Below are 57,671 nucleotides of genomic sequence, written 5' to 3'. Positions count from 1 at the left end.
ATTGACCCTAAAGACCACAAGCGTTTGTTGGATAGCATTCAAACGGCTATGCGATTGGGTAAAGGGATTATTAAAATTAGCGATAAGGACAATAACGTAGCGCATTTCAGTAAGTTTTTGATGTGCCCAACTACGGGTATTTCTTACGATGAGCCACAGCCGAATAGTTTCTCGTTCAACTCGCCTTATGGCGCTTGTGAAACCTGCGATGGCTTGGGCTACATTTTTGTGGTAGACAAAAAATCTATTATGCCCAACATGAAGCTGAGCATTTTGAACGGAGGCTTGTTGCCACTTGGTGAGTATCGTGATATTTGGGTTTTTCAAGTATTAAAGGCCTTAGCCAAAAAATATAATTTCTCTTTATCTACCCCTTTGGAAAAATTGGGCGATGAAGCCATTGATTTGATTTTGAACGGTGCCCCTGATTTGATTTCGGTGGAAGTGGCCTACAACAAATGGAACGTACAAAACTACCAAGTAACCTTTGATGGGATCATTAAGTTGCTGGAAGAGCAGCAGGAGAAAAGAGGTGAGGGCGCAGCCGATGACATGGAAGCTTTCAGGAGATTGGAAACTTGTCCAGCCTGTCACGGAGCAAGATTGAAAAAGGAAAGCCTGCATTTTAAGGTAGATGGAAAAAACATCTTCGAATTGGCGGAGATGGATATCAACAATTTACACAAATGGTTTGATGGGGTAGAGGAAAGATTGAGCGAACGCCAAAACACCATTGCCAAAGAAATATTGAAAGAAATTAGGGCTCGTATTGGCTTCTTGCTGGATGTGGGTTTGAACTATTTGACTTTAGACCGCACTTCGCGTACTCTTTCAGGTGGTGAGGCACAACGTATTCGTTTGGCTACGCAAATTGGCTCTCAGCTGATGAACGTAATGTACATTTTGGATGAACCGAGTATTGGTTTGCACCAACGTGATAACGAAAGGCTCATTACCGCCCTGAAAAACTTACGTGATTTGGGTAACACCGTTTTGGTGGTGGAGCACGATAAGGACATGATTTTGGAGGCCGACCATGTGATTGACATCGGTCCTTCGGCGGGCGTGCACGGTGGTATGGTAGTGGCCCAGGGAACACCTAAGCAAATCCTGAAATCGAACACCCTGACAGCCGCTTATTTGAATGGTAAGAAAGGAATTGAAATTCCTAAAAAACGTAGGGAAGGTAATGGGCATCAATTGTCGATTATCAAAGCTTCTGGACATAACTTAAAAGATGTTTCGGTAGATTTTCCGTTAGGTAAGTTTATTGCCGTTACGGGTGTTTCGGGTAGTGGTAAATCCAGTTTGATTACTGAAACCTTGTACCCGATTTTGAACCATCACTTTTTTAGAGCGAAGAAAAAACCTTTGCCTTACGAGAAGGTTACGGGCTTAAAAGAAATTGATAAGGTAATTGAAATTGACCAGGCACCTATTGGTCGTACCCCTCGTTCTAATCCTTCTACCTATACAGGCGTTTTTTCTGACATCAGGAATTTGTTTGTGGCTTTGCCAGAGGCGAAAATTAGAGGCTACAAACCGGGGCGTTTTTCGTTCAATGTAAAAGGCGGACGCTGCGAGACTTGCCAAGGTGCGGGCATGAAGGTAATTGAAATGAATTTCTTGCCTGATGTGCAGGTGCCTTGTGAGGAGTGTGGCGGCAGAAGATACAATCGTGAAACTTTAGAAGTTCGCTATAAAGGAAAATCGATTAGTGATGTGTTGGATATGAGCATTGAGGATGCTTGTCATTTCTTTGAACACATGCCTTCCATTTATCGTAAAATTAAAACTTTGAACGATGTTGGTTTAGGTTATATCCGTTTGGGTCAGGCATCGACCACTTTATCGGGTGGTGAGGCGCAACGGGTGAAACTAGCCACGGAACTTTCTAAAAAAGATACTGGTAAAACGTTCTATATTTTAGATGAGCCTACTACGGGACTGCATTTTGAGGATATTAGCGTATTGCTGGGTGTGCTGAATGAACTGGTTGATAAGGGCAATACCGTGCTGGTGATTGAACACAATTTGGACGTGGTTAAAGTAGCCGATTGGGTAATTGATTTGGGCGAAGAAGGTGGTGCTGGTGGCGGTAAAATCATTTTTGAAGGTACGCCGGAGGGATTGATTGAAAACCCAATTAGCTTAACGGGTAAGTTTCTGAAAAAGGAAATGGAAGGGTAGTTTTTGTACCTTGTGATCCTGAGCATAACCTGTACGGATTATTCGTTAGAGGAGAATCTGTAGGTAAAAGATACAGTTAGAGATTCCTTTTCAGATTTTTTAGTTGTTTGGAAACGAGGATGAAAACATCCTAAAAGCGGATGCTGAAATAAATTCAGCATGACGGAGCGTCCATATATACCGTCACCCTGAATTTATTTTAGGGGTATGCCTTGCTAAACGTAATTTCCGCGTAGGCGGGAAATCATAATGCTATAGTTAAGTTTATGTACGATTGCCAATCGAGCTGGCAATGACAGGCCAGCAACGGAATGCACTAATTATCCAATTATCTAATTAGCTAATTCTCGTCTGGCAATCGGTCTTTGTCTCCTTTTTTTCGGTTGAAACGATAAACCACTGTAGCGTTAAATACCCTGCCCAAACCATAATTGGTTGACTGTAATTGATAACTTGGTGTGTTGAGCTCTCGACGGTCAATAAGCGTGTTGAGTAGGTTGTTGGCGGCTAAATTCAGGGTCATTTTTTCGTTTAAAATATCCTTGCTTAACCCTATGTTTAGCCTGTAAACTGCTTTGTTAACAGATTGTATATCCTGAAATTTAGCTCTGTAGCTAAAGATGGTTTCAATGGCCAAATTCTTCGGTAGTTTTATTTTGCTGTTCAACTGACTGGTCCAAGTTTTATTATTGGCACCATATTGCCTTCCTTCAAATTCCCCTTGCTGTTTAAAGCCGTAATAGTTAAAGTTGAGTGATAAGCGCCACCATTTCAATGCGTTGTAGGTGCTAGAAATTTCTACGCCATATCTTTCCTCCTTATCTAAATTAATGGGTGTGTTTAAGAAAAAGCCATCATCTGTTTGTTTCAATACATATTGGAAATAGTTTTTGGTATGGGCATAGTAAACAGAAGGCGTTATGGTGAATTTATCCCACTTTTTTAGCAAAGCCAGTTCAAATGAATTGCTGTAGGTTGGGTCTAGGTCGGGATTTCCAACGGTAAGGTTACGCGCATCAGAAAGCCCGCCAAACGGATTTAGCTGCCAAAATTGAGGGCGGTTAATTCTACGACTGTAACTTAACTGCAAATCGGTGGTTTTTTGTAGTTCGTAGGTCAAATGAACGGTTGGGAAAAAATCGATGTATCGTTTGCTGTCGTCAAACGTGCCAGCCCTGTCGGAGATACCAATGAAAGACATTTCTGTTCTCAATCCCAAAAGGTAATTCCATCGGTTGATTTTTTGTCCCAGTTGTACGTAAGCGCTTACCAAATTTTCGTCGTAATTAAGCTTATTGTTGTATTGGGGTAGGGCAATGCCGTTGGAAATAGCCCAATAGTCACTTTTAATGGCTCGCAAATCACTTCTCACTCCCGTCTCAAATTTTCCGCTCTCACCTAGTTTGGTGTTATAGTCGCTTTGGATATAAATGTCGTTGCTGCTTTCGATGTTTTTGGTGATGAGATTGCTTTCTGGTGTTCCTGTAGGAAACATTTTCTTTTGGCTGATGTTTTGATTTTCGTCGTCATTCCAGAAATCGTAACGCAAACTCGTTGTCCAGCTTTTGTCCTTTTTATCAAAGGTTTTCACGTAGCTCAGCTCAAGCTGATTGTATTTTTTAGGCTCCTTGTAATGCTCAAAGCGATGTAGGGTGCTGTCGTTGGTATTATTGTCATTGAAATAATTGTAACTGTAGTTGATTTTGTTGTTAAGGATGAGGGTGCTGTGATAAAAACTCCCTGTAAGCGTATTTTTAGGATTAAAGTAATAATCGCCACCGATATAAAAGTTGTAGGAGTCGTCGCGTCTGTGCGTAAGGTTGTTTTGGCGCAATACATTTGTTGTGCCATTGTTCAAGGTAGTCTGCAATCGATCTTCTTTAATTTCAAAATCTCTAAAACGAACACCTACATTGCTGAACAGGTTAAATTTTTCTGTTTTGAAACTTAGGTTAACGTTGCCATTGTAATTGGTAGGGCTACCAACTCCAGCCTGTACCGAGGCATTTAAACCAGATAAACTGTTTTTCTTGAGTACAATATTGATAATGCCCGCACCACCTTGGGCTTCATATTTGGCCGAAGGGTTGGTAATTACTTCTACTTTCTCAATACTGCTGGCAGGAATTTGCTCCAAGCCGTTGTTGGCCGATATCATGGAAGGTTTACCATTGATGAGGACCCTCACGCCGCTATTCCCCCTTAAACTTATGGTGCCATTGGCATCAACATTTACAGAAGGTACGTTGTTGAGGATATCGTTGGCATTTCCGCCTTTAGAAATAAGGTCTTTCCCAACGTTGAAGGTTTTTTTATCCAGGTCTAGCGAAACCGATGATTTCTCGCCAATCACATCTACAGCTTTTAATAATTTAACATCAGTTTGCAAGGATAAACTGCCCAGGTCCATGTCCTTGTCCAATAATCTATTCTCCAGGATGATGGCTTTAAAAGAAATAAACTCAATTTTGATATGGTAGTTTCCCCTAGCCATTTGCAGGATAAATTCTCCATTTTTATCCGTAGCTATACCAGCTATTTTTTTCTGGTCAACAGGATTTAACAGGGTAATTCCAGCACCTTCAATAGGCAATTGGGTTTCACTTTCAAGCACTTTCCCTTTAAGGTAAACGGTTTTGGTTTCCTGAGCAGTACTTTGTAAAGTGCTAAATAAAACCAGTAGTAATGCAATAATCTTGGTAAACTTCATCTTTGATATTTGATGCTCCAAAGATGTGTTACAGGGATATATCAAATGAGAATGAAAGCCAGATACTATAGAAATGTGGTTGTATAATCTCTACGGGAAGATGATTCTGTTTTGTCTACGATTTTTACCTATTCGGATGTTTTTTTAGAACATTTGTCTACAAACACCTTTTGAATTTATACGATTGGTATATTTGATTAATGTCCATTTTAGACAAAGCGATACGTTATAGCACGGTTTACCGGGTTTCTAGCCATGTCATATTCTGGCTGGTGGTTTTCATTGTTCCGCAAGTTCCCGAGGGCATGAGCTTTAGGGATGCCTTAATTGATAATGCTTTTTGCTTGGCATTTTACATGATGGCCTGTTATTTTGTAGCCTATTTCATTATTCCAAAGCTGCTTAAGGATGATAATTATTTGGTGACTATGATTTATTTCATTGTTGGCAGCTATCTGATTAGTGCGTTTTCCCGTATTATGGTAGTGCATGTGCTGGAGCCCATTATTCGTAAACCACCTTTTGAACAAGAATCTATTTGGGAAATTCTAACCGATATTCGGCAGTTAATCGTGGTTTACTTTCTGCAAAATTTTTCCTTGGCCTGGATTTTTGGCTTCCTCAAATTAGTTAAAGACAGGTATTTGATTAAGCAGCGCACATTGGTGTTGGAAAAGGAAAAGGCCGAAGCAGAGCTTCATGCCTTAAAAGCGCAGTTAAATCCACATTTTCTCTTCAACACCCTTAACAATATTTATTCGTTGTCCTTGGTCAATTCGCCAGTAACCTCTAAATCTATTGCTGGCCTGTCGGAAATTTTGGACCACGTACTCTATCGTTGCAAGGGCAAATTTGTACCCATATCTACCGAAATTACCTTGCTGAAAAACTACATCGACCTCGAAAAACTGCGGTATGATGAGCGTTTGGAAGTTAATTTCACTCATTCCATTGACCAAGATTTGGATATTGCTCCTTTAATTTTGCTGTCTATCGTAGAAAATGCCTTTAAACATGGTGCTGGTGAGGATATTGGTCGGCCATCCATTGCTATTCATCTTACGTTGAGTAATGGCAATTTCTCTTTTATGGTTTATAATTCTTTTGTGCCTAAGGATGAAGAAATGCCAAGCGATGGCATTGGCCTCGAAAATGTGCGCAAACAATTGGCATTAATCTACCCGCAAAACCACGAATTTAAAACTTACATTAGTGAAAGTACCTTTGTAACTTTACTGAATATAGCTGATTTGAAAACAAACAAAGTCCAGGTGAGTGATGAAAGTAAGATGTCTTTTAGTTGATGATGAGCCTTTGGCGATACAGTTGCTTCAAACCCATTTAGAAAAACTGGATTTGTTTGAGGTAGTAGCAACCTGTAGTAATGCCATTAAAGCCTTAGAGGTGTTGAGGACCGAAACAATAGACCTTTTGTTTTTGGATATTAAAATGCCACAGCTTACTGGAATTGATTTTTTGAAGACGCTTAAAAATCCACCCGCTGTAATTATTACTACCGCTTACAGGGAATACGCCGTAGATGGGTATGATTTGGATATTGTAGACTATCTGTTGAAGCCGATCACTTTTGACCGCTTTTTTAAAGCGATAGATCGGTATTTGAGAACAACGAAAGTGCAACCGCCGCTAAAAGCTACAGCCGTAACCAACCAGTCTATTTACATCAAAGCTGGTGGGAAGTTTCATAAGTTAAACGTGGAAGATATTCTTTATCTAGAAAGCCTAAAAGATTATATCGTGATTCACTGTGTCAACCAGCAAATCACTGCTAAATATAAAATCAGCGACATGGAACAGGAGTTAAAGCCTTTTCATTTTTTACGGATTCATCGTTCTTATATCGTTAACCAGAAGAAAATTACTGCCTTTACCATGAACGATATTGAAATTGGTGCTCGGGAAATTCCTATTGGCACCAATTACAAAGAATACGTTTTTCAAATCTTGAAAGGCAGTTTCTCTCCTGCTAAATAATGAATTGAAGGAGAGAAACCAATTTCAATTACTTGCCTTCTTTCAGCCCCAATCCTTTCAAATAGCCATCATTGGTTGTAGCCTTTTCAAACTTGCAATTTTCCAAGAGTTGGTTTAAAACCACTTCAATAGCCGCACGGTCTTTCGGAGCGTACTTTCTAATATCGGCAAAATTTGCTTTGGCTTGGTCGGCATATTTAATGATCAGGTCGTAGTTTTCAGGTCTAGGGAAACTGACAATGCCTGCTTTGGCATCCATCTTTTTATAAGGCCAAAAGTGCCAGCTAATTTGGTGTTTCTCCATTAAAGTTCTAAACTCCAATATCCACTGGTCGTTGTTTTCTCCTGTTTCCCCTACATGAATGGGCACGTTATATTTGTCTCTAAAATCTAGATATTCCTGAATAACGTCTTGCGTAGTGGCCGTCCAATATTTGTGGAAACTGTAAACTAGCTTACTGTCAAAAGGCGCACCGAAAACTTTAAAATTAGAGTTCCATTGTGCGCCACCTAAAAAGATGATATGGTTTTTGTCCACTTTTCTCACCTCGGCAGTAATGGCTTTATATAAAGGTTCAAGATGCACATTTAAGGTTTTGGTATCGAAATAGTGCGCAATAGGTTCGTTCAATAAATCATAGCCCAAAACCGCAGGTTCATTTTTGTAGCGTTGTGCTATTTTTTTCCAAATGGCAATGGTGAGTGCCTGGCTTTTTGGGCTTTCAAACAAAAATGGATAACCATCGCTATCGTCGATATTATCGCCTGTTTGCCCGCCAGGAGCACAGTGCATATCTAAAATTACGGGTAAGTTTTCCTCTTTACACCATTTGATCACTTTGTCTAAAAGTTCAAAACCTCTATTTGGATTATTGGAGCCCAGGTAGCTTTCGGTAGTGAACATCTTATAATGAAAAGGAATACGGATAGCGTTCATTCCACTACGTTTTAAGTATTGGATATCTGCTTGGGTAATGTAGTTGTTCAGGTACTTCTCCCAAAATTCGGCAGTTTTGTCCGGGCCAATCAGTTCGGTAACTACTTGGTTGATCATTCTTGGCGATGATACATCTTTGAATTTGAACATGTAGCCTTCGGGTACCAACCAATTCCCTAAGTTGGTGCCTTTTAATACGATGGGTTTTCCCGCGGGGTCAATAATGTCTTTGCCTTTAACGGAGAAAAATTTTCCCTGAGCTGTGGCAAGCAAAGGGAATAGCAAAAAGATGAGCAGTTTAAATGGTTTCATATGTTTAATATCTGGTTAACTAAAAGTAGTTTAATGGACGTTAATTAAGCGGCAGGTAATCAAAATTTTACTTAAGTGTTCTTTTTACACTAAGCAGCCATTTCTTGGACAACAAAAAAGCGCTACAAGTTTTTACCGGTAGCGCTTCCATTAATTTGTGGTTTCTTAATTCAATGGATGTTTCCCTTTTGCAATTTGGCCATCTCTGGTATTTTTCTGTACCGTAATGGCGCCAAACAAGGCAAGTAGAAAAGCAAAGGCATAAAAGCCCTTTTCGCTGGGCAGCAAATCTGCATTCCATAGCCCAATAATGAGTAGGGCAATGGTGAGCAAGGTAGCAAACCAGCTGATGCCATAGTAAAGTTCGGTTACGGGAATCCCTTCCAGTTTGTCTCTTACTGCCTTTTGCAGGGAAACTACGGCAAACAAACCAAACATCAATACGGCAAAATAATAACCTTTTTCGTTGAGGAGCATGTTTGAGCGCCAAAGGCCAATAATAAAGCCAATCATGCCTACGCCCAATGCAATCCACGAGGCTGCAATAAAGGCATTTGAAGGTTTTTGAGTCATTGTTTTAAATTTTGGTTAATCATTTAACAATTGCACTACAGACTTTTGGACTTGTTAATTGTTACAGTATTTTGCGTATTATGACAAATGTGGTGAGCCTCAGATACACAGATGTTTTGGATGTATATGGCGTAACTTAATCTTTTTAAAAATGTTAATTATTTGATGTTCGCCTTGCTAATTAATTTAGCTAGATTTGTGTTATGGATAACCTAGTGGCTGAAAATCCCATTGCAGATAAAGTTTTCGAATTTATTGAATATACCAATCAATCTATTTTTTTGACCGGTAAGGCGGGTACAGGAAAAACGACCTTGTTAAAGCGAATCAAAAAAGAGAGTTCGAAAAAAATGGCCATTGTAGCACCTACTGGCGTGGCGGCAATGAATGCCAAAGGAACCACCATCAACTCTTTTTTCCAACTGCCCCCAGGTTCTTTTTTTCCAGGTGATATTGGCCTGCAAAATTTACAGGAAGGCTTTGTTTCTATCCGTTCGGTAGTAAATGATTTAAGTTATGGCAACGATAAACGGAAGCTTTTTAATGAACTGGAACTGTTGGTGATTGATGAGGTGTCGATGGTGCGTTGTGATGTGATGGACATGATTGACGTTTTGCTGCAAGCTGTTCGGAAAAACAGCAGTCCTTTTGGTGGTTTGCAACTTTTATTAATTGGCGATTTATACCAACTTCCGCCAGTAACCAAACGTGAAGATTGGGCGGTTTTGAGCAGGGCATATCCGTCGCCCTATTTCTTTGATTCGCAGGTGGTTCGCCAAAGCCCGTTATTGCAAATTGAACTGACCAAAGTGTTCAGGCAAACGGAAGAAACCTTCATCAAAATCTTGAATGATATCAGGAATAACCAAATTAATGACGAAGGTTTGGCCCTGCTCAACCAACGGTTTGATCCCGAGTTTAAAGATGACCGGGACATCAACCCCATTATCATCACTTCGCACAATGCCGAAGCGAACCTGATTAACAAGCAAAAATTGGATGAATTGGAAGGTGAAATCCACACGTTTGATGCAGAAGTGAACGGTGATTTCAAAGACTTGGGCTTGCAGGCAGAGCAAAAGCTTGTATTAAAGGTTGGGGCGCAAGTGATGTTCATTAAAAATGATACCGGAGAAGATAGAAGATTTTATAACGGCAAGATCGGGAAAATCAAATCCATAGAAAATGGAGAGATTTACGTTTCTTTTACGGATGAGGAAGATTTGTTATTGGCCAAAAGTTCGTGGCAATCTTTTGAATATAAATTAGACGACCAGGAACAGGTTTCCCAAAATCAGGTTGGTGAGTTTTTACAATATCCCATTAAGCTGGCATGGGCAGTGACCATTCATAAAAGCCAGGGCCTAACTTTTGACCATGCCATTATCGATGCCGGAAAATCGTTTATTGCAGGGCAGGTTTATGTGGCGTTAAGCAGGGTCAGAACCTTGGATGGATTGGTGCTTAAATCTAAAATCAATAAGGATAGCTTAAGGTCCAATAACGAGGTGATTAACTTTATGAAGCCGCTTAATTTGGAGCAGCTAAACCAAATAAAGGTAGAGGCACAGGAAAAATTCATCATACAGCTGGTCCTTAATCACTTCCGTTTTCATCAGGTAATAGATGAGTTGAATTTGATAGATCATGACCCCGAAATTAACCGGGCCAATATTCCCTTGTTTAAAACGCAGCTTGGCGAAATCATTGCGGCAGTTTCGGCGCTGGTCCCATTGGTCAGCAAGTTTCAAGCACAGGTAATGCTTTTGCACCAACAAGGTGGCTTTGCTGCCCAGCAAACGATTCAGTCCAGAATTACCGCCGCAAATACTTACTTTGCTAAAGAACTTGCCATAAAAGCACTTAACCCAATGCTGAAATTGATTAGGGTAAAGCCTAAAAACAAGTTACAGCAGCAAATTCAGCACCAACTGCAAAAAGTAAGGCAACATACAGACAACAGTATTACCTTAATGCACATTGGAGCCCAGTTGTTAGCAACACCAATAAAAGCTGCGGATTATCAGGCCTGGATCGTGAAACATCGAGCCAAACAAAAGAAAGTTCAGGAGAACAGTTCCAATGCACAAGAAGCGGTTACCTTACAGCTATTTTAAAAAACCATTAATCGTTAACACGGATGAAAAACCTGCTTACTGCTTCACAAATTAAAGCCGTTGATGCTTATACCATCCAACATCAACCCATTGCTTCCATTGATTTGATGGAAAAAGCAGCTTTAGCGTTTGTAGCAGCTTTTGCAAGGGCTTATCCTGATCGGCAGCAAGCTATTTTGGTGGCCTGCGGACAAGGAAATAACGGTGGCGATGGTTTGGCTATTGCAAGGATATTGGCCGGTAAAGGTTTTTCAAATGTTCGGGTACTGTTAACCCACTTCTCCTCAAATTCCTCAGCCGATTATAAGATCAACCTTGAGCGATTGAAGCAACAGGTGCCCAGTGTTCCTGTTTTCAACAACACGAATGAGCTGGAATTCTTGAACAATGAAATCGTGATAGATGCGCTGATAGGTGCTGGTTTAAACAAGCTTTTGACTGGAGCCTATGCGGAATTGGTTGCTTTGATCAATGCTTCAAGCGTAACGGTCGTATCCGTAGATGTACCTACCGGTTTCAGTAGCGAAGGCGAAATAAAACTGCCTTACCAAGGGATCAAAGCAGCTTTAACCATCAGTTTTCAATTGCCAAAAATCAACTTTTTCTTCCCCGAAAGTGCCAAAGCTTTGAAAAAGTTTAAAGTAGTACCTATTGGCTTGGACGAAGATTATATTCAAAGTTTACCTAGTGATTGGAAGTTAATTACCCATCAATTTGTTGGTGATACCTTAAAACCCCGCGAAAAATTTTCTCATAAAGGAACTTACGGACATGCACTAATACTTGCTGGCCATACCGAAACCATGGGCGCAGCCTTATTGGCAACAGGTGCCTGCTTACATAGTGGCGTGGGTTTGGTAACCGCCAGCATTCCGCAAAGCGGCTTAACTGCTTTAAATGTAAGTTTGCCAGAGGCGATGTTTTTAAGCAGGAACGCCCTTCAAAAAACATCATTAAACAAATACCAGGCTGTTGCCGTTGGACCAGGGCTTGGGGTTGGCTTGGAACAAACCCAATTGCTTGAATATTTGCTTGCACAAGCCCAACCGCTCATATTAGATGCCGATGCGCTAAATATCATTGCTGCTCAACAGGAATTGTTAAAGAAAATACCTCAACAAAGCATCATCACCCCGCACTTAAAGGAGTTTGATCGTTTGTTTGGCGAACATCAAAACTGGTGGGATAGGGTGGAAACTGCCAGGCAAAAATCCAAAGCACTACAAATGGTGATCGTCCTTAAAAACCAATACACTTTTATAGCTTTGCCATCGGGCGAAATTTGCATTAATCTAACCGGCAATCCCGCTATGGCACAAGGCGGCATGGGCGATGTTTTAACTGGGATGATCACTGGTTTTATGGCTCAGGGATATACAGGTGAACAAGCTGCTATTTTAGGCGTATATCTGCACGGGAAAACTGGCGATACTTTGGCGAAAAATCGTGAGGTAATTTCTGCCTCGACCTTATCTAAAGCTATTCCTAAAATTTTAAACAGAATCAAATAATTGGCAGCCACCCTAACGAATACTTTTTGCTGATATTGTAGCTGACAAAAAAAAGTAAAAGATAAAATCCTTGGGTTTTAGTCGGCTATAACTTCATTTTCAACGGTTTCTGTGGCTTTTTTGAGCCTTGTAAGCATTTTTTTTTCCGAGAACGATTGCACAGTTTTCTCTTTCATTAAAAAAAACAAATGCTTAAATCTGTAGTAGATTTTAGATAATGATGTGTTTTTTAGCCTTTTGCATGCGAGGTAAAAAGGTACGCTAAAATCTTACCTGACCAAATTTGTAAACCTAATTGTTATGAAAAAAACTTTACCTTTTTTCGCATGCCTTTGTATGCTCTTTGCCCTGGTAACCAAAGCTCAGCAACTTACCTATAAAGTTCCTGGGCCGGCAACAACAACATCTACGGATGTAGTTAGTGGAACCAATACTCAAAACAACATCAAGCTCGACTACGAAACTACCGGTGTGGTAGCAGATGGTACCTCGGGATTTTTTTATTACACGTTAAATAATACCACAAGAAATGTTGCGCTTACCTCATTGTCGGCAAATAATATCACTAAAATTTCTGTGCAATATAGAGGCACAGGAAACTCGAGTGTATCTGGGATCTCGGTCAGTTATGGTTCCAGTGCTTCTGCCATAGAGGGGACGTTAACGCACACCATGTCTGCTGGGGCTCCCGCTCCCGGAATTTTGGCCGAATTTACCATCCCAAATGGAGGAGCCAAATTTGTACAAATCAAGCGCACCTCCAGTACCGCCCGCTTATATTTTGTAGCGGCTGGTTTTGCAGATTATACCCTGCCAACTGATTATCTGCCCCTGGAGCTGCTCTCTTTTGCTGCAAAGCCAGATGCCTTAGGGAAAACCGTAAACTTAAACTGGAAAACCACCAATGAAGTGAACACGCAAGATTTTGTGGTAGAAAGAAAAGCTGATGGCACGGATTTTTCTGCAATGGCCACCGTGCAAAGCAAAAATACAACGGGTGTACATGATTATAGTTTCACCGATAAAAATCCTTTTGTGGGCAATGCTTATTATCGCTTAAAGCAGCGTGATAAAGATGGCACGCATACTTACAGCGATGTTGTCCATGTTAAAATAGAAGGCATTAGCTTAAGCTTACAACCTAATCCCGCAAGCCACGAGCTGGTTGTAAACCACGAAAATGTGAAAAGCACCGGCGTGTTAAAAGTGGTAGGCTTGGATGGAAGATCGTTGATAAAAGCCAATGCCAACACCGGCACTGCTTCCACCACCATCAATGTGGCCTCGCTTGCCTCGGGTACTTATTTATTGGTTTACGAAATCAACGGACAAACCCAATCACAAAAGTTTATCAAAAAATAATCCGTTCCAATCATTAAAATATCCAACTGTCTTTACGGGGCGGTACTAGATGGCTATTGTCTAAATTATTTGAAGAGATGAAATATTTAAAACCTTTTTTATTAGGCATAATGTTCCTTTTGTGCGTATTGCAGCTGCATGCACAGCAGGTAACCTTTGGCAGCGATGGGAAATATAGCTATAACTTTCAGCAAAGTGCCTTGCCCGCGGGCCTTACCAGTAATGGAACGCTTAGCCCAACCAAGGCTGCCGATGGCGTTTGCTCCAAGGGAATGGTGCAAATAAATGCCACTACACAATACCTTGACGTAAATTTGCCAAGCTGCAGTGTTTTCAAAGTGAATATGAAGAGTACAGCTACCTCAACCAGAACGGTAACGGTAAGCTACAGTACCAATAATGGCACTTCGTTCCAAAATATCGCCTCTACGTTAAGCGTATCTACCGCAGCTGAATTTGATTTAACCAGCCAGGCTGCTTTCCAGGCTTTAAAAAGCGCAAACAACATCATTATCAGATTAACAGCTAGCTCGGGAAATACCCAGATACACGATTTGTATGTGGAAGCTGGAGAGGCTTCCATCAGTTCTGATGTAGAAGTAACCGCGTTTAAACTGCCTGGCCAAGTAGGTACAGAAACGATTAACTATGCCGCAGGTACCATTAACGTAAATGTGGCCACGGGAGTTAATTTGGTTAACATAGTACCTGGTACTTTTACCATTTCAAATGGTGCCACCGTTAGCCCTTCGGCAACAGCCGCCCGTGATTTTACCAATCCTGTAAATTATGTGGTAACCGCTCAAGATGGTACCACCACCAAAAGCTGGACGGTAACCACCACCGCAGTGCAGTCTACAGAAAAAGAAGTTACGGCCTTTAAACTTTCTAACGACCAAATTGGAAACGCTTCTATCAATAGCAATACAGGACAAATTTTGGTCACCATGCCGCTTGGCACTAATTTAACCGCTTTAACGCCCGTTACTTTCCAAGTGTCTCCGTTTGCCTCGGTAAATCCCGCCACCAATAGCGCTCAAAATTTTAGTGTCCCAGTAAATTATGTGGTAACGGCTCAAAATGGCAGCACCAAATCATGGACCATTACCGTAGCCATTGTTGACCCAAACCTCACTTTCACCACTTATGAAGCAGAACATGCTGACTTTACGGGTAAAGTGGATGCGCAACATATAGGTTTTACCGGCTCAGGTTTTATCGACTTTTTGGCGGGTGGCGAAAACCAAATTACATTTACCGTATGTAACCAACAAGCGGGTGTACAAACTGCTAAGTTGAGATATTCTTTTGCCAAGGACGAAAACCGCACCGCAGCATTATATGTAAATGATGTTTTTGTACAAAATATTGATTTCCCTCGTACGGCAACTTTTACCGACTGGACAGAAGCGATTGTTTCCGTGAACCTCAATGCAGGCGTCAATAAAATTAAACTGACCTGGGAGACTACCGACGGACCAAATTTAGATCGCTTGGATTTATCAGGATCCCAATGTGCTTCTTATGCCTTAAACATAACAAGTACCAACGGCGGAACGGTGGCATTAAGTCCAAGTAGGGTAGGTAATAGCTACTTTTCAGGCGAAACCGTAACCCTTTTGGCAGAAGAAAAACCTGCATTGAAATTGGACAACTGGACAGGCGATTTGACAGGGAATACTAATCCTGCTACTTTGGTCATGAACAGTAATAAAACCGTGGTTGCCAATTTCAGGGTCATCAATACGTATAAAATTAACGTAACTACGGCTGGAATTGGAAGCGTGACGCTTAATCCAGCGGGTGGAGAGTATCCCGATGGAACGCAAGTGACCGTTACTGCCAGTTCGGTGCTGGGGTCTACTTTTCAAGGCTGGTCGGGCGATTTGACAGGGAATACGGCTTCACAAGTGATTACGGTAAATGCCCACAAAAATATCACCGCCACCTTTACCGATAACCTGAACATTAACTTTAAACAACCAGTTGGTTTTGCTTCCATAACTGCCGATGGCTTTACAGGACCCACTACCGGTGGAGATGCTGTAGTGCCAGGTTTTACCAATAAAACCATCTACATCAATGGCCCGGCAGAATTTAACAAATTGGCGCAAACCCTTTACAACAGGATCCGATACAAATACATGGATGCCAGTCCGCTCACCATTGTTTTGGAACCAGGCATTTATGAAGATGTGACTTTAAACCCTTCGATCAGTGTTTGGGGAAATCACATGCTCGATATCCAGGAGCAGGCCAACTTAACCATCATAGGACGTAAAAATGTGGTGTTCAAGTTTGGGATTAATATCAAGAGAAGCCAAAATATCATCATCAGAAATATCTCTTTTCAAGATTACTACGATGATGGCATCAACATCGGTAATACCGAAACCAACCACATTTGGGTAGATCACTGTACCGTTGGACATCCTACCACGATGCCTACTGATTCGGAACATCCTGATGGAGGAATTGACATTAAGGATGGCGCAAGTTATATCACCATTTCCTGGACCCTTTATCGCAATAGCTGGAAAACGGGATTGATTGGCCACTCGGATAACAATGCCAGTAAAGATGTTGGCCGTTTGAAAGTGACCCATTATGCCAATCATTTCCTAAATACCAATTCTAGAAACCCAAGGGTGAGATTTGGTGAAGTGCACGTATTGAACTGTTTAAGTGAAGGCGTAAAACTTTACGGAATTGCAGCAGCTATTGGCGCCAACGTATTTGCAGAAAACAACTTCTACTTGAATACACGTTGGGGAATGTATGCCGACAGGACATCTGCAGATTTTAAAGCCGTTTTTGGTAATAATACAGATGATACCTTTACTTCAAAAACAGGCAATAAGCCAGCAGTTGGATTAAAACAAGTAGGCAATGAATACGATGATTCGGGTTTGCCGGTAATTACTGCCCAAATTAATCCAGCCATGCTAAACCCTGGCGGCAGGTCGGTAAAATTTGATGAACTGAACCCTGGTAGTGTTTTCGACCCATCTACGTATTACAGTTATACCGCATTGCCAGCCTCGGTGGTAAGGGTATTGGTGCCAATTTATGCCGGAGCAGACAAGGTAGATTGGTTCCCAGATGTGCTGCCTTTGGATTTATTGAGCTTTGAAGCTAAAAAATCAGGAACGGCTACTAGCCCACAGGTAAATGTAACCTGGAAAACCGCTAACGAAAGAAATACAGACAAGTTTGAGGTATTGAGAAAAGGTGATGACGGCGATTTTGTGGTCATCAATACGCAGGCTTCTTTTAATACAGCAGGCGAACATCAGTATCGTTTTACAGACCGTGCGCCTTTATCTGGCAATAGCTATTATCAGCTTAAACAATATGATAAGGATGGTCAAGCCACCATTAGTGAAATCAAAAACATTAATCTTTCAGCGATAGTAACCCAATTCAGCGCCTACCCAAATCCCACTAGTAGTTTAATTACCGTTGAACACGCTGCGGTTAAAACCACAGGAACATTAAGCGTTTACGATACACAGGGGCAGCAAAAAGGCTTCTTAAAACTAAGTAAAGGACAAACAGATACCAGTATCAATCTCGCTCACTTGGCTAATGGATTCTATATCATCAAAGTAAATATAGACGGACAGCAACAGCAGGTAAAAGTAATCAAGAAATAACGCTATTCTCGACAGCAACAAAGGGAGCGCTCGTTGGCTTCTCCCTTTTCTCCAAATTCATGAACATAAAAAAATGAAAAGGCATCTTTTAAAAACTATTTTCGGCATGGTGTTATGGCTTGCGGCCCTTCAGGCGAAGGCACAATATCAGGCTACCGTTGATCCGAACGGGACGGGTAATTATACTACCATCCAAGCGGCACTAAATGCAGCACCCGCTAACGCTACTGCTCCGTATCGGATATTTATCAAAAAAGGAGTTTATTATGAAAACTTAACCATCAGTAAACCTTTTATCCAGTTTATTGGAGAAGATGTGGCCAAAACCATCATCACCTACAACAACTATAACGGAAAGAATATCCCGGGAGGTGGTACTTATGGTACGGCAAATTCGGCTTCGGTAATTATCAATGCTGATGATTTTAGTGCGGCACACATCACCTTCGAAAACACCACCGGCGATGCGCCACAAGCTTTGGCCATTAATGTAAGTGGTGACAGAGCCTCTTTCAAAAATTGCAGGTTTTTGGGCGGGCAAGACACTTTTCTTTCCTACAATTCTAAATACCCGCAATCCTTATACAAATGTTATATCGAAGGTGTGGTTGATTTTATCTTCGGCAATGCCAAAACGGTATTTGATGAATGTACCATTTATCCAAGAGATCGGGTGGACAACCAGACCAGCAGTTATATCACGGCATCCAATACCAGGGAAAGCAAGGGCTTGTTATTCAGAAATTGCGAAATCATAGCCAATAGAGGTACCACCAAATATGTGTTGGGCAGGCCTTGGCAAAATGATGCCGCCACGGCCGAACCTAAGGCAACTTCGGCCACGGTATTTGTAAACACCAAAATGAGCAATGTAGTGAAACCAGAAGGATGGTCAATTTGGGACGCAGGTACTGATGTCAGTAAAATCATTTATGCGGAATACAATTCGATGGACATGAGTGGAAACCCGTTAAACATTGCCTCGAGGGTAAGTTGGTCGAAGCAATTAAACGCCGGTGAAGTTGCCGAATACTTGGACAATAACATCGTTTTCAAAGACAGAAATAATGTGGTTTGGGATCCGTATGCGGTTTTTTTAGACGGCAACGCCGTGCCCGCAAACAGGCTGGCCATTTCCAATTTCAGGTACACCAAAACAGGAACAGAACTCACTTTTAAATGGAACTTGAACTGGCCTGAAAATAATGTGACCTACCGCTTATATCGCATAGCGGATGGTGGAAGCCCAATTTTGGTGAACGAGCAAACCATTACTGGCAACGATGTAAACCTAGCTTATGCGCCAAGCACTGGAAAAGAAACGGTTCCTCCTTCCATGTCTACCTATGAGTATTATGTAGAAGCGAGCTCCGCCAATGGAACCGTGCGCTCAGAAAGTGCTACAATTGCCGCAATACCCGTAATGAGCTTAACCGGTACGTTGCAGGCATTTAAACAAGGGATAGATAAACCTTCGGCAACACAGGTTTTATCTTTAAGTGGCGAATATTTACAAACGGATGTTACGGTAACACCACCTGTTAATTTCGAGGTAAGTGCCGACAATGGCCTAACCTGGAAAGATAACTCAAGTCCGTTAGTATTAACGGTAACCAATGGTTTGCTGGTTTCTAAATCTGTGTTAGTGCGTTTAAACGCAAGCGCCGCGGGACTTTATTCGGGGAACATTACTTTCGTTTCTGGAACAGGGAGCCATAATAAAACCATTGCAGCCAGTGGCGAAACCTTAAATCAGCCTTTGGTAAATAGCAAGGCAATCGCTAGCATCAGCTTTGCGCAAAACTTAAACGCTTCTTATTTGAAAGAAGGTATAACAACTGCTTCGTTAGATTTAAAGAGTTATGTTTTATCTAATCAATCGACCGGAAATAACGTGCCTTTTTCTACTACTTCTGGGGTGCAATTTGCCCCTGCGGCAGATGGTGGAAGCTGGCAAACCGACAATGGTTTAAAAAACATGACCGATAAAACCAAACATATTGAAATTAGTGTAAAGCCAAGCAGTACCTATGAAGTAAGAGTGGATTCTATTTTGTTCAATTTGGCCGTTTTTAATACCACTGGAAATTTTGCCATCGAGTACTCTACCGATAATTTTGCCACCAGTACGTTGTTGAAATCTGGGTTGTTAAACGGTAGTCCATTAGTGGTTACAGGCAGCTATCCAACTTTTGCAAATGGAACCTGGTTGTTAGAGAATCAGAATGCAGGTGCAAAAAGATATGCCTTTGCCCTAAACGGTGCTACTGGCGTTAACGTGTCACCTAGTCAGGAACTTAAATTTAGGCTATACTTTAGAACCGGAAGTTCAAGTGCCACCAGATATGTTACCCTTAAAAATGTAGATATTAAAGGCGATGTTGGGCTAGCGGCCCAAGAAGGCGATTACAGGACCATTAGTAGTGGCGCATGGCTAGACCCAAGCATTTGGCAAAAAATGGTGGCCGGCACATGGTCGGCAGCACCAACCATTCCGCACTTTGGTACTGGGCAAACCTCTTTCATTCAAGCTAACCATACCGTTATTGCTCCCAATGGCCCTGATTTAACCACCGCACAAAGTGGATCTTATGGTTATGTAAATTCCATTGTGGTAAGAGATGGCGGCAAGCTAATGGTAGAAAGTGGTAAAACGTTGAACATCCACCGCGATCAGCTGTATCAAATTGATGGGGAGTTTGAAAATAATGGCACTGTAAATAACGATGGTAAATACGATTTGATCATCAATGGTTTAGTGACCAATAATGGCACCTTAAAAGTTGACCAAACAGGAAGTAACGTGTTCATCAAAGGAAAGCTTACCAATAAAGCTTCAGTGAATTATAATTATGTAACCGTGAAAGATGGCGGGGTTTATGAGCATGCCGCAAATTCAAACACCATGCCGGCCGTGATTACTTTCGAAGATGGTGCTACCTTTTTGATTTCGGGAATTACAACTTCCCAAACGGGTATATTAAAAAATACGATAAGTTATTACAATGTAATTTGGAATAACACCGGACAAGGTAACTACTACGCTTTTCAGGGAAACCTTACCAGCAATGTACGCGGTAAATTTACGGTAAACAGTACAGGAACTACTTACCTGGCTTTATTAAATACTAATGGGACTATTGGCCTGGGAAGTTATGAGCAAAATGGAGGACGGGTATTGGTGAGAGAAAATGGAACGGTAAACGCAGTATTAAATATAGCGGGAGATTTTGTAGTGAATAGCGGTACGTTCGAATCCAACTCGGCCGCCTCGGTAAAATTGAACCTAAAAGGAACAGCGGGCATGTATAAATACAGCGATGCCACTACTTTGTTAAAAAACCTTACGGTAGATGTGGTGGGGAATTACACGCTGCAATCGCCAGTAATTTCAGATAACCTTACCGTAGAAGCTGGAATTTTAACGCTGGGAAATAACTCCCTAACCGTAAATAGTATCACCAGGGATAATACGGCCACTGGTTATGTCATCACCAACGGTACAGGAAGTTTGATTGTGAAAAATGTTGGCACAACAAATACCTTAATTCCATTGGGAACAAGTGTAGGCTATTCGCCTTTGAGCATTAGCAACACGGGAGCCAGCAATGATTTCTCAGTAAGCTTAAAAACAGGGATAGACAATGCACTGCCATTTAATGCTAATAACTCAGTAAATCTGCAATGGAATATTACGCCATCAGGCACAGGAGCCAATGCCAATATTCAGTTTCAGTGGACTGCGGCCAACCATAATGCTGGCTTTTCAACCAGCTCGCCCGTAAGTGTGGCCAATTATCACGGGGGAGCTTATGTTGGATATGCCGCCACACTTGCAGGGACTAATCCTTACACCGCTGCCATTAACAACATTAGTCAATTTAGTCCATTTGTGGTGGTTAATGATGGCGTATTGCCTTTGGATTTACTTTCTTTTGAAGCCAAAAAATCGGGTACAGCTACCAATCCGCAAGTAACGGTTAATTGGAAAACTGCCAACGAGCGAAATACAGATAAGTTTGAGGTGTTGCGTAGGAGCGAAACCTCAGCATTTGAAGTGGTGCATGTACAAAGCGCAAAAAATACTACAGGCGAACATCAGTATGGCTTTGTGGACCGCTCGCCATTGATGGGCAGGAGCTACTATCAATTAAAGCAATATGATAAAGATGGAAAGGAGACTTTTAGCGAAGTAAGTTTGGTAGAAATACAAGACTTGGGAATAACTTTAGTTGCTTATCCAAATCCAACGGAAAGTTTAGCTACGCTTAAATTTGCAACCTTAGCCAAAACTACCGAGGTGGCGGTGTATGATTTGCAGGGGCGAAAACAAATGAGCCAATGGGCAAAAAAAGGGGAGAACAGTGCTACTTTGGATTTCAATGTACTTCCAAAAGGTTTATACTTCATCAACCTGCTTAACGAGGGTAAAAAACAAACACTTAAAATCATCAGAAAATAAGTGGAGGCTTGCCATTGCTGGTTTTGGTTTTACCAGGGTAAGTTTCATCCCACGCTAAATTAACAAACGAAGGAGGCACCTCTGGCGATCATGTCAGGGGTGTTTTTTATGGATAGAATTTAACGTGATTTTGGAATAGAGGGCTTGTGATTTTTCATGGCCTGAAGTCCTAGCAAACCCGCTTCGTCCTGCTAAAAACTGAGCCTATTTGGTACGCACTCTTAAGTGTTTATGAGGTTGTTTTTTTACCAAATACTTCCTAAATAAACCACACAGGCACACCGTAACCCCAATGGCATTAACAAACTCGCGAGTGATTCCGCTTTAAGATGGCTTTTCCGAAAAAACGGAACAAGCTATTCTTCGCAATGACGCTCTTTTTTTCGTCTTTGCGAGGAGGAACGACGAAGCAATCTCATTATAGACTACTTATTAGTATATAAAGGCAAGATGATTAATCTCATCTTAGTTACGGATATTTTTGTAGCTAAAAAATAAGGAACACGGTCTTTATTCTTTGTTCCTTATTCTTTAATCCTAAAAAAAACTGTACTTATGCTATTCCTTCAATATCAAAAAGGTGTTTTTCTGCGTGATAAGAAGAGCGCACCAACGGGCCGCTTTCCACATATTTCAAACCTTTAGCCAAACCTACTTCTTTGTATTTAGCAAATTGGTCTGGATGGATCCAGTCAACAACAGGATGATGAGCTTTGGTAGGTTGTAAGTACTGACCTAAAGTTAAAATGTGTACACCATTGGCCACCAAGTCGTCCATGGCTTCAAAAACATCTTCCTCTGTTTCGCCTAAACCTAGCATGATACCAGTTTTAGTACGTAAACCAAATTCCGAAATTCTTTTAAGGCATTCTAAGCTTCTGTCGTACTTCGCTTGAATACGAACCTGCCTGGTCAAACGTCTAACCGTTTCCATGTTGTGGGAAACCACCTCAGGTCTTTCTTCTAAAACTCTGTATAAGTTGTCCCATTGGCCTTTAAAGTCGGGGATTAAAGTTTCCAGGGTAGTGATTGGGCTTTCACGTCTGATGGCTTGCAAGGTTTCGGCCCAAATAATAGAGCCGCCATCTTTCAAATCATCACGGTCAACCGAAGTAATTACGCAATGTTTTACCCCCATTAACTTCACCGAATTGGCCACTCGGTTAGGTTCATCGGTATCTACCGCCAAAGGACGGCCTGTTGCTACAGCACAAAAAGAGCATGAACGGGTACAAATGTTCCCTAAAATCATGAAAGTGGCTGTACCTGCACCCCAGCACTCGCCCATATTCGGACAATTACCGCTTTCGCAAATGGTGTGCAGCTTATGCGTATCCACTAAACTCCTTACTTGTGCATATTCTTTACCCACAGGTAATTTCACCCTTAGCCAATCAGGTTTACGTGCTTTTTCGGTAACTGGCGCTACAACTGGAAGTTCAATCATGGTACAAAGTTAAACAATCTTTATTAATTGTTGTAGCCTTAGAATGTTGGTAGCTTGTAATGTTTAATTGACGGTTTGCGGATTTATCCTCAACTATGGGTTGTTTGAACCCAGGGGAAGGGTGATGTGGAAGGTAGTGCCTTTGCCCAATTGGCTTTCTACTTTTAAGCTGCCGTGGTTTTGGGCAATCATATCCTGGCATAAAATTAACCCGATGTGGTAGCCTTTTTCACCAGCGGTACCGGTATTTGGGGTATGCGCTAAGTTGAATAAATTCTCCAAGTCAATGTCGCTAATGCCTGGTCCAGTATCACGGATGGTGCAAATGATCTTTTCATTTTCTACCCGGGCTTCAAAAACCACCTCATCATTAGCTTTACAAAACTTTATAGCGTTAGAAAGCAAATTTCTGATGACCACATGAATCATATTCAAATCAACAAAAGCTGAAATTTCTGCTGGAACATTGTTTTGAACCTTGATAGATTTTGTCCGGATTTGGGAATCCATCAATTTGATGTTGTGCGCTACAATTTGATGAAGTTCAACCTGAATGGGGTTTACCGTAATGCCATCTAATTGGCTTTTTGACCATTCCAATAAATTGTCTAAGAAAGCTGCGGTATTGTAAATGGTATCTTCTAGCCGGTTCAGTAAGCCCCCAAGTTCTTCTTTGTTCAAAACACCATCACGATACATTTCAAACAAGCTTTTTAGGGAATTAATAGGAGCCCTTAAATCGTGCGAAACAATGGAGAAGAACTTGTTTTTTACGTTGTTCAGTTTTTCAAGCTCCACATTTTGGGTGTTGATAATTTCCATCTGGGTTTTTAGCTCCTCGTTTACCTCGGCAATTTCCTGTTTCTGCTTTTGCAATAAAACATTAGCGTTTTTATTTTCCGAGTTACGTTTATAGTACAGTAGCAATAAGATAGCCACCACCAATAATAAAACGGTAACGATAACAATGACGATCGTGTAATCGTTGATTTTCTCAGAAATCTTCTGATTGTGCTTTTCCAGGTTCTTATTGTCGGTGTTTACCCGGTTTAAGTCACTTAAAATAACTTCTTTTTTGGTTCTGGAGTTATTCAGGCTATCATTAATGGCCATATAATCGGCCTGATGCTTTAAAGCCAGGTCAAATTTTTTCTGCGCAGCTTCTATCTTTACCAGGTTTTCAAGTGCCTGTACCACCAAGGTTTTCGATTCGGCTTCTTTTGCTTTTTCCAGCGCCAACTGGATGTTTTCTTCCGCTTTTTTATATTGCTCCAAATGCAGATAGGCATGGGAGATGGACATTAAAACAATAGCTTCTTGATAAACATTTTTTGTTTTACGATTATTTTCCAGCGCAACTTTCAGGTGGGCCAGGGCCTGTTCAAATTTATTGGTGTTGTTTAATGCCAAACCAATGCCCCAATTACTCAGGGCAATGCCATTTAAGTCGCCTATTTTTTCGCGAATGGCTAAACTTTGACGAAAATATTCCAACGATTTTTGCTGGTTGCCAAGCTTTCGGTTTGAATTGCCCAATGAAAAAAGTGCACTGGCTAGGCCCGCTTGGTCGTGAGGCGTTTCCTTTACGTTATCTAATACCTGATGAAAATAGGCATCGGCCGTTTTGTACTCGCCCAAATCAAAATAAAGCGAGCCCAAGTTCATGATGCATTGGTTAATGCCTTTCCTGTTATTGAGCTTTCGGTAGATTTTTAGCGATTCTTCGTAATATTTTACCGATTCTTTTTTCTTGTCCTGGCGGTCCAGAATAAAGCCCATGTTCACATAGCCCCTGGCAATGCCAGGGAGGTAGTTGCTTTCCTTGGCTATTTCGTGACCGAGTTTGAAATAATATAAACCACTATCTAGTTGACTTCTTACCGCATAGGCAATTCCCATATCCAAATAAGCATTTGAGATAGATGAATCGATGTTGTTTTTCTTGGCTAATTGCAGATATTGGTTCGCATAATAGAACTTTTTAAGGGGATCTACCGAAGTATAAGCGGCCGATAATTTTCTCAAAACCTTGATTTGAGCAGTGTCAGGGCTATTTTTATCCCATTGGCCAAGCAAGTCATCAATTTTGGAAGTTTGCGCTTTTACGGTAACGCCAATACACAGCATGAGCATGCAAAACAGCAAATGTTGTTTTTTGGTGGTGCTAAGCGTCATAAAGAGGTTCTTCGTTTGTTTGGGATTTACTCGATAAATATAAAGAATTATTCCTTGAATGTGTGAAGAAATTAAGGCAGGTAAATCTGTCAAAGCAAAATAAATTGCTTTGTAAGGGGTTGATATCTAGGAGTGAATGTGTTTTTTTGTTTCGTGTAGGTAAACGCAAGTTACAGGGGCATTTCAAACACCTTTTGCGCTTTATTGCTGATGAAACCCAGTGCTTGGTAAAATTGATGACTTTCTGTACGGACAACATTACAGCGGATACGCATGATAGAGATATGCTGGCAACGGCCCCAATGCTTACTGGCTTCAATAAGCTTTTTGCCAATTTGCTGGCCTCTTGCGTGTTCATCTACCACTAAGCCGGCCACTTCAACAAACACCGGGCTTTCTATACGGATACATACCAAGCAATGCAGCCAGCCAACTATTTGGCTGTCCAATTGAGCAACAAAAACAGCATGATCCTTTAAGGAAACAATTTGTTTTAATCTCTTAAATAACAACTGTGGGTCGTTTTCATAGCCTAGCTGGTTGCTTAGGTCATGAATTTCCAGTGCTTGGCTTTCGGTAACGGTATTGAGCTGGATAATCTCCATTAGGAAATAAGTTTTAGCATGCGCTCGATAAAGTTAGCCAATGGTTTTTGTTCTTTTAACCAATTAAATGAAAATATGCCCACTAGGGCAGTGGCAATGCCCGCCAATACATCAGCTAAATAATGATGGCTGGTGTAAACCGCCGCAAACCATATTCCCACCATCACCGTGATAAAAAAGACATTCGCTTTGCGAAATTTACCTTTGGTACCATAATAAACAACAATTAATGGATAAGCGGAGTGCAACGAAGGCATTGCAGCAAACACATTGGAGCCTTTGGCGTAAATTGACTTGAACAGTTGGATGTTAAAGAAATGGTCAAAACGAGCTAAGCCTGCAGTATTTCCAGGGGTACCCGCAATAAAATCAAAACCGTGCTGCTGCACATACCAAGGTGGGGCGGCCGGGTACAGATAGTAAACCACAAAGCCCAATAAATTTGCCCATACAAAAGTGAGTAAAAAGTATAAAAAGTATCTTTTGTTGGTGAAGAAAAGGTATGCTGCAAAAGCGAGTGGAACGGGGATCCACATGAGGTAGAAAAAACCAGTAAGCACATCTAAAAAGGCATTGGTGTGTAATAGCCAATACTCATTTGGCGTCACTAGCGATTTGCCTTCGGTAATCCCGAAAACACTTTTTTCAAAATTGTAGAGATCAGCGATATGTACAGGGTTATAGTTGTAGTTGGGAAAGGCCTTCATGTAATCATAGATAATCCAGTACACGATGAAGATGGAAAAGCCTATAATGAATTTCCGCGTAGTAGCCGATAGGTAATATAAGGCATTGAAAATCCCAATTAAAACCAATTGGTCAGTTTTGTAGCCAACTAAAAAATAAGAGAGGATAAGGTAAACAGCCGAAATACCGAGCGTTAATGGCAGGTCTTTTTTTAAGTTTCTTTTTGGTTCCTCAGAAGGAATATCTGATGTCATTATTTTTTTCTATTAAATGCCGTCATTGCGAGGGACAAAGCAATCTCAAAATAATTGTATTGTAAATCGTTGTAAGATTGCTTTGTGCCTCGCAATGACGAAAAAGGCCAAAGTTTATTGCTGTTTATTCTTCTCAAATCCCGATCTGAATATACCATCCCAAAACATCCAGCTTACCCCAAAACCTTTGGAGGCATCCTGATAGTGATGTAACATGTGGTGATGTTTCAATGTTTTCCAAAATCCACTTTTGAAATTGGCATGATGAAGGGCATAATGCACCATATCGTAAAACAGGTAGCCGCCAATAAAGCCAATAAAGAAAGCATAAACTTTAGTATCGGGTAAAAGCCAATCGAATAGAAAATAAAAACCTAGTGCCAACGGAATGCTTGCCGACGGGGGCATTACCAAACGGTTGGCATCATTGGGATAATCGTGATGTACACCATGGAAAATGAAATGGATGCGTTTGCCCCAGCTACTTGTTGGGTAAAAATGGAAAATCCAACGGTGTAGCACATATTCGGTAATGGTCCAAATGAACAGGCCAAAAGCAAGCCATCCGAAAAATTCCAACACAGGCGTATTTACGTCAAAGAGTGCTTTCCATGCCAAGAAAAAAATCAAAGGCACGTAAATAAGCAAGGGCACATAATATTTTACTTTCGAAAGCGGCTCTAGCAAGTCGCTCTTAAACATCCTAACGGATTCCTTAGAGTTTGAGATAAAATTCTTTGCCATGATCTTACACTTTTATTCTTTCGGTTACGGCCTTGCTGGGGTTGCTGGCATCGTAACCTCTCAATTCAACATATTTAACGTTCGGTATCCAGAACGAACCGCCTTCAATCCTCAAAAAAATCCTGTCCAACAAAATCTTTTTGTTGTTGGCCGTTACATAAACATGATATTTTTTATCTATTGCAGATTTGGTGAGCAGCAAAGGGAATTTTTTGTATGATACAAAGCGCAATTCGAAGTTTCCATTGCCAATGTCTTTGGTTTGTATGCCATAGGCAAATTTGCGCTGGATGTAGTTCAGGTCTTTCTTTCCTTCTTTATCAGCATAGCGCATCCAAAATACATTTACGGGCTTTTCCTTGTTTGGTTGGCCGTCATCGTCCAAATTTAATTGGCAGATAATGGTATTGATATTGGGGTCTCGCTGTACATAAAACAACTGATTGTCGATGTTTTTGGGTGTAGGAAAAGCAAGTGGTGAGGGGTCGCTGTCCTGTTGTGCTTTTAAAGCGGTTGGGTTACCCAAAGCTAAGCCACTAAACAAGATCATTGCGGCTACCAATGCCGCTTTGTTCTGGTTGGCTTTAATAAAATCCTGCGCATCCAGGGCTTTTTTGGCATCTCTTAGCCTGTTCACCGCGGTAATGTTGGTCATTATGGCCATAATGGCGATAGGGAGGGTAAAAATGCTCATGGTTTCAAATACATGAAATTTGATTCCGGGAACGAAAACCTTATAATCGCCACCTAAAAAGTTGTAGGCAATACCGCAGGCAATAGCAAAAACGCCGATGGTTACCACGCGCTCTGGGCGCTGCATTAAACCACCTTTGCACTCCACACCTAAACCTTCGGCCCGGGCCCGGGTGTAACTTACCATCATTGAGCCTATCAAGGCAATGAAAGCAAATAGCGAACTTAAAAAGTAGTGGTGCGAAACGAGATAGTAGCAGATGCCCAAAAACATCACCATTTCGCTGTAACGATCTAATACAGAATCGTACAGAGCACCAAATTTCGAGCTCATATTGCCCAAGCGAGCTACTTGACCGTCAAGCATGTCAAATAGGCCTGCAAAAAGAACCAATGCACCTGCCCAGCCCACATATTCCAATTCTCCACGGTTCGCTTTCTCGGCCCCAATAATAAAAATAACAGCTACACCAATGTTTAAGATCAAACCAATGGTGGTTACCATGTTTGGGGTAAGACCAATTTTGATCAGTCCTTTTACAAAAGGATTGATTACTTTATAAATACCTTGTTGAAGGTTATCTCTTAGCTTCATCTTTTAAAAATCAAGTTTAACTCGCGTTCTAATTCCCCACTCAGAAACCTCTGGGTTATTAAGATAGTTAAATCTTTTAACCAAATCTACCCTAAGTAGTTTGAAAATATTGCCTAAACCAACGCTGCCCTCCATATAAGGTTCTTTGTTTAATGAGTAAGTTCTTTGCATCCCGTTTTCGTAAGTAGGCATTTTGTAAATGCCGGTATTGGTTTTCTCGGGATTGTTCTCATCTCTTAGTCCTCCATAAATGGCTTTGAACGATATGATCTCACGCAGCTTCAATTTATTTAGCAAAGGTATCTTATTTAGAAAAAATCCGTTAAAGCTATGGTCAATATTTATACTTGCATAGTGGTCGCTTACAAACTCAAGGAAGTTCATGAGGTTGTAGGAGTTGAGCTGATAGGCGTAGGTTTGGTTGGCACGGTGCACTGCCAGTAGTGGAAACGGCAACTTACCAGCAATATAGCCTGCTTCTAGGCGAACATCGGTAAAACCTAATTGCGATACATAAAAGCGTTTATCTACACTACCCATGATGTTGTGGTAATTATATTCACCACCCAAAAGGCCTTTTAGGCCCATGGTATATTTTAAATTATAGATGGGGTACCTGTCGATAATTGGTGTGCGGTATATTTTGCCCTGATAGAATTTTTCGTTTTTAGCATATCTTAAACTTACACTAAATTCGCTGGTAGTAAGCCTGTTGATGAACGCGTTACTGCCCGCATCGGCGTAATATAAGCCACCAGCTGGCGTTTGCGACCATTTCTTAAAACCAATAGCATAGGAGAAGCGATTTTCAAACTCCTTCACATAATCTATACGGTAAAAATCGTTGTAGAGCAACATGTCATTTACACCACGTTTAAAGGACAATAAGAAGTTGTCTTCCTGCACAAACTGTAGTTCCTGCCCAGGTATTTTGGTGTCTCTTTGGAAACTTGCCCTGATATAGTTTTGTGGGAATTTGTAAATGGATTTATTATTCAGTGAATAGGTGGCCGATAGGAAGAACTTCCATTTTTCGTCCTTAAATCCGTAGGCAGCATAGTTCTCAAAATAATATCTTTTGCTAAGCTCTGGTGTGGTACGCCCACCCAAGCGCAAGCGGAAACCCTCTACGTTGTTAAAACTATAAAAGGTATTTACAGGGCCAATTTCATAGGGCCCCAGGTTTTGATACCCTGCAAAAAGCAAAGTTACAATTTGCATGGTGCGCTTAAACGAAGGCAGGTTTTGGAGGGTATCTATATTGCTGTAGATCTTAAGTTGCTTTTCTGGAATGGTATCCAAGCGGTTTTTCAACCAGAAATCATCGGATCTTTTTCCCGCACCGGCAAGTACTTCAATTTTCTTGCCAGAGAACACCGTATCGGGGATTTCGATATTGGTTTGGTATTCCTTGTAGTTAACACTACGTTCGCCGGTAAAGCCCAAGCCCTTGTTTTTGTTGATCCCGAAATCAGCAATGAGGTTGCTCTTGCTCAGGTAATAGCGCTTGTCAACATTCTTTTCGAAATCTAAATCTATCTGCAGTGCCCTAACAAAGTTAAGGTTAATGTTCTTGTTAACTCCAAATGATGCTCTTTGTACGGCATAATTGCCATCCATGGTGATGTATATCTTTCCTTCAAACAACATATCGCCCTTATTACGTGGCGTAAAGGAAAGTTCAATCACATTAGGGCTTTGGTTTTTTAAAGTATCCGTAATGAAAAACTTATAGAAGGTTGGCGACGAATTGGCGATAGGGCTCAAAAAATCGTTACTCATCACAGAAATGTTGTTATCATAGATGTTGATATTTTGGTACATCCTGTCAAAATAGGCTTTCATGCCCTCGTTGTCAATAAACCTGCTATCAAACTGCACCTGTTTTTCTGCCAGTACCACAGTTTTGCTTTTATCCGGGGAGAAGCTCAGATACTGGTTGGCCAGTTTTTCCTGTATATAAATTGGAAGTAGATTTTTGCCGCCAATTTGGGTAGAATCTTGCTCCTGAAAAAGGAATTGGTAGTTCCTGAACATCCTTTTGTTCTTAAACTTCTCAGAGATATTGCTCATGGAGAACAGCATCTTTTCGTATTCCTTGTACTGTACCGTTTCGTAAGCTTTAGGCTGGTTGGCATCTTTATGCTCAATGACCTGCCTAATGAGTTCAACTGCCGGATTGTTCTTGTTCGAGTATCTTTTTTTACCGGCTATAATGGTCACTTCATTTAACGACTGGGCATTGGATTTTAAAAGCACATCTATTTTTTGGGTTTGCCCCACTACAATGTTCTTTACCAAAACCTCATAGCCCACGTAGTTAAACTTCAGCTGGTTGTAATCTTCGTTGGTACTGATTTTGAAATTTCCGTCAATATCGGTTTGTGTACCAACGCGGGTATCATTAAAAAAAACCGATACGTAAGGGAGTGTTTCCTTGGTTACGGCGTCTCTAACAGTTCCTGTGATGGTAGTTTTTTGGGCAAATGCCAATGATACACCTGTTACAGTAGCACCCCAAAAAAACAGTGCGTAAATCAATATTTTATATGTCTTTTTCATTTTTACTGCGTGAAAATGAATTGCTTCTGCATGAAGTAATTGTAAATGGTACCGATTAACCCAGAAACGAGAATCTTTGACAGCATATAGTTAATGCCTAAAAAATGAGTGAGGATGTAAACTCCTGTGGTTACGATTAAAAGATTGCCGCACCACACTAAAATATACTTCAAAATTTGAGGCTTGATGTCTTTCTCGGTTGAGTTAAAGACCCAATTACGCCCCATGTAGAAGTTTACACAGCCACCAATAACTGTTCCCGTTACACTCCCTGCAACATACCAAACCCCTAAAAAACCTACACAAAACCATGTGGTAAAATAATCAACCAACGTTGCCGTTAGTGAGGAGGCCTGTGCTTTTAAAAAGGTTAACATTTTCTTTAAAATATCTTGAAGAAAATTATCGCTTGCAGGACAATGTTTGCATAAATGCCCGATAAAACATCATCGGCCATTACGCCCCAACCGCCTGGCCATTTTTCCAGTTTCCTAATACCTAGTGGTTTAATAATGTCAAAAAACCTGAACAATACTAAGCCAGCAGCTACATATCCAATGGTTACTGGGATAAAAAGTAGAGAGATGCACATCCCTGCAACCTCGTCAATAACCACTCGGTTATGGTCTTTGCCCCAAAGTATTTCTACTTCGTTTGCGCTCCTTATTCCCTGTAGCGTTATCAGCAAGGTAACTAAGGCGGGGGCAAGCTTCGGTTCATATTGGCCAGCCAGAAAAAAGTACCATAAAAGGCAGGTAAAAATAGCAGCATAAGTGCCAGCTCCTTTACCTATATATCCAATTCCCAGGCTGGTTGATATGATTTTGTGAAATATCACTTTTCAATTTCTTTGGGTTAAAGCAATTCACTTTCCTTTCTTTTAACACCACAAAACTATGGAAACTTTTTTTAAATCGGCAGTTTCCTCGAGTTGTTTTTTACAAGGTCAGGTAGTAAATTACAATTTGCAGACAATAGAATATTTATGTTTAAACTGTTTAAGCTGATGGCTTGCTTTCGCCGAGAAAAATTGCCCTCCCAGCTTAAACAGTTTGGTTATTCTAGGGCTGTAAATTCCCTATTTTATATTAGTTTTCTTCGTAATAATCAAGGCCTAAGTGAGTGATCAATTCTTCACCCATGAAATAGCGCAAGGTATTATGTAATTTTTCTAATTGTTTGAAGATATCATTCTCTGGACGTAATCCTTCTTTGGTTTGAGGAGATTTCAGATAGAATGATAACCATTCTTGAATACCGCTCATGCCGGCACGTTTAGCCAAATCCGAGAATAAAGCCAAATCTAAAACGATAGGGGCAGCTAAGATAGAGTCGCGGCACAAGAAGTTGATCTTGATCTGCATTTTGTAGCCCATCCATCCGAAGATATCGATGTTATCCCAGCTCTCTTTGTTATCGCCGTGTGGAGGATAGTAGTTGATACGGATTTTGTGGTACATATCACCATACAGATCAGGGTTTTGCTCTGGTTTGAAGATATCTTCCAATACGCCTAATTTAGATACTTCCTTGGTTTTGAAGTTATCAGGGTCATCCAATACCAAACCATCGCGGTTACCTAAAATGTTGTCAGAGAACCAGCCACGCACACCTAATGAACGAGCCATTAAGCCTGGTGCCAGTACGGTTTTCATCAAAGTTTGGCCAGTTTTAAAATCTTTACCAGCAACCGGCGTTTGGGTTTCTTTAGCCAACTCCAACATGGCCGGAATATCTACGGTTAGGTTAGGCGCCCCGTTTGCGTAAGCATAACCTAATTTTAATGCGGCATAGGCATAAATCATACTTGGTGCAATATTCGGGTTGTTGTCTTTTAGGCCTTGCTCAAAAGCTGCCAGGGTTTGGTGAACTTCACTTGGCTCTAGATAAATTTCAGTAGAACCGCACCATACCAATACGATACGCTCGCAATTGTTTTTAGCTTTAAAGTCTTTGATATCTTCAATGACTTGTTGAGCTAAATCCCATTTTGTAGCAGCTTCTTTAACGTAGGTTCCGTCTAGGTTTTTAACATAGTTTTTGTCGAATGCAGCCTTGTAAGGTTTAATGGCTTCTAATTCATCTTTAATGTCATACAAAAGATGTCCATCAATAACCTTTGCTTTCATTGCAGCATCGTACACATTATCTTCATACACATCCCAACCACCAAATGCTAAGTCTTCTAATTTTGCTAGGGGAACAAAGTCTTTAATTAACGGCTCGTTATTATCTGTTCTTTTACCAACACGGATAGTTCCCATTTGTGTTAAAGATCCAATAGGTTTAGATAGGCCTCTTCTCGCAGCAACTACACCAGCAATCATGGTGGTCGCTACAGCACCCAGGCCAGGCATCATGATACCTAATTTCCCATTAGCTCCTTCTACTTGCTTTTTCATTATTGTTATTTATTATGTGTTTATATCTATTATTAATATTTAGTAATGAGTACTTAGTATTTAGACCTCGTACTTTCAACTTTTACGCTCAACTTTGTACTTTTAACTCTCCGCTCCTAAATCTTAAAACCTGGTTTATTTTAACCAATGGTTCGCTTTGTACCACTTTACAGTTTCCTCTAGGCCTTTCTCTAAATCATATTGAGGCTCAAACTGTAGGTCTCTTTTCAAGTTGTCAATATTGCAGGCCCAATTGGGAGCGGTCAATTCCTTGATCTTTTCTTTGTTTAACGTTGGTGTTTTGCTGCTTCTGGCATAAATGGTGTCCATAAAACCAGCTAAACCTTTGATGATTCCCAAGGGGATGTGCACTTTTAGCGTTTTTTTGTGCAGTGCTTTTTTCAGCCCCTCGGATAAAGCATATCTATCGTAGGTCAAACCATCGGTAATGTTGTAGGTTTTATGTACAATTTCCGACTCTAGCAGACGGATAATGATCTCTGCCAGGTCCTTTACATAAATGAAACTCAACTGTTGGTTAAATTTTCCAATATAGGGCTCCAGCCCTTGGTTAATGGTTTTAAAAAGGATGAAAATGTCTTTCTCCCTTGGGCCATAAACTGCGGTTGGTCTCACGGTAATTAATGGCAGGCGCTCAATTTTATGGAGTTGTTCTTCTGCCAATTTTTTGCTCATTCCATATAGCGTTATGGGTTGGGCAATTGCATTGTCGTGAATGCTTGCGTTAAAATCAGCAATTGGACCAATAGCAGCCAAGCTGCTTACAAATACAAATTTTTCAAGCCTGTAATTTACCAACGAGGCCGCTAGCGCTAAATTTCTGCTATACCCGGCATTAACCTTATTGTATTCCTGTTGGTTTTTTGCTTTAGTAGTGCCAGCAGCATGTACAATATAGTGGTATTGTTTTTCTTCGAGCTCGGCTTTTAATTCATCAACCGCATTAAAATTCAGTTGAACGTAATTGATATGCAATCCTTTAAGGTGGGTGGTGTTGCTGTTTGGGCGAACGGCAGCGTAAACCTCCAGGCCGTGCTCAATTGCGGTAACAATTAAGTGATAGCCTACAAATCCACTCGCACCCGTAATCAACACCTTTTTGCTCATAAAGATCCTATATCGATTTCTCTAGTATTCTGTATTCTCTGTATAGCTGTCCGCCTATGTTTTCGATAGGACGGTTCACCATGTCATTGTCTTCCAAAGTCCAGCTGGCTTCTGCATACTGGAAGTTTCTAGCTTTAAATGCTTTGATAATTCGTCCGTACAAACAAGCTTCAATGCCTAGCTTTCTGTAGCCATCAACTACGCCCAACAGCAAGATCCGGATGCCGTTGATTTTCTTTTTGCCCAATAGTAATTTTAACAACCCGGTAGGGAACAAGCGGCCCTTTTTAATTTTAATAAGGATTTGGTTGATATCAGGAATGGCTAGCGCAAAGCCAACCAGCTTGCCCTCTTGTTCTGCAATGTAACAGAAATCAGTATCCAGTACCATTTTCAAATCATTGGCCGTGTAGTCAAATTCTTTGTCGGTCATGGGCACAAAACCTAGGTTTTTGTCCCAAGCTTTATTATAAACTTCCCTTAATGCAGCAGCTTCTTCCTTAAATTTCTTAAGGTTGATTTTTCTGATAACGATGTTGCTTCTTTGTAACCTGTTTTCCAGTCCTTCTAACAGGCTTACGGATCTGTCGCTGTAATTACCGGCCGTGTATTTATAGGCTCTTAGATCTACCTTTTTGGCAAAGCCGAAATTTTCCAATAAGTGTAGATAATAAGGGGCGTTGTAAGGCATCATCGCAACGGGTGGGCCATCAAAACCTTTGATAAGCAAACCGCAGATGTCGTTGGTAGAAAAGTTTACTGGGCCAATAATTTTGGTTTGTTCATGCTCTTTTAGCCAATTTTGCGCTGCATTAAGCAACAGCTGGCTAACTGCTTGGTCATTTACGCTATCAAAAAAACCAAAGAAACCTTCGTTTACATTTTTGGTTTTGTTGTGGTTGCCATTGATGATGGCCGCAACTCTACCCACTATCTTTTCACCTTCGGCCGCTAAAAACAATTGCATTTTTGCATGTTCGTGAAAAGGATGCTTTCCGGGGGTTAGCATATCGCGTTGCGCAATAAAAAGTTCGGGCACGTAAAAAGGGTCGTTTTTGTAAAGTTCATGAGGGAAATCGATGAACTTTGCTAACAGTTTCTTGTCTGTTACAGGTATAATCTGTGCCATTTTACAAGGATGCGCCTACTAAATTTACACTTGCTTCTTTAAAGGCTAGCTTAAGCTTGTCAATTGCTTTTTCTATCTGTTCAAAAGAATGTGTTGCCATTAACGAGAACCTGATTAAAGACGCATCCGAAGGAACGGCCGGAGAAACCACAGGGTTTACAAAAATGCCGTTTTCTTGCAGGATATTGGTGATTAAGAAGGTTTTTTCGTTGTCTCTAATATAGATTGGCAGAATTGGGCTTTCAGGATGTCCAATCTCAAAACCTGCGTCAAGCAATAGTTTTTTTGCGTAGTTGGTGTTTGCCCACAACTTGTCAATTCTTTCTGGTTCTGATTCAATGATATCCAAAGCGGCAATAACGCTTGCCACCGCGGCAGGAGGCATGCTTGCGCTAAACATTAATGAACGGGCTCTGTGCTTGATAAATTCAATCGTATCTTCGTCGGCGGCAATAAAACCACCTAATGAAGCTAACGATTTACTGAAAGTGCCCATAATCAGGTCCACTTTATCCGTTAGGTTAAAATGTGAAGCGGTACCAGCACCGTTAAAACCAATTACCCCTAAGCTGTGGGCATCGTCCATCATGATGTTTGCGCCAAATTCATCAGCAATTTTTACCATTTCAGGCAGGTTTACCAAATCGCCTTCCATGCTAAAAATACCGTCAGATACAATTAGTTTGGCGGCATCTTCAGGTAAACGACTTAGTTTTGCACGCAAATCATTCATGTCATTATGGGCATATTTGATGGAGCGGGAAAATGACAGTCGGCTGCCATCAATAATCGAAGCATGGTCGTACTCGTCTAAAATAAGGTAGTCGTTTCTGTCTAGTAAGCAAGAAATTACGCCCAGGTTCACCTGAAACCCGGTGCTGAAAAGTACAGCAGCCTTTTTGCCAACATAGGCGGCCAGGCGGCTTTCAAGTTCCAGGTGGATATCTAAAGTGCCATTTAAAAATCTTGATCCAGCGCAGCCCGTGCCATATTTTTCAATCGCTTTTTGGGAAGCCTCCTTAATTTTTGGGTGGTTGGTTAACCCCAGATAGGAGTTGGAGCCAAACATCAGCACTTCTTTTCCGTTAATCATTACTTCTGTATCTTGCGCAGAGTCGATAGAGCGGAAATATGGATACAAGCCTCTTTCTTTAATAATTTTGGCATCTTGAAACGAAGCTATTCTATCTTGTAATTTTTTACGCATATTTTTATGCAATTAGGTCATTTGTAGTTTGATATTAATTCTCTCGAGCTTAAACAGGATAACACTTCGATTGATGTTAGACTTGCCTTATGTTAAACATGTTACTCTCCTTAATAACATAAATTTAACGATTTAATAAATGAGAATTAATAAAATCCCGCAAATTTAATAAAAGTTTTAATCCGAGCGGGTGGTACAAAAGTAGTGCTTATTGGTCAAAAAGTATTATTTTTGTAAATCTGACATTTGGCAAACAAAATATCGATTGCGCTTTAAATAACTAGATTTTTCCTGTTCCATAGGCTTTAGGAACTGCTTTTATACCTCATTATCTTTTTAAAAATATAATTTGCTGTTGGTAATTTTGTAATTCTTTGTTCAACTTTGTAGCGTATGTATAGTACTTAACGTAGTTATGCAATAATCTATATAAATTGTAAAACAATGATGCACAAAGTAGAGCAGAAGTGCTTGGAGGAAGGGCTGATTAACGGAGGTAACATGAATGTGCTTACCAGTGCCGAAATTAAACCTTTTATGATCTTTAACGAGCCTTTCAGGTCTAATTCCTTTGCGGTTATTGTAGTGCAGAAAGGTTCCTTTGTTTTCCAGAGTAACTTTGTGAAAAACTGCATGACGGCAAAGGACGTATATTTGGTTACCCCAGGGAGTTTGTGCGAACTATATGAAATGTCTGATGATTTTGAATTCATCAGCATGGGCTTTAAGAAAGAGTACCTGAAAGAACAGGGCGTATTCCTGAACGGTGCCGAGATCATGCACCTTTTTTCTACTGATTTGGTTCACAAATTCTCCCTAAATGACGATGAATTTGGGGATTTGGTGTTCTCGCTAAAATCGTTAAAAAAGAAGATCAACCTGCCCGATTCTACCCCTCATTTTAAAGATGTGGTACGCCACAGTTTTATTTCAGTGTTGTACGAAATCCTTATCGTGTACAGTAAATACCGTGTTTTTATTCCGGTAAAGCTAAACAGGCAAGAAGAACTGACGACAAACTTCCTTAACCTGCTGAGCGAAAACTTTAAAAGCGAAAAGCGTGTTCAACATTACGCAAAACAACTGTTTGTAACCTCTAGGCACTTATCGCAGGTAGTAAAAGCCGTAACGGGTAAAACGGCCGGTGAAATTATAGATGAGATGGTTATTAACGAGGCAAAGGTGTTGCTGTCGTCCCATTTGCTGAACGTTTCGCAAGTGGCCGATGAACTGCGCTTCAGCGACCAGTCTTTCTTCGGGAAGTTTTTCAAGAAGTATACCGGCGTCTCTCCCTCAGTTTATAAATCTAGCGCTACGGTGGCCGTTAATCCGCCATTTTAATAAAAAAAGGGGCTCTTGGGCGGTGTTTTTTATGGAAATGATAAAAAAAGCGATGCTGCCGTAAATTAGGCTTTGATAGTCTTTTGAAGTTAAATATGAAATAGTGAATAAAACTTCAATTTTATTACATAATTTTTTGATTTTAAGCACTAAATTTGCGAAAATTTGAGCTATGAAAACGTCGGAAATAACTTATAACGGAGATTTGAGGACTACCTCGGTGCACTTGAGGTCAGGCATGGAAATTATTACCGATGCTCCTGTTGATAATCAGGGAAAGGGAGAAGCTTTTTCGCCAACCGATTTGCTGGCTACCTCTTTGGGCAATTGCATGCTAACCATTGTGGGCATTGCGGCAAGAAACCACGGATTTAACATTGATGGAACGAAAGCTCAAATTACCAAGGTGATGGCCGAAAACCCTCGCCGGGTGAGTGAAATACAGGTGGAGCTCCAGTTTCCGGCCAATAATTACACCGAAAAAGAAAAAACGATTATTGAAAGAGCGGCTAAAACCTGTCCAGTGGCGCAAAGTTTGCACCCTGATATTAAGCAACAAATAACGTTTAGTTATTAGCATATTCTCCTGCTGGCTACGGCAGGTATTTATATTTGGTTTAAAATGAGTAGAAAAAGAAAGACGGTTGTTGAAACCGACGCAGATGTTATTTTAATTGGGGCCGGTATCATGAGTGCAACGCTTGGCGTGCTGCTCAAAGAGCTTAACCCTGATTTAAGCATAGAGATTTATGAACGTTTGGACGTTGCCGCTGCTGAAAGTTCTGATGCGTGGAACAATGCGGGAACTGGTCACTCGGCTTTTTGCGAGCTAAACTATACCCCACAAAAGGCTAACGGTACGGTTGACGTGAAGAAGGCGGTTTCTATTGCCGAGTCTTTTGAAGTTTCTAAACAATTCTGGACTTATCTGTTGGATAAGGGCATCCTTAAAGATCCTTGTTCATTCATCAGGAACATCCCTCACCTTAGTTTTGTATGGGGCAAAAAGAATGTCGATTATCTAAAAACACGTTACAACAATCTTAAAGCTTGCAACTTGTTCAACGAGATGCAGTACAGCGAAAATCCTTCAGAAATAAAGGAATGGATTCCGTTGGTGATGGAGGGCAGGGACGAAAAAGAACCCATTGCGGCCACTAAAATGGATTTGGGAACCGATGTTAACTTTGGCTCATTAACCAGGGAAATGTTCAACTATCTGGCCAAGCAGGATAAAGTAGCGCTGCATTTCCACCACGAAATTCGTGACCTCAATAAACAGGATGACGGTTCTTGGGAAATAAAAGTGAAGAATCTGGATAGCGGAAAGAAAAGGAAGCGCCTGGCCAAATTTGTATTTATCGGTGCAGGCGGCGGGTCTTTATTACTGCTGGAAAAATCTAACATCAAAGAAGGTAAAGGCTTTGGCGGCTTCCCGGTAAGTGGGCAATGGCTGAAATGTACCAACGAAGAAGTGATTGCACGCCACCATGCCAAAGTGTACGGAAAGGCTGCCGTAGGAGCACCACCTATGTCGGTACCTCACCTAGATACCAGGATCATTAACGGAAAACAGGCATTGTTGTTTGGGCCTTATGCGGGGTTCTCAACCAAGTTCCTTAAAAACGGTTCTTACTTTGATCTGGCTGCTTCTATCAAGTTTAGCAACATCCGTCCGATGATTTCGGCAGGATTAAAAAGTATTGACCTTACTAAATATCTGATTGAGCAAGTTCGTCAGTCGCCTGAAGATAGGTTTGCTGCGCTGCAAGAATATATGCCAGATGCGAACATTAAAGATTGGGAGCTGGAAGTTGCCGGACAGCGGGTGCAGGTGATTAAGAAAAAGCCAAGCGGTGGTGGTATTTTGGAATTCGGTACCGAAGTAGTAAGCGCTGGCGACGGCTCAATTGCAGCGTTGCTGGGTGCCTCTCCTGGAGCTTCAACAGCAGTTTCGATTATGTTGGAGCTATTGGGCAAGTGCTTTAAAAAGCAAATGCAAACTGCCGATTGGCAAAGTAAAATCAGGGAGATGATTCCCAGTTACGGGCAAAAGCTGGCAGAGGACAATGAACTTTGCCAGGAGACACGTCAACGTACTTCTGCGGCATTAAAGCTAAACGAAACGGTAGTAGCTTAATCAGTTTTAAGTATAACGAAAAAGCTCCGAAGTAAATTTCGGAGCTTTTTTATTTGTTTTAGGGGGCTAAAGCAAAGATTTGTAGGTTAATCTATTTTCGGGAAAGATAAACGCAGCCTTAACGCTTAATCCCCTTAACTTCTTAATGGTTTAAAATAAATTTAGGCATTAACCACCTCTGCCACTTCCTCTGCAGAGATGTCCCCGTGTGAAGCATCTAAAATACACTGGCCATCTTTAATGAGCAGTATCTGTGGCGATTCATGATGGACTTGGAAAGTATCCGCAATGTAGGCCGAAACATCCCGGTGACTGATCAGGTCAAGAAAATAAAGGCTAACCTTATCCGGGATCACATCCCAATATCTCTCAAAGGTTCTTTTGGCCATCATGCTAATGGAGCAACGAGTACTATGCTTAAAAATTAAGCTATAACCCTGGGCAACCTTAATGCCATCAATTTGGGAAATGTGATTTAATAGTATCCAATCTTTCATTACTATCTTCTCCCTTTTGACTCTGGGTAAGAGCTATAGGCAGGGCATAGGCGGTTGGAACAGGATTGTAATACCGTGATGGCGCAAAATGCGAACAACAACAGGATAGCTATTTTTTTCATCTTGAAATGATTGTTTTTGAAACCTAAATTACAAAAAAGTTGTAAGATGTACGTTTAAAGTTGAAAGTTTTAAAATGAAGCACTAACATTTAGCGAATATTCCACCATTTTAAGGGCGGTAATAGCCGCTTCGTCACCTTTATTGCCATGTTTGCCCCCGGCCCTATCAATGGCCTGCTGCTCGTCATTAGTGGTAAGTACGCCAAAAATTACCGGCTTGCTGTATTTGATGCCCACATTGGTAATGCCCTGTGCAGCGGCTTCACATATAAAATCAAAGTGTTTAGTGTCCCCTTGGATAACACAGCCAATGCAAACTACCGCATCAATGTCTTTCCTTTTGTTCAAAAGGATATCGGCCGCTCCAGTAAGTTCAAATGTGCCAGGCACACTCAAAGAAAGGATCTTGGTTTCTTCAACTCCGTGTTTGAGTAGCGTATCAAAAGCGCCTTGGTAAAGGGCTCCGGTTATTTTTGCGTTCCACTCGGCTACAATAATCGCTATTTGATAACCTTTTCCTGATGGAATAGTGGTATGCGAAAAATCTGAAAGGTTTTTAAGGTGTGTTGCCATGCCAGCAAAGATAGGTTTTTATTGTTTATTTATCTGAAAGACGTAAAGTTTGCCCCTGAACAAATCATTGTTTTTACCAAAGGAGGCGAAATAAAAAAAAGCTTCCAAATCGGAAGCTTTCTTTTAAATGTCTTGTTGGAATTTATTTCGTTTGCGCAGCAGCCCTGCCAATGTAAGAATCAATCATTTGGGCCTCGGCGCTTTCAGGAAATTGCGTTTTGATTTTGTTGTAAGCCTCCTCAGCTCCTTTATAGTCTTTCTGAGCTTCGTTTACCAAGCCTAATTTTTTAAGAAATATAGGAGAGGTGAATTTATTGGAAGATTTATCAATTGCTTTTTTGTAATAAGTAGCCGCTTGTTTGTAATCTTTTAGCTCACTATAAGCATCGCCCAAAAGACCAAGTGCCAATGGATCAACAACTGGGCTGCCGGTTGCGCTATATTTGCTCAAGGCATCAACAGCTTTTTGGTACTCGCCTTTGCGCAAGTATATACCACCTAAGTAAAGGTTGGCCAAGTTCGCAGATTTCGTGTTTTCGTATTCTGTTGCAATTGTTTCCAGTCCAGTGAAACCACCTTCACCTTTAATGGCTTGGTTAGCTAACGAGTCAACGCCCACAAGCTGCTCAACTTTGAACATTTTGCTGGCTGCTTCTTCGGTTCTGTTTTTTAAGTATACTCCCTGGTACCAGATGAAAATACCAATTAAAACAATTATCGCTCCAGCAATAAAAGCCAAGCTTTTAGTGTTTTCTTGTATAAATGAGCCTTTTTTTACTGGTTGTACTGTTTCTTTCTCTGTTGCAGACATTTTTAGTTTAAAATTAAAGGATTGCAAAAATACATTTTTCATTTAAAGTATCAACTCTTTTTAAATCATTTAATTAGAAACTGTTTAAAATAGCTTGTAATTTTATAGATGGGTTTGGCAGGGCCACCAAAGCCCAATATCAAGCCAAGGGAAGGTGATTTTGGCAGCCCATGTACTTGCTTTGGCCGGAAATTTAAACACTTTGTAAAGTTAAGTATGTAAGCTTGTGTAAAAAAGGGTAACTTTGGCTCTCTCTGTTATGTGGCTAAAAGATCTTACCCTTTTAAACTTTAAAAATTATAATTCTGCCGATTTGATTTTTTCTAATTCGGTAACCGCATTTGTGGGTAACAACGGTGCCGGTAAAACCAACCTGCTCGACGCCATACACTACCTTTGCCTTTGCAAAAGCTATTTCAACCCCATCGACAGCCAACAGATTAAAGCCGGAGAAGAGCTTTTTTTGGTACAAGGAAGTTTCCTGCGTGACCAAAGGCCAGAGAAAATATCCTGCGGACTAAAACGCAACCAGAAAAAATCCTTCAAGAGAAATAAAAAAGAGTACGATAAACTGGCAGATCATATCGGATTATTTCCGGTGGTGATGATTTCACCTTATGACATTAACCTTATTATGGACGGTAGCGAGGAGCGGCGCAGGTTTGTGGATAATGTAATTTCCCAAACAGACAGCCGGTACCTTGACGAACTGATCACTTACAACAAACACCTGCTCAACAGAAATGCCTTGCTTAAACAAGTGGCCGCTACCAGAACGCTGGATGTAGCACTTTTGCAGATCTTAGATGAACAGTTGGTAAATTCGGGAAACATCATATTTGAAAAAAGGAAGGAGTTTTTGCTCAACTTTATCCCGCTTTTTGATAAGCACTACCAGTTTTTGACCAATGGCGCTGAGCAGGTTTCCCTAAGTTACCAATCGCAGCTAAATGATCAGGATTTTGAGATCCTGTTAACACACGCAATGGAAAAAGACAGATTGCTTGAACGCACTACGGTGGGCATTCATAAAGACGAGCTGGCTTTTGAAATTGCAGGGATGCCCATGAAAAAATTTGGATCGCAGGGGCAGCAAAAATCATTCTTGATAGCACTCAAATTGGCACAATACAGCTATCTGCAAAAATTCAAAGGCTTTAAACCATTGCTATTGCTCGACGATATTTTTGATAAACTAGACCAACACCGCATACACAAATTAATGGAAATGGTTTCCCACCATGATTTTGGACAAATTTTCATCACAGATACCGATAAGCAAAGAGTAGCAAAGGTATTTGAGGAAATTGCGATCAAGGTTGATTTATTCAACGTAAGTGAAGGGAGCGTAAGCCATGCGTAAGCCCAATGATATCACCCTAAAACAAGCAATAGATAAATTGCTGGCCCATTATAAACTGCGTGGTAAATTTGATGAAACCGGTGTGGTGGCTATGTGGCCCGAAATTATGGGCACTGCCGTGGCCAACAGAACCAAGCAAATCTACATACACCAACGCAAACTGTTCGTCAGGATAGAATCGTCGGTAGTGAAAAACGAATTGCTGATAGTTAAAAGCGCTATCGTAGACAAGCTCAACGAAAAAGCAGGCTCACAGGTCATTACCGATATCGTGTTCTTGTAGGCCTAATCCTTGCTTCCGCCAAAAAGTTTTGCGGCAATCCAAATAATGATCGCAACAACCAACACCACTAAAATTACACCGGTCCACATGCCAGCTTTAAAAATGCCTTCAACCAGTTCACAGCTGCTTAGCATGCTTGCCAATAAAACTACAAGAGAAAGGGGCATCAATTTTTTCATAACCATTAAATGTTTTCCTTATCTAACAGCTTTCCCCTTAAAAGGTTTTGGATTCAGTTAAAGTACAGTTTTGTAAGGCAAAAAAAACCTGCCATTTATAAATGGCAGGCTACGGAATCTTAAGTTTTTTTATTGGCCTTCTTCTTTTGCGCCAACTTTGATCAGTTCCACCTCAAAAATCAGGGTGCTAAACGGCGGGATGTCGTTGCCCATGCCCCTTGCTCCATAAGCTAATTGGTAGGGAATAAAAAATCTGTATTTCGAGCCCTCCTTCATCAATTGAACACCTTCCGTCCAGCCAGGAATTACCTGGTTCAATCCAAAAGTTGCCGGCTGCTCACGCTTGTACGAACTATCAAACTCAAAACCATTAAGTAAAGTGCCCTTATAGTGCACGGTTACCTGGTCGGTAGCCTTAGGCTGTGCTCCGGTACCCGCTGTAAGCACTTCATATTGCAGCCCGCTGGCGGTGGTTTTAACACCTGCCTTGGTTTTGTTTTGTGCCAAAAAGGTTTCTCCCTCTTTAATGGCAGGTTCAAACTTCTTTCTCGAAAGACTTTCGAACAGGTTGTTGATGGCACTTTGAGAGGCCTGCTCGCTCATTAAGGTTTTAGTCCCCGTAAACACATCTTTTAACGCCTTGCTCAATAATTCGTAGTTGATCGTTTCCAATCCGCCCGACTTTAGGTTGCTGCCCATGGCCATGCCAAACGCATAACTTGCCGAGTCTATCTTGGTTTTTAGCGTTACAGGCTTAGCCGCAGGCTTGCTGGCAGCTGTTTTGGCCTTAACAGGCATGGTTTTGGCTTTGGTTTTAGTCTGCGCAGTGGCGTTAAAAACTGCCGCAGAAACTACTGCTATTAAAAAAATCTTCTTCATTATTTAGGTTAAAAAGCGAAAGATACAATAAAAAATAAGCACCCAAAAAAGGTGCTTATGATATTTTACATTGTTCACAGAAGTGAAGCATTCCAAAAATGCGGTTGCCAAAGCCAATTAGAAACGCTCGTCGGCAGTAAAAAAGAAATCGCCCTCAATTTGAGCATTCTCGTCCGAATCAGAACCGTGGATGGCATTAGCATCAATCGATTTTGCATATTTTTGGCGGATAGTACCTTCCGCAGCTTCAGCAGGATTGGTAGCACCAATCAACTTTCTGAACTCTTCAATAGCGTTCTCTTTTTCCAAAATAGCAGCTACAATTGGCCCAGAAGACATAAAGCTAACCAGATCATGGTAAAAAGGACGTGCTTTGTGGATAGCGTAAAACTCACCAGCTTTTTCAGCAGAAAGTTTAGTGTATTTCAATGCAATGATTTTAAAACCCGCATGAGTAATATCATTTATGATCGAACCAATGTGCCCGTTGGCCACGGCATCAGGCTTAATCATAGTAAAAGTTCTATTTGTGCTCATTTTTATAATTTTTTGCAAAAGTACAATTATTGACGTAAATAATTAAAGCAGAGCATAAGAAAAACTTTCCAAAGGTTTTATGGAAAACACCAGTAGGGGCGCTTTTGTTCCGAAAGCCCCGCTTTCAGCTCTAGTCCTCGCTCGCTTAAGCTCGCTGCGGGCTGCCGCTTCAATCGGGTTTAACAAGCAAAACCAATGCCGCAAAGTACGTAATTGCCTTTAGTGGCGGTAAACAATTCCCCAATTTAACAGTTAACCAATAAATCAGTAACTTCGCAAGCTATAAATATGATATCGGTACCAGAACTTAAAGAATTACTTTCAACGCCTCAGCAAATTGTCATTACCACACACCATAAACCTGATGGTGATGCCATGGGATCGTCGTTGGGCTTGTATGCCTATCTGATCCAGAAAGGTCATCACGTGAGTTTAATCACGCCAACGGACTATCCTGAGTTTTTGCACTGGATGCCGAACAATTCAGACGTCATCATCTACACCGAACAGGTACAGCAGTCCCTAAGCTTGGTTAACGAAGCGAAGCTGATCTTCTGCCTAGATTTCAACACCCTGGCCCGTATCAACGAACTGGGCGAACATATCAGGAACAGCACGGCAATCAAACTGATGATTGACCATCATTTGGAACCCGAAGATTTTGACGATTACCGCCATTGGGATATCAATGCCTGCGCAGCTGCACAACTGGTTTACGACTTTATCGTGAATGTGATGGAAGAACCAGAAAAAGTGAACAAAGATGTCGCTACTTGCCTTTACACCGGTATCATGACCGATTCAGGCTCGTTCCGTTTCCCTTCTGCAACCTCAACGGTGTACCGCATTGCGGCCGATTTGATTGACCTCGGCGCTGAACACTGGCGTATCCATCAACTGGTGTATGACAACGTATCGGAAAACCGCCTGAAATTTTTGGGCTACTGCCTGTCCAACAAATTGGAGATCTTGAGGGAATACAATACGGCCATCATCAGTGCCACCAAAGAAGAACTGGAAAAATACCAGATCATAACCGGCGATACCGAAGGAATTGTGAATTATGCCTTATCCATCAACGGAATAAAACTTGCCGCTTTCATTATCGAAAGAACAGACCGCGTTAAACTATCCCTGCGTTCAACCGGCGATTTCCCCGCAAATGAAATCTGTAAGAAATACTTTCAGGGTGGTGGACATAGAAATGCTGCCGGTGGCGCTTCAGATAAAGGCTTGGCCCAAACCATCGCTGATTTTAAGGCCATCTTGCCAGAATATAAAACCCAACTGCTGCAATAGTTTAGAAAATAAACAAATAAATATAAAAAATAATCAGAAAGCTCGTTAACTTAGCGGGCTTTTAAAGCAAACATTAAAATAACTTAAAACCAATAAATGAAATAATTCCAACTTCGGTTGGGAGCATTCACATTAAAAGACAATTTAAATCATAAATGAAAAAAAGTTTAGTAATTCTGCTAGCGGCTACTTTGGGTTTAGCAGCTTGTAACACGGAAAAAAAAGGCCCAGGAGGCTTGTTGTACAAAATCCACAAGTCGGAAGGTAAAGAAAAAATCAAAGAAGGCGATGTGGTAAAATTGAATTTTATCCAAAAGAACGAAAGAGATTCAATTTTGGGCAGCACCTACGACAGTGAGCAGGCGCAGATTTTTCCGGTAGGTAAAAAGCAATATGCAGGTGATATGCAAGACGTGCTGACCCTTTTCGGAGAAGGCGATAGTGCTACGTTCAAAATCAACTTGGATACCATGGCTTTCCACACCAAACAGCCTAAACCAGAAATGTTCAAAAACGATAAGTACATCGTGTTTACCGTTAAAATCGAAAAAGTTTTCAAAAAAGGCCCCAAAGAAGCAGATTCGACCTTCCAAAAACGTGCAGGTGATTTCTTCCAGGCAGATTATAAGGCTGATATGGATAAAAAGAAAGCCGCTGAGCCAACTAAAATCAAAACTTTTATTGAAGACAACAACTTAAAAGTACAAACTTCTGCAAGTGGTTTGCAATATGTAATTACCACTCCAGGAAGCGGCGAAAAAGCAGTTGATGGGGACACGGTTTCAGTAAACTATACTGGTAAGTTCACTAAAAAAGGCGAAGACAAGAAATATAAGATTTTTGATACCAGTGACGAAAAAGTGGCTAAAGAAGCTAAAGTTCATCAGCCAGGCAGACCATATGGCCCAACTAAAATGGTTGTAGGTGGTACGGTGCCAGGATTTACAGAGGCCATCAAATTAGTAGGCAAAGGCGGTAAAGTAACAGCCATTATTCCTTCTAAATTAGGGTACGGAGAACAAGGTGGCGGCCCAATTGGACCTTTCAGCCCATTGGTATTCGATATCGAAGTTGTAGATATCATTAAGCCTAAAGCTGGTACTGCTCCAGCTCCGGCACCAGCTGCGCCAGCGGCAGGCCACGCTGCAAATGATGGTCACAAGCACTAATCAGCAAGCAAGAAAATAAGAAAAACCGTCCTTTGCGACGGTTTTTTTGTGCTTATAGTTTCTAATCATTAAGGCAATAAACCAAGCAAAAAGCTAACTTTGCAGCATGTTACTTACCGATACCCATACCCATCAGTACTACGAAAAAGATTTGGATAAAAGAGCAGCACAGATGCAACGTTGTTTTGATAACGGTGTAAAACGTTTGTTCCTGCCCAATGTAGATTTGGCTTCTATAGCAATGATTGATGAAATGGTGAAAACCTACCCTGAAAACTGTTTTGCCATGGCAGGCCTCCATCCCTGTGATGTAAAGGATAATTACCAGGAAATATTGGCCGAAATTTATCAGTGCATTGCTGGCAGAGCTATTTATGCTATCGGTGAAATTGGGATAGATCTTTATTGGGATAAAACCACCCTCCCCATCCAGAAGGAAGCTTTTAAGCAACAAATTGAATGGGCCAAACAATTGGATTTGCCATTTGTAATTCACTGCCGCGAAGCATTTGACGAAGTTTTTGAAATATTGGAAGAACAAAGGCATGAAAAAATGCGTGGTATTTTTCACTGTTTTACCGGCGATTTGGTGCAAGCAAAACGAGCGATAGATTTAGGTTTTTACCTCGGAATTGGCGGGGTGATCACTTACAAAAAAGCCGGTTTAGATTTGGTTTTGGCCGATGTGCCCATAGCTAACGTTGTTCTGGAAACAGACTCTCCGTATTTGGCACCAGTTCCTTTTAGGGGAAAGCCAAACGAAAGCAGCTATTTGGTGCATGTTGCTCAAAAAGTAGCCGATATTTATGGAATGAGCATTGAAGAAGTGGCCGAAATTACCACAGAAAATTCCAAAAAAATATTTGGAATTTAGTCTTAGCGTTCTTGGCGTACTCTTTATTTCTTAGCGGTTAATGTTTTTACCGCAAAGGTTTTTGAAGCCTTCGCAAAACGGCGCAAAGGCGATATCAGATATCCGTTCCATTTTATGAACAAATCAAGGTTTCGCTTATACATTTCTCAATCTATCGCCCAAATAGTTAATTATTTGATAAATATTTTCTGTATTTTAAAAAGCTCTGCGATTGTTACTTAATTTGTAAAACAAAACCATAGCTGTACTTTAATGACCAAGATACTAATCATCTACACTGGTGGTACCATAGGAATGGTAAATGATGCCACAACCGGAGCGCTAGTTCCATTCGATTTTGAGCAAATTAAGGACAATGTTCCCGAACTTGCCCGGTTAAATTATCAGCTATCTGTACATTCATTTACGCCAATTATTGACTCCTCGAATATGCATCCCAGCCATTGGAATGCGATTGCCCAACTCGTTAAGGACAACTACGAAGGGTTTGATGGTTTTGTGATCTTACATGGATCAGATACCATGTCCTTTACGGCATCGGCATTAAGCTTTATGCTTAAAAACTTAGCTAAGCCTGTAATTTTAACCGGTTCGCAATTACCTATCGGCGAAATTAGGACTGATGCCAAGGAGAACCTGATTACTGCATTAGAAATTGCCGCAACCAAAGCCAATGGAAAAGCGGTTGTGCCTGAAGTATGTATCTATTTCGATAATCAGTTATTTAGAGGTAATCGATCTATTAAATTCAATACGGAAAAATTCGAAGCATTCCGCTCGCCCAACTATCCAATTTTGGCCGAAGCAGGAGTGCAGCTTACCTTCTTCCATAAAGAAATTTTGCCTGTTCCAACAGCACCTTTTTATATCCAGACTAAATTTGACGCCAATATTGGCGTGTTGAAAGCTTATCCCGGAATGACAGAAGAAGTGGTAATGGCGGTCACCAAATCAAAAGTAAAAGCTATTGTGCTAGAAACTTTTGGCTCGGGCAATACCACCACAGAAAAGTGGTTTATCCATGCATTAGCGCAAGCCATCAAAGACGGTAAAATTATCGTTGATATCTCGCAATGCTTAAGAGGATCGGTGCAATTAGGAATGTATGAAACCAGTAGTGAGCTCAAAAAAATGGGTGTGCTGAGTGGTTATGACATGACTTTTGAAACTGCCGTAACCAAGTTGATGTATCTTTTGGGCGCTGATTTGAGTGCCGAAGAAATTAAGCAGCAAATGGAAACTCCTATTGCGGGAGAGTTAACTAACTAACATGCCATTGGCATTTAAGGTTGTTTTGCGCTTTAACCCCATTGGCAGCAACAGTGGCTGCTTAGTGCATTATCCTTCACCATTCTGTCAGTCTTTCATACGCTCAAAAGTAAAACTTCTGCAATTATGATCGTTGTCATACCACAAACAAAGCATTAATGCTATTTTTGTTGAGGATTGGCAGGTAAATTGCTCACCTAACTTATACTTATAGAAATGAAGATAGAACAAATTTACACTGGATGTTTGGCTGAGGCGGCCTATTACGTTGAGAGCAATGGCGAAGCTGCCATTATTGACCCGCTCCGAGAAGTAGAGCCCTATTTGATGAAAGCATCGCAAAACGGAGCTAAAATAAAGTACATCTTCGAAACCCATTTCCATGCTGATTTTGTATCAGGCCATGTAGATTTGGCAGAGAAATCAGGTGCAACAATTGTTTACGGGCCAACCGCAACTACTTCTTTTAAAGCGCATATTGCTACCGATGGAGAACAGTTTAAAATAGGTGAACTTACCATTACCGCCTTGCATACTCCTGGGCATACACTTGAATCAACCACTTATTTGTTGACCGATGCCCAAGGCAAAAACCATTGTATTTTTACGGGCGATACCCTTTTTATTGGTGATGTAGGTAGGCCAGATTTGGCGCAAAAAGGAACCCTCACCATGGACGATCTTGCGGGTTTGCTTTACGATTCGCTGAATGAAAAAATCAAGCCTTTGGCTGACGAGGTGATCGTTTACCCTGGCCACGGCGCCGGATCAGCTTGTGGTAAAAACATGAGCAAGGAAACGTTTGATACCTTAGGCCACCAAAAGCAGGTGAATTATGCTTTAAAAGCCGAAACTAAAGCGCAGTTTATCAAAGAAGTAACCGACGGTATTTTGCCCCCTCCACAATATTTTGCCAAAAATGCAGCCATGAACAAAGGTGGGTACGAAAGTATCGACGAAGTTTATCAAAAAGGACTTAACCCACTCTCGCCGCAAGCTTTTGAGGATTTGGCAAACCAAAGTGGCGCATTAATGCTCGACACACGCGATCCACAGGTTTTTGCGCAAGCTTTTGTACCTAATGCCATTAATATTGGCTTAAATGGCCAGTTTGCACCGTGGGTAGGTGCGCTAATTCCTGATTTAAAACAAAATATTTTGTTGATTACCGATGAGGGAAGGGCCGAAGAAGCGATTACCCGTTTGGCTCGTGTAGGTTACGACAATACCATTGGGTATTTGGATGGCGGTATGCAGGCATGGAAAGATGCCGGTAAGCAAACTGACCAAGTAACTTCTGTTTCAGCAAGTGAATTTGAGCAAGCCTATCAGGAAAACCCGGAAATTTTAGCACTTGACGTGCGTAAGCCCGGAGAGTACGAGTCGGAGCATTTGGAGTTTAGCCATTCACGTCCGTTGGATTATATTAACGATTGGACAGCTGAAATAGATGGTAATAAAACCTATTATATCCACTGTGCTGGCGGCTATCGGTCTATGATCGCGGCTTCTATCCTGAAAGCCCGTGGTATAGATCAGGTGATAGATGTTGCCGGTGGCTATGGCGCAATCAAAAATACATCGTTGAAACGTACAGATTTTGTTTGCCCAAGCAAGCTGGCTAAAGCTTAAGCTATCTCGTTATTACCACACGTTTTGGCAATTGCAACAAAGTATTTCTTTATGAAGACAGTTTGCTGATACAGGTTTAATTTTAAAGAATCATCACTTGGCAACATCAGAAAAACAACATTTTGAGGTTTTAATTATTGGTGCCGGGCCCATAGGTTTAGCCTGTGGAATAGAAGCGCAAAAAGCAGGAAAAAGCTACGCCATTATTGATAAGGGCACTTTGGTGAACAGTTTGTACAACTATCCCGTGTTCATGACTTTCTTTTCTACTTCGGAACGTTTGGAAATTGGTGGGGTGCCTTTTGTAAGCATTAGCCCAAAGCCAAACCGAAACGAAGCGTTAGAATATTACAGGCGTGTAACCGAAAAATTCCAGCTGAACGTAAAGCTGTTTGAGGAGGTGTTGAGCTGCCAAAAACAGGTAGATGATTTGTTCCATGTGGAGACTTCTAAAACAAATTACCAAGCTGAGCATGTAATCATTGCTACCGGTTTTTACGATGTGCCAAATTTGATGGACATCCCGGGCGAAGATTTGCCGAAAGTTACTCACTATTATAAAGATCCCCACTACTATGCTTTTAGCAAGATTTTGGTGGTTGGGGCCAACAACTCCTCTGTGGATGTTGCTTTAGAAACTTATCGTAAAGGTGCTGAGGTAACGATGGTTGTTCGTGGTGGCGATATTGGGCCGAACGTGAAATACTGGGTGCGTCCAGATATTGAAAACCGTATCAAAGAAGGTTCCATCAAAGCCTATTTCGAAAGCAAATTAAAAAAGATAAAGGAACAAACTGTTGTTATTGCTACACCTGAAGGAGAGATAGAGATAGAAAATGATTTTGTGGCCGCCATGACAGGTTATCGGCCTGATTTTAAGTTTCTGCTGAAACTGGGCGTTGCTTTGGATGAGAATCAAACCCCAGCCTATCATCCTGAGACCATGGAAACCAATATTCACGGCTTATACCTGGCAGGCGTAGTTTGTGGAGGCATGGACACGCATAAGTGGTTTATTGAGAATTCTCGTGCTCATGCAGCGCAGATCATGAAGGATATTGTTGCTAAAACTAGCTAGTGCAGTTTGAAAACTTAAATGCCCGGTAGTTTGTGCGAGAAATTTAGCCAATTTTTGATGCGCCACTTCATGTGGGATACGAAGCAAATAACGATGTTGGTAAACGGGATTGCAGCGGAAATACTTTTTGTGGCAGGTACCATACAACAAGCCCGTAGGTACGGGGTTGGCGCAGTGCCGTTGGCAAAAAGATTGCAGCGTAAAGCCCGGCTGTTGGAAGTGCTTTGTACTGGCTTTGCTTTTCTAAAAAATATCGACGTTTTTGCCTAACTTTGCGGCTCGAAAATGGTTTAAGGTATAAGGTTTAGGGTGTAAGGTTGGAGATCGTGTCTCAAATCTTATATCCCGATACTCAAATCTAAGAATATGAGCAAAGTAAAAGTAGGTATGGTGCAGATGAGCTGTACCGCCGATAAGCAAGAAAATTTAGATAAAGCGATTGTAAAAGTGAGGGAAGCTGCTGCAAAGGGCGCCCAAATTGTATGTTTACAAGAGCTTTTTACCTCGTTGTATTTTTGCGATGTAGAGGATTACGATAATTTTGATTTGGCGGAGGCTATTCCAGGACCATCTACCGACGCCTTGCAAACGGTTGCCAAAGAGCTTGGCGTGGTAATTATTGCTTCGTTGTTCGAAAAAAGAGCCGAAGGTTTGTACCATAACACTACTGCCGTTTTAGATGCCGACGGTTCTTATTTGGGCAAATACCGTAAAATGCACATCCCTGATGACCCGGCTTATTACGAGAAATTTTATTTTACTCCTGGCGACCTGGGCTATAAGGTTTTCCAAACCAAGTTTGCCAAAATAGGTGTCTTAATTTGTTGGGACCAATGGTATCCCGAGGCCTCGCGTATTACCGCTTTAATGGGCGCCGAAATTATGTTTTATCCAACGGCCATTGGCTGGGACACTACACAGGACGAAGAGACCAATAAAGATCAGTACAACGCTTGGCAAACGATCCAACGCTCGCACTCAGTGGCTAACGGCTTGCCTGTAATTAGTGTGAATCGTGTAGGTTTTGAGCAAGAAGGACGTATGAAATTTTGGGGGGGTAGTTTCGCAACCAATGCACAAGGTAAGTTGTTGTATTTGGCTTCGCACGATGAAGAAGAAACTGAAGTAGTGGATATTGACCTTACGCAAAGCGATTATATCCGTAAACACTGGCCTTTTTTAAGGGATAGAAGGATTGATTCTTACCAGCCAATTACCAAGAGGTTTATCGACGAAGATTAGTTTTTAAGTCGGGAAGATGATAGTCAGGAAGTCCGAAAGATTATAGTCGGGAAGTCTGAAAGAGTTTTTCAAGACAAAGTTGTATCTTCATTTCATCTAAAATACAACCTATGTCATTTAAATTTGAAAAACTAAAAGTCTGGCAAAAAGCTTTGGACTTAGCTGACGAGATTGACCAATTGACTAAGACATTTCCTAGAGAAGAAATTTATATCCTAAACTCGCAAATAAAAAGAGCTGCAGACTCCATTTCGCTAAATATTGCAGAAGGAAGCACAGGACAAAGTAATGCTGAATTTATAAGATTTCTGCGTTACGCATTAAGGTCTGATATTGAAGTTGTTGGTTGTTTGCATCTCGCTAAAAGAAGAAAATATATATTAGAGGACCGTTTTACGGAACTTTATTCAGCTTGTGAAGAAGTTCTTGTAATGATAAATGGTCTTATAAAATCATTAAGCTAATGTCCGATAAAGCACATCATAAATCTAATACAGCTAGTCTTTCAAAATCTCACACTTCCAGACTTTCTGACTTTCCGACTTTCCAATTTTCTGAAACACCGAAAGCAAAAGGCTACGCATTTCCCGCAGAATGGGCTAAGCACGAGGCAACTTGGTTAAGCTGGCCACATAAGGAAGCTTCATGGCCTGGGAAAATAGAAACTATTTACGAGCCTTACTGCTTGTTCATTAAGGCGGTTGCCAAAGGTGAAAAAGTGCGTATTAACGTAAAGGACGAGGAAATGAAAGCCTTTGCCGTATCGCAACTGGAAAGGGTACGAGCCGATTTAGGTCAGATAGAGTTTTATTTTAACGAAACCAACGATGCTTGGTGCCGTGACCATGGACCTGCTTTTGTGTTAAAAGGAAATGAGAAAGCGGTGGTAGATTGGGGCTATAATGCTTGGGGAGATAAATATCCTCCCTACGACTTGGATGATGTAGTGCCCACCAAAATAGCTAAGCATTTCAACTTGCCATTATTTACGCCTGACATTGTGATGGAAGGCGGTTCGGTGGAGTTTAATGGTGCTGGAACTATTTTAACGAGCGAAGCCTGCCTGCTGAACGAGAATAGAAACCCTCATTTAACCAAAGCGCAAATAGAAACCTATTTGATGGAATTCTATGGGGCATCACAAATTTTATGGGTGGGCGATGGTATTGTAGGCGATGATACCGACGGCCATATTGATGATATTACTCGTTTTGTAAATGAAGATACGGTGCTTACCGTGGTAGAAAGCAATCCTTTAGATGAAAACTACTTGCTATTGAAAGAAAACTTGGAGCGTTTAAAGGAAATGACCTTGTTGGATGGCAGAAAGTTGAACATCATTGAACTGCCAATGCCTTCGCCAGTGATTTATGAAGATACCAGATTACCTGCCTCATATGCCAATTTTTACATTGCAAATGCTGCGGTAGTTGTCCCAACTTTCAGAGACGTAAACGATAAAATTGCTTTGGAAATTATACAAAAAGCATTTCCAGACCGTGAGGTAATTGGGATTGATTCGACAGATATTATTTGGGGCTTGGGTAGCTTCCATTGCTTAAGCCAACAAGAGCCAGCAGTTTAGTTGGTTACTGCCCGAAAGCAATTAAGCAATACAACAATTGAACAATTTGTTAACTTTACGATATAAATTATCACAACTATACACATTTCATAAATGAAATTATTAGAAGGAAAAACAGCACTGGTAACGGGTGCATCAAAAGGAATAGGTAGAAAAATTGCCGAAGAATTTGCAAAACAAGGCGCTAATGTTGCTTTTACCTACTTGTCATCAGTAGAAAAAGGACAAGCTTTGGAACAAGAATTACAAAGCTTTGGAACCCAGGTAAAGGGATACCGTTCTGATGCCTCTAAATTTGACCAGGCAGAGCAATTGATCAACGACATCGTTGCTGATTTTGGAACGATCGATATTGTGGTAAACAACGCCGGCATTACCAAAGACGGCTTGTTGATGCGCATGAGTGAAGAAAACTGGGACGATGTGATGAACGTTAACCTGAAATCGGTATTTAACGTAACCAAAGCTGCTTCTAAAGTGATGATGAAAAACCGTAAAGGTGTTTTCATTAACATGAGCTCGGTAGTTGGCGTACAAGGTAATGCCGGACAAGCTAACTACGCTGCTTCTAAAGCCGGAATTATTGGTTTCACTAAATCGGTGGCTAAAGAATTAGGTTCTCGTAATATCCGTGCCAATGTAGTGGCACCAGGCTTCATCAAAACAGAAATGACCGAAGTACTAGATCCTGCCGTAGTTGCGGGTTGGGAAAAAGATATCCCCTTGAAACGTGCCGGAGAAACAGAAGATATCGCCAATGTCTGCGTCTTTTTAGCGTCGGATATGAGTGCATACGTAACCGGGCAAACACTTTCTGTTTGTGGCGGTATGTTATAAGATTAAGGAATAAAGCGCAAAGAATAAGGCCTTCCAGTTGGAGGGCTTTTATTTTACCACATAATTTCCACCAACTTGGCTCACCTTAGGCAAGGTCTTGTGTTGCATAAAATACAGATAGCCTGCTTGGAGCGTTTTCCATAATGCCAAATTTTGAGGGTATTTTGGTCCGTATTTTTCTAAGTTTGCCTTGGTCATCCTGAAAGGGAAGATATGGACAGGGATTTGCGTTTGCCCTTTATCCTTAGCTTCCATGGCCAACAAATACACCTCCTTTATTTTATCATCCGTTAAAGGAATACAGCCCACCGTAACACAATCTCCGTGGATGTAAATATCTCCCCCAGTTTTTCGATCTTTTCCTGTTCTGGCTTTGTCCACTTCATTTGGGTAATCAACACCCAGCGATAAATGAAAGTTACTCATCGGGTTAAACACATTAATGTAGTAATAACCCTCAGGTGTTTGTAGGTCGCCTTCCATAATCTTTGGCCCCAAAATCCCTGAG

Annotated in this window: 47 protein-coding genes (2 of these 47 running past the window's edge); 24 read left to right on the top strand and 23 right to left on the bottom strand. The window is 41.1% G+C overall.

Translation table 11 applies throughout. The features are described 5' to 3' along the window. Positions 1-2,190: the 3' portion of an excinuclease ABC subunit UvrA gene (gene uvrA, locus DUT71_RS08480; protein ID WP_113662089.1), read on the top strand. The gene continues 654 nt to the left of window position 1, outside the view; only the last 2,190 of its 2,844 coding nucleotides appear in the window; its start codon lies beyond the left edge, outside the window; the stop codon is at positions 2,188-2,190. A 340-nt stretch (positions 2,191-2,530) separates the two neighbouring features. Here uvrA and DUT71_RS08475 read toward each other — a convergent pair whose 3' ends face one another. Next, positions 2,531-4,900: an outer membrane beta-barrel family protein gene (locus DUT71_RS08475; protein ID WP_113662088.1), complete on the bottom strand. Its 2,370-nt coding sequence runs from the start codon at positions 4,898-4,900 to the stop codon at positions 2,531-2,533. A 200-nt stretch (positions 4,901-5,100) separates the two neighbouring features. Here DUT71_RS08475 and DUT71_RS08470 point away from each other — a divergent pair, with 200 nt between their 5' ends. Beyond that, positions 5,101-6,204: a sensor histidine kinase gene (locus DUT71_RS08470; protein WP_113662087.1), complete on the top strand. Its 1,104-nt coding sequence runs from the start codon at positions 5,101-5,103 to the stop codon at positions 6,202-6,204. Further along, positions 6,179-6,895 carry a LytR/AlgR family response regulator transcription factor gene (locus DUT71_RS08465; RefSeq protein WP_113662086.1) on the top strand — a complete coding sequence of 239 codons (717 nt, stop codon included), beginning with the start codon at positions 6,179-6,181 and terminating at the stop codon, positions 6,893-6,895. Before DUT71_RS08470 ends, DUT71_RS08465 begins: the two co-directional genes overlap by 26 nt. 28 nt (positions 6,896-6,923) lie before the next feature. On the opposite strand, the gene DUT71_RS08460 is transcribed toward DUT71_RS08465, so the two are convergent. Together DUT71_RS08460 and yiaA are read right to left on the bottom strand one after the other, a co-directional pair. Next, positions 6,924-8,144: a glycoside hydrolase family 5 protein gene (locus DUT71_RS08460; protein ID WP_113662085.1), complete on the bottom strand. Its 1,221-nt coding sequence runs from the start codon at positions 8,142-8,144 to the stop codon at positions 6,924-6,926. 165 nt (positions 8,145-8,309) lie between these two features. Continuing rightward, entirely contained in the window at positions 8,310-8,717 is a 408-nt protein-coding gene (gene yiaA, locus DUT71_RS08455) for an inner membrane protein YiaA (protein ID WP_113662084.1), read from the bottom strand. A gap of 203 nt (positions 8,718-8,920) precedes the next feature. Between yiaA and DUT71_RS08450 the strand changes: the two genes are divergently transcribed. The 5 genes from DUT71_RS08450 to DUT71_RS08430 all read left to right on the top strand — a co-directional run bounded on the left by DUT71_RS08450 (position 8,921) and on the right by DUT71_RS08430 (position 21,825). Then, complete coding sequence (locus tag DUT71_RS08450) at positions 8,921-10,834, top strand: ATP-dependent DNA helicase (protein WP_113662083.1); 1,914 nt, start codon at positions 8,921-8,923, stop codon at positions 10,832-10,834. 23 nt (positions 10,835-10,857) lie between these two features. Continuing rightward, entirely contained in the window at positions 10,858-12,345 is a 1,488-nt protein-coding gene (locus DUT71_RS08445) for an NAD(P)H-hydrate dehydratase (RefSeq protein WP_205313881.1), read from the top strand. Positions 12,346-12,645: 300 nt separating this feature from the next. Further along, the gene (locus DUT71_RS08440; protein WP_113662082.1) at positions 12,646-13,707 is read left to right on the top strand and encodes a T9SS type A sorting domain-containing protein; all 1,062 of its coding nucleotides are present in this window, start codon (positions 12,646-12,648) and stop codon (positions 13,705-13,707) included. A gap of 77 nt (positions 13,708-13,784) precedes the next feature. Beyond that, positions 13,785-17,363, top strand: coding sequence for a pectate lyase family protein (locus DUT71_RS08435; RefSeq protein ID WP_113662081.1), 3,579 nt, complete (start codon positions 13,785-13,787; stop codon positions 17,361-17,363). A gap of 73 nt (positions 17,364-17,436) precedes the next feature. Further along, the gene (locus DUT71_RS08430) at positions 17,437-21,825 is read left to right on the top strand and encodes a pectinesterase family protein (protein ID WP_113662080.1); all 4,389 of its coding nucleotides are present in this window, start codon (positions 17,437-17,439) and stop codon (positions 21,823-21,825) included. A 553-nt stretch (positions 21,826-22,378) separates the two neighbouring features. Here the strand turns inward: DUT71_RS08430 and lipA are convergent. The 13 genes from lipA to spt all read right to left on the bottom strand — a co-directional run bounded on the left by lipA (position 22,379) and on the right by spt (position 37,453). Beyond that, positions 22,379-23,272 (bottom strand): lipoyl synthase, encoded by an 894-nt coding sequence (gene lipA / locus DUT71_RS08425; protein ID WP_113662079.1) that lies wholly within the window; start codon positions 23,270-23,272, stop codon positions 22,379-22,381. 93 nt (positions 23,273-23,365) lie between these two features. Next, positions 23,366-25,447 (bottom strand): tetratricopeptide repeat-containing sensor histidine kinase, encoded by a 2,082-nt coding sequence (locus DUT71_RS08420; RefSeq protein WP_113662078.1) that lies wholly within the window; start codon positions 25,445-25,447, stop codon positions 23,366-23,368. A gap of 170 nt (positions 25,448-25,617) precedes the next feature. Continuing rightward, positions 25,618-26,052 (bottom strand): GNAT family N-acetyltransferase, encoded by a 435-nt coding sequence (locus DUT71_RS08415; RefSeq protein WP_113662077.1) that lies wholly within the window; start codon positions 26,050-26,052, stop codon positions 25,618-25,620. Then, positions 26,052-26,993: a phosphatase PAP2 family protein gene (locus DUT71_RS08410; RefSeq protein WP_113662076.1), complete on the bottom strand. Its 942-nt coding sequence runs from the start codon at positions 26,991-26,993 to the stop codon at positions 26,052-26,054. The genes DUT71_RS08415 and DUT71_RS08410 overlap by 1 nt, the downstream gene beginning before the upstream one ends. Positions 26,994-27,107: 114 nt before the next feature. Next, positions 27,108-27,737: a sterol desaturase family protein gene (locus tag DUT71_RS08405; RefSeq protein WP_113662075.1), complete on the bottom strand. Its 630-nt coding sequence runs from the start codon at positions 27,735-27,737 to the stop codon at positions 27,108-27,110. Between the two features lie 4 nt (positions 27,738-27,741). After that, positions 27,742-29,025, bottom strand: a complete 1,284-nt coding sequence (locus DUT71_RS08400; RefSeq protein ID WP_113662074.1) for a DUF4833 domain-containing protein — start codon at positions 29,023-29,025, stop codon at positions 27,742-27,744. Between the two features lie 3 nt (positions 29,026-29,028). Beyond that, positions 29,029-31,587, bottom strand: a complete 2,559-nt coding sequence (locus DUT71_RS08395) for a DUF5686 and carboxypeptidase-like regulatory domain-containing protein (protein WP_113662073.1) — start codon at positions 31,585-31,587, stop codon at positions 29,029-29,031. Between the two features lie 2 nt (positions 31,588-31,589). Further along, positions 31,590-31,964: a GtrA family protein gene (locus DUT71_RS08390; RefSeq protein ID WP_113662072.1), complete on the bottom strand. Its 375-nt coding sequence runs from the start codon at positions 31,962-31,964 to the stop codon at positions 31,590-31,592. 5 nt (positions 31,965-31,969) lie between these two features. Further along, on the bottom strand, positions 31,970-32,425 hold the full coding sequence (locus tag DUT71_RS08385; protein ID WP_113662071.1) for a phosphatidylglycerophosphatase A family protein: 456 nt from the start codon (positions 32,423-32,425) through the stop codon (positions 31,970-31,972). A 250-nt stretch (positions 32,426-32,675) separates the two neighbouring features. Next, the gene (locus DUT71_RS08380) at positions 32,676-33,989 is read right to left on the bottom strand and encodes an inositol-3-phosphate synthase (RefSeq protein ID WP_113662070.1); all 1,314 of its coding nucleotides are present in this window, start codon (positions 33,987-33,989) and stop codon (positions 32,676-32,678) included. 135 nt (positions 33,990-34,124) lie between these two features. Next, complete coding sequence (locus DUT71_RS08375) at positions 34,125-35,117, bottom strand: NAD-dependent epimerase/dehydratase family protein (RefSeq protein ID WP_113662069.1); 993 nt, start codon at positions 35,115-35,117, stop codon at positions 34,125-34,127. A 7-nt stretch (positions 35,118-35,124) separates the two neighbouring features. Continuing rightward, positions 35,125-36,246 (bottom strand): hypothetical protein, encoded by a 1,122-nt coding sequence (locus tag DUT71_RS08370; protein ID WP_113662068.1) that lies wholly within the window; start codon positions 36,244-36,246, stop codon positions 35,125-35,127. Between the two features lies 1 nt (position 36,247). Next, positions 36,248-37,453: a serine palmitoyltransferase gene (gene spt / locus DUT71_RS08365; RefSeq protein ID WP_113662067.1), complete on the bottom strand. Its 1,206-nt coding sequence runs from the start codon at positions 37,451-37,453 to the stop codon at positions 36,248-36,250. 444 nt (positions 37,454-37,897) lie between these two features. Between spt and DUT71_RS08360 the strand changes: the two genes are divergently transcribed. The 3 genes from DUT71_RS08360 (at position 37,898) to DUT71_RS08350 (ending at position 40,934) form a co-directional block, all read left to right on the top strand. Then, the gene (locus DUT71_RS08360) at positions 37,898-38,794 is read left to right on the top strand and encodes a helix-turn-helix domain-containing protein (protein ID WP_113662066.1); all 897 of its coding nucleotides are present in this window, start codon (positions 37,898-37,900) and stop codon (positions 38,792-38,794) included. Between the two features lie 172 nt (positions 38,795-38,966). After that, on the top strand, positions 38,967-39,371 hold the full coding sequence (locus tag DUT71_RS08355; protein WP_113662065.1) for an OsmC family protein: 405 nt from the start codon (positions 38,967-38,969) through the stop codon (positions 39,369-39,371). 45 nt (positions 39,372-39,416) lie between these two features. Further along, positions 39,417-40,934, top strand: coding sequence for a malate:quinone oxidoreductase (locus DUT71_RS08350; protein ID WP_113662064.1), 1,518 nt, complete (start codon positions 39,417-39,419; stop codon positions 40,932-40,934). A gap of 161 nt (positions 40,935-41,095) precedes the next feature. Here the strand turns inward: DUT71_RS08350 and ytxJ are convergent, their stop codons facing one another. The 3 genes from ytxJ to DUT71_RS08335 all read right to left on the bottom strand — a co-directional run bounded on the left by ytxJ (position 41,096) and on the right by DUT71_RS08335 (position 42,937). Then, the gene (gene ytxJ / locus DUT71_RS08345) at positions 41,096-41,431 is read right to left on the bottom strand and encodes a bacillithiol system redox-active protein YtxJ (RefSeq protein WP_113662063.1); all 336 of its coding nucleotides are present in this window, start codon (positions 41,429-41,431) and stop codon (positions 41,096-41,098) included. Between the two features lie 191 nt (positions 41,432-41,622). After that, complete coding sequence (ribH, locus tag DUT71_RS08340; RefSeq protein ID WP_113662062.1) at positions 41,623-42,126, bottom strand: 6,7-dimethyl-8-ribityllumazine synthase; 504 nt, start codon at positions 42,124-42,126, stop codon at positions 41,623-41,625. A 142-nt stretch (positions 42,127-42,268) separates the two neighbouring features. Further along, complete coding sequence (locus DUT71_RS08335) at positions 42,269-42,937, bottom strand: tetratricopeptide repeat protein (RefSeq protein ID WP_113662145.1); 669 nt, start codon at positions 42,935-42,937, stop codon at positions 42,269-42,271. Positions 42,938-43,196: 259 nt separating this feature from the next. Between DUT71_RS08335 and recF the strand changes: the two genes are divergently transcribed. Both recF and DUT71_RS08325 read left to right on the top strand, forming a co-directional pair. Next, positions 43,197-44,300: a DNA replication/repair protein RecF gene (gene recF, locus DUT71_RS08330; protein ID WP_113662061.1), complete on the top strand. Its 1,104-nt coding sequence runs from the start codon at positions 43,197-43,199 to the stop codon at positions 44,298-44,300. After that, positions 44,293-44,583 carry a DUF721 domain-containing protein gene (locus DUT71_RS08325; protein WP_113648093.1) on the top strand — a complete coding sequence of 97 codons (291 nt, stop codon included), beginning with the start codon at positions 44,293-44,295 and terminating at the stop codon, positions 44,581-44,583. The genes recF and DUT71_RS08325 overlap by 8 nt, the downstream gene beginning before the upstream one ends. Before the next feature lie 2 nt (positions 44,584-44,585). On the opposite strand, the gene DUT71_RS20355 is transcribed toward DUT71_RS08325, so the two are convergent. The 3 genes from DUT71_RS20355 to DUT71_RS08310 all read right to left on the bottom strand — a co-directional run bounded on the left by DUT71_RS20355 (position 44,586) and on the right by DUT71_RS08310 (position 46,178). Continuing rightward, complete coding sequence (locus DUT71_RS20355) at positions 44,586-44,762, bottom strand: hypothetical protein (RefSeq protein WP_240186882.1); 177 nt, start codon at positions 44,760-44,762, stop codon at positions 44,586-44,588. Positions 44,763-44,891: 129 nt separating this feature from the next. Beyond that, positions 44,892-45,641 (bottom strand): FKBP-type peptidyl-prolyl cis-trans isomerase, encoded by a 750-nt coding sequence (locus tag DUT71_RS08315; RefSeq protein ID WP_113662059.1) that lies wholly within the window; start codon positions 45,639-45,641, stop codon positions 44,892-44,894. Between the two features lie 117 nt (positions 45,642-45,758). Further along, positions 45,759-46,178: a nucleoside-diphosphate kinase gene (locus tag DUT71_RS08310; protein WP_113662058.1), complete on the bottom strand. Its 420-nt coding sequence runs from the start codon at positions 46,176-46,178 to the stop codon at positions 45,759-45,761. A 288-nt stretch (positions 46,179-46,466) separates the two neighbouring features. On the opposite strand from DUT71_RS08310, the gene DUT71_RS08305 reads away from it, so the two are divergent. The 11 genes from DUT71_RS08305 to fabG all read left to right on the top strand — a co-directional run bounded on the left by DUT71_RS08305 (position 46,467) and on the right by fabG (position 57,163). Continuing rightward, the gene (locus tag DUT71_RS08305; protein WP_113662057.1) at positions 46,467-47,477 is read left to right on the top strand and encodes a DHH family phosphoesterase; all 1,011 of its coding nucleotides are present in this window, start codon (positions 46,467-46,469) and stop codon (positions 47,475-47,477) included. A gap of 155 nt (positions 47,478-47,632) precedes the next feature. Beyond that, on the top strand, positions 47,633-48,646 hold the full coding sequence (locus DUT71_RS08300) for an FKBP-type peptidyl-prolyl cis-trans isomerase (RefSeq protein WP_113662056.1): 1,014 nt from the start codon (positions 47,633-47,635) through the stop codon (positions 48,644-48,646). A 106-nt stretch (positions 48,647-48,752) separates the two neighbouring features. After that, complete coding sequence (locus tag DUT71_RS08295; protein ID WP_113662055.1) at positions 48,753-49,520, top strand: TatD family hydrolase; 768 nt, start codon at positions 48,753-48,755, stop codon at positions 49,518-49,520. Positions 49,521-49,772: 252 nt separating this feature from the next. Next, positions 49,773-50,789, top strand: a complete 1,017-nt coding sequence (locus DUT71_RS08290) for an asparaginase (RefSeq protein WP_113662054.1) — start codon at positions 49,773-49,775, stop codon at positions 50,787-50,789. Positions 50,790-51,005: 216 nt separating this feature from the next. Then, the gene (locus DUT71_RS08285) at positions 51,006-52,421 is read left to right on the top strand and encodes an MBL fold metallo-hydrolase (RefSeq protein WP_113662053.1); all 1,416 of its coding nucleotides are present in this window, start codon (positions 51,006-51,008) and stop codon (positions 52,419-52,421) included. A 97-nt stretch (positions 52,422-52,518) separates the two neighbouring features. After that, entirely contained in the window at positions 52,519-53,499 is a 981-nt protein-coding gene (locus DUT71_RS08280) for a YpdA family putative bacillithiol disulfide reductase (RefSeq protein ID WP_113662052.1), read from the top strand. 57 nt (positions 53,500-53,556) lie between these two features. Further along, positions 53,557-53,769 carry a hypothetical protein gene (locus DUT71_RS08275; RefSeq protein ID WP_205313879.1) on the top strand — a complete coding sequence of 71 codons (213 nt, stop codon included), beginning with the start codon at positions 53,557-53,559 and terminating at the stop codon, positions 53,767-53,769. Positions 53,770-53,865: 96 nt separating this feature from the next. Further along, entirely contained in the window at positions 53,866-54,741 is an 876-nt protein-coding gene (locus tag DUT71_RS08270; protein ID WP_113662050.1) for a carbon-nitrogen hydrolase, read from the top strand. A 110-nt stretch (positions 54,742-54,851) separates the two neighbouring features. Beyond that, a complete protein-coding gene (locus DUT71_RS08265; RefSeq protein WP_113662049.1) occupies positions 54,852-55,205 on the top strand; it encodes a four helix bundle protein in 354 nt (117 codons plus the stop codon). Beyond that, positions 55,205-56,326, top strand: a complete 1,122-nt coding sequence (locus DUT71_RS08260; protein WP_113662048.1) for an agmatine deiminase family protein — start codon at positions 55,205-55,207, stop codon at positions 56,324-56,326. Before DUT71_RS08265 ends, DUT71_RS08260 begins: the two co-directional genes overlap by 1 nt. Positions 56,327-56,419: 93 nt before the next feature. After that, a complete protein-coding gene (fabG, locus tag DUT71_RS08255) occupies positions 56,420-57,163 on the top strand; it encodes a 3-oxoacyl-[acyl-carrier-protein] reductase (protein WP_113662047.1) in 744 nt (247 codons plus the stop codon). 48 nt (positions 57,164-57,211) lie between these two features. Here the strand turns inward: fabG and DUT71_RS08250 are convergent, their stop codons facing one another. Beyond that, positions 57,212-57,671 carry the 3' portion of a L,D-transpeptidase family protein gene (locus DUT71_RS08250; protein WP_113662046.1) on the bottom strand. The gene runs 278 nt beyond the window's last position, so 460 of the gene's 738 nt are visible here — the last part of the coding sequence; its start codon lies beyond the right edge, outside the window; it ends in the stop codon at positions 57,212-57,214.

The sequence above is a fragment of the Pedobacter nanyangensis genome (assembly GCF_003313505.1).
GTDB lineage: Bacteria > Bacteroidota > Bacteroidia > Sphingobacteriales > Sphingobacteriaceae > Pedobacter > Pedobacter nanyangensis.
The sequence above is the reverse complement of the archived record's forward strand: the minus strand, read 5'-3'. Positions and strand labels throughout refer to the sequence as shown.

Coding starts and splice junctions, on each gene's coding strand:
- DUT71_RS08295 (WP_113662055.1), top strand. CDS start 48,753: ATGTTACTTACCGATACCCATACCCATCAGTACTACGAAAAAGATTTG.
- DUT71_RS08390 (WP_113662072.1), bottom strand. CDS start 31,964: ATGTTAACCTTTTTAAAAGCACAGGCCTCCTCACTAACGGCAACGTTG.
- yiaA (WP_113662084.1), bottom strand. CDS start 8,717: ATGACTCAAAAACCTTCAAATGCCTTTATTGCAGCCTCGTGGATTGCA.
- DUT71_RS08335 (WP_113662145.1), bottom strand. CDS start 42,937: ATGTCTGCAACAGAGAAAGAAACAGTACAACCAGTAAAAAAAGGCTCA.
- DUT71_RS08315 (WP_113662059.1), bottom strand. CDS start 45,641: ATGAAGAAGATTTTTTTAATAGCAGTAGTTTCTGCGGCAGTTTTTAAC.
- DUT71_RS08260 (WP_113662048.1), top strand. CDS start 55,205: ATGTCCGATAAAGCACATCATAAATCTAATACAGCTAGTCTTTCAAAA.
- DUT71_RS08395 (WP_113662073.1), bottom strand. CDS start 31,587: ATGAAAAAGACATATAAAATATTGATTTACGCACTGTTTTTTTGGGGT.
- DUT71_RS08270 (WP_113662050.1), top strand. CDS start 53,866: ATGAGCAAAGTAAAAGTAGGTATGGTGCAGATGAGCTGTACCGCCGAT.
- DUT71_RS08275 (WP_205313879.1), top strand. CDS start 53,557: ATGCGCCACTTCATGTGGGATACGAAGCAAATAACGATGTTGGTAAAC.
- ribH (WP_113662062.1), bottom strand. CDS start 42,126: ATGGCAACACACCTTAAAAACCTTTCAGATTTTTCGCATACCACTATT.
- DUT71_RS08415 (WP_113662077.1), bottom strand. CDS start 26,052: ATGGAGATTATCCAGCTCAATACCGTTACCGAAAGCCAAGCACTGGAA.
- DUT71_RS08380 (WP_113662070.1), bottom strand. CDS start 33,989: ATGAAAAAGCAAGTAGAAGGAGCTAATGGGAAATTAGGTATCATGATG.
- DUT71_RS08325 (WP_113648093.1), top strand. CDS start 44,293: ATGCGTAAGCCCAATGATATCACCCTAAAACAAGCAATAGATAAATTG.
- lipA (WP_113662079.1), bottom strand. CDS start 23,272: ATGATTGAACTTCCAGTTGTAGCGCCAGTTACCGAAAAAGCACGTAAA.
- DUT71_RS08435 (WP_113662081.1), top strand. CDS start 13,785: ATGAAATATTTAAAACCTTTTTTATTAGGCATAATGTTCCTTTTGTGC.
- DUT71_RS08350 (WP_113662064.1), top strand. CDS start 39,417: ATGAGTAGAAAAAGAAAGACGGTTGTTGAAACCGACGCAGATGTTATT.
- recF (WP_113662061.1), top strand. CDS start 43,197: ATGTGGCTAAAAGATCTTACCCTTTTAAACTTTAAAAATTATAATTCT.
- DUT71_RS08300 (WP_113662056.1), top strand. CDS start 47,633: ATGAAAAAAAGTTTAGTAATTCTGCTAGCGGCTACTTTGGGTTTAGCA.
- ytxJ (WP_113662063.1), bottom strand. CDS start 41,431: ATGAAAGATTGGATACTATTAAATCACATTTCCCAAATTGATGGCATT.
- DUT71_RS20355 (WP_240186882.1), bottom strand. CDS start 44,762: ATGAAAAAATTGATGCCCCTTTCTCTTGTAGTTTTATTGGCAAGCATG.
- DUT71_RS08375 (WP_113662069.1), bottom strand. CDS start 35,117: ATGAGCAAAAAGGTGTTGATTACGGGTGCGAGTGGATTTGTAGGCTAT.
- DUT71_RS08445 (WP_205313881.1), top strand. CDS start 10,858: ATGAAAAACCTGCTTACTGCTTCACAAATTAAAGCCGTTGATGCTTAT.
- DUT71_RS08465 (WP_113662086.1), top strand. CDS start 6,179: ATGAAAGTAAGATGTCTTTTAGTTGATGATGAGCCTTTGGCGATACAG.
- DUT71_RS08285 (WP_113662053.1), top strand. CDS start 51,006: ATGAAGATAGAACAAATTTACACTGGATGTTTGGCTGAGGCGGCCTAT.
- DUT71_RS08430 (WP_113662080.1), top strand. CDS start 17,437: ATGAAAAGGCATCTTTTAAAAACTATTTTCGGCATGGTGTTATGGCTT.
- DUT71_RS08305 (WP_113662057.1), top strand. CDS start 46,467: ATGATATCGGTACCAGAACTTAAAGAATTACTTTCAACGCCTCAGCAA.
- DUT71_RS08450 (WP_113662083.1), top strand. CDS start 8,921: ATGGATAACCTAGTGGCTGAAAATCCCATTGCAGATAAAGTTTTCGAA.
- DUT71_RS08265 (WP_113662049.1), top strand. CDS start 54,852: ATGTCATTTAAATTTGAAAAACTAAAAGTCTGGCAAAAAGCTTTGGAC.
- DUT71_RS08410 (WP_113662076.1), bottom strand. CDS start 26,993: ATGACATCAGATATTCCTTCTGAGGAACCAAAAAGAAACTTAAAAAAA.
- DUT71_RS08360 (WP_113662066.1), top strand. CDS start 37,898: ATGATGCACAAAGTAGAGCAGAAGTGCTTGGAGGAAGGGCTGATTAAC.
- DUT71_RS08405 (WP_113662075.1), bottom strand. CDS start 27,737: ATGGCAAAGAATTTTATCTCAAACTCTAAGGAATCCGTTAGGATGTTT.
- DUT71_RS08310 (WP_113662058.1), bottom strand. CDS start 46,178: ATGAGCACAAATAGAACTTTTACTATGATTAAGCCTGATGCCGTGGCC.
- fabG (WP_113662047.1), top strand. CDS start 56,420: ATGAAATTATTAGAAGGAAAAACAGCACTGGTAACGGGTGCATCAAAA.
- DUT71_RS08355 (WP_113662065.1), top strand. CDS start 38,967: ATGAAAACGTCGGAAATAACTTATAACGGAGATTTGAGGACTACCTCG.
- DUT71_RS08400 (WP_113662074.1), bottom strand. CDS start 29,025: ATGAAGCTAAGAGATAACCTTCAACAAGGTATTTATAAAGTAATCAAT.
- DUT71_RS08475 (WP_113662088.1), bottom strand. CDS start 4,900: ATGAAGTTTACCAAGATTATTGCATTACTACTGGTTTTATTTAGCACT.
- spt (WP_113662067.1), bottom strand. CDS start 37,453: ATGCGTAAAAAATTACAAGATAGAATAGCTTCGTTTCAAGATGCCAAA.
- DUT71_RS08460 (WP_113662085.1), bottom strand. CDS start 8,144: ATGAAACCATTTAAACTGCTCATCTTTTTGCTATTCCCTTTGCTTGCC.
- DUT71_RS08470 (WP_113662087.1), top strand. CDS start 5,101: ATGTCCATTTTAGACAAAGCGATACGTTATAGCACGGTTTACCGGGTT.
- DUT71_RS08290 (WP_113662054.1), top strand. CDS start 49,773: ATGACCAAGATACTAATCATCTACACTGGTGGTACCATAGGAATGGTA.
- DUT71_RS08370 (WP_113662068.1), bottom strand. CDS start 36,246: ATGGCACAGATTATACCTGTAACAGACAAGAAACTGTTAGCAAAGTTC.
- DUT71_RS08440 (WP_113662082.1), top strand. CDS start 12,646: ATGAAAAAAACTTTACCTTTTTTCGCATGCCTTTGTATGCTCTTTGCC.
- DUT71_RS08420 (WP_113662078.1), bottom strand. CDS start 25,447: ATGACGCTTAGCACCACCAAAAAACAACATTTGCTGTTTTGCATGCTC.